Here is a 53,437-nt window from a genome sequence, read left to right as displayed (position 1 = left end):
CCCCTAAAGCATGGCACAAACTGATCGTACGTATGCGGAATATGAACATTAAGTATCGCGAAGAGTTGTATGAAACTTATTTGAAGGAGTTGAAGAAAGTTGGCTAAAAAACTCGAGGATATCACAAATCGCAAACTGACACTGGTAATTCCATTCAAACGACCGGACAAGCCCAATCGTGAAACGCGCATATTCACACCAACATGCATCTGTGGTGCCGAAGCAGAGTACGAAGTTTACGATAGCTTACAGCCACACTGCAAAAGTTGCACTCAGGAAGCCATGACCAGCACCATCAAGCCATTTGTGAGACCGATCGGAGGGTTTGACGATGCAAGCTAAGTACCCGCCACCAGCACCATCAATTCAATTTTACTTCACAACCGAATGTGGGCGTAACTTTCAGTGGGCTGCGGTAAGCATGGATAGCCTTCTCAGGGAAGTTACAGAAAAGGGATTGCGTATTAAAGAGGTTCGCACCATGGATGAACAAAAAGCCCTTGAAGCATCAATAGAACTGGGTAAAGCCTACATCGAAAGAGAGCTGAAAGAATCTGCTTAAAACGGTAGCTGACATTTTAGAACATTACAGAGGGGAGACGAAAGGGGATGATTCCACAGGATCGGACATTTTATCTGGAAATGGCGAAGTTGAAACCGAAGGACAGGCGATGGGTGATGATGTGCTTTAAGAATTACGCAAGAGTATGGAAAAAGGAACAGGCAGCCATTGCAGGGCCGCCCGTGTCAGTTGCTTATTAAAAAACCTACAGAAATCATAACACGAATTAGGGAGGAATGACAGTGAGTAATTGGGATGAAGCGATGGAACACATAGCACAACTTGAGACGGAAAACGCCGAGTTACAGCGCGAATTAGCTGAAGCAAATGACTATATCGAGCATTACGAGGATCAGTTCAGATGAAGACGCAGGACGAACGCATCCGGTACGTGATTCAGCATAAGGATGGAACGTTCCTGAACGTCCGTGGTGAGCGCAAGGCAGACTTTATGACCGTAGATCGCTGGGTGAATGTAGAGGACATAGACGCGTTCCTACACGGGTATTACGCACCAGAGAGACCGGAGGATTACCACGCACAGCCAGTACGGATCACATATGAATTGGAGGTGTCAGAATGAGTGAGCTCAACCTTTACCAAAAGATTGTTCAGGTCCGTATGATCGCTGAAGGATTCAGCAAGGACAAATCAAGCTTCAACTATTCATACGTCTCAGGTAACCAAGTACTAGGCAAGATCAAAGACAAAATGAATGAGCTTAACTTGCTACTATTTCCATCGACTAAAGTTGGTGAGCACCATACACACGCTTATAAAACTGCTAAAGGTAAGGACGTTCTGGACTTCGTGGTGAAAGGAGAAATGTCTTATACCTGGATCAACGGTGATAAACCGGAAGAACGTGAAACGGTCACATGGGCCTATTATGGACAGCAAGACGAAATATCTAAGGCATATGGGTCAGCGCTAACTTATTCAGAACGTTACTACCTACTGAAGAGCCTAGGACTTCCTACAGACGAAGATGATCCTGACGCTAAGCAACAACAACCAGTGCAACAGAATCAGCAGTCCAGACAGGCTACGCCGCCACCTGCACCACCAAATACACAAACCCAATCAAATACAACAGCAACACAACAGAATAGCTCTAGCACAACCACAGGTCCGCAAGGATTGATAAGTGACGCTCAGATCAAATTATGTCACCGCAAAAAAACTGAAAAAGGAATTGATGATGATGATTTTCGCCGCATGATATCCGAGATTGGCGGTAGAGAGAGTATCAAGGAGCTCACCAAGAAAGAAGCCAGCACGTTTATCACTCTACTGAGTAACTACCAGAAGGGAGCATAAACCATGCAGAAAAAGAAGAAAAAGGTGCCTGCCCCATGGAGGTCGGGAATCCTTGATCACCACAAGCGCAATAAGCGAAAACGCGGCGATGTCACCAAAGTAACTGCACAGGTACGTGAAGAGGTCAACAGACGGTCGATGGAGCTACTTGGCACAGATATTCCGGTATGCGAGCGTTGCGGAACACCACGGGAGCTAAGTAAGGCTCACATTCTCGAAGCAGCTCACATGGGACCCGGATATGATCCAGCAAACATTATGAACTTGTGTGGCACTCACGGATTCAGAGGTACATGTCATGATTGGGAGGATCAAACATTTATCGGTCGGCAGTGGAAGAAACAATACGGTGCGATGCTGCGGCTCTACTATAGCGAAGGTAACGGTAAAAACTATTGGAGTTATAAGGAGGAAGCATGAATGAGCCATCCATGCCTTGACATTTACTACCACCATATGCCAGTTAACCACCCTACAACGTGGACATATCCTAATGATTACAAATATCCGGTTGCATACGACGAAAAGGAATTCGGCGCTAGACCAATAGGAATTATATGCACAGGCGGTGAGTTGGTTTGTATGGACGAAGGATCATACCACGAACCTCCAGTTTATGACCTTGATGTTCAAGAGATTCTTATCATTAATCCAATAATGAAATGTTGGGGAAGGGGTCTTAATTATGGATCACGATGAAATTGACCATTTCATATCTCTTCTGGAAAAGTGGAAAACAGATGATTTGAACTGGGGAGAAGTGAATGAGCTTTATGAATTAAGATACAGATTTGGTGATTCAATAAGTCAATATTATTGGGAATGGACCGCTGAATAAAACCGATAGTCATCTTTATTATTGCATTCTTTATCGCTTATTTATTATTTAACGAAAACTAAAGGAGATAGGACAATGAGTAAATTCAGAGCCTGGAATCCACAACTAAAAATTATGTCTTATGATTTCTGCGAGATTAACGTTTCTGGAAGTAACATCGTTGCATCCGTAGAGGAAGGGTGTCTTGAAGTAAAGTACTTAAAAGAACCACTCATGCACTATAGAGAGGCTCCTACAATGGAGCCTACAGGACTACATGACAAACTTAAAAATAATGTTTGGCAAGGAGATATCATCAAAATACCAGTTGAAATCAACACCGAGTTTCATGGAGATTTCACTTTGCACGAAGTGATAAAGATTAACGGTCAATGGGTCACTTCTTATTTGAGGTCGGAGAAAGGTGCAAAACTTCCGAAAGGTTATCTTCGTGGATTCTTGTTAAAAAATTACGAATTCGATACAACGACATTTTTATACAACATAGATTACGAACCAACTACTGAAATTGAGGTTGTCGGAAACATCTACGAGAACCCGGAGCTCACCCATGGAACGTAACCGTGTTATCCAAGAAATGGACAAGCACCTAGAAGTCTGCAAAACGTGCCCATTGAAACTGAACAAGCGATGGGCACACCCATCCTATAACCGCCTACAGAAGCATTGCAACGAAAAGTGTCCTACAGGTAAGGAGCTGCGCAAAGTCGCTGATGATCTAGACCAGATCGTGAAGGATAAACGCAAAAAGAAGGGGATGAGCGCGTGACCAGTGCAGATTATGAAAAGTTGGCGCTACGTGAGATATCGGAGAACGGCAATGTATCACCTTCACTTGCTATCAAGATGCTGATACACATGAAATCTCTTGAAACTCCAAGAGTGCAGATTGATAAGCGGCTGCTGGATCGGAGCTATGGAATTCCAAAGGGATTCAAGTCTTATTTAGAAAGGGAAGTGAGCGCATGAAAGCTCAGATTGCAATGTGGAAGGAGTTCATCACCGTATATACCACAGCCTTAGCAGAGGCAGAGAAATACGGTGATGTGGGTGGGATCGAGTGGAATAAGCACATGATCCACTTTTACACGGAGAAGATTGATGAAGCTGAGAAGTTGAGCGCTTAGTCTTTGACATATTCCAAAATATCTGATACTTCACAGTTGAAATAATTACACAACTTATTAAGGGTATCATAGTCGATGCCCTTTCCTTCACCATCATAAAGCTTAGCAAGTGTCTTACGAGTAATATTAGTTTCCTTTTCGAGTGCAGCAAAACTTTTTACTTTATTAAGACCCATCAACTCAGATAATTTCACTTTTATCATATCTATCACCGTTCCTTTGATCAATTAATTCTATCATAAACTTTATTACGCAAAAATATATGATTCAATATCAAACTGAGTACTACTGTACACATTATGCGTATTATAGTACACTGTAGTTATAGGAGGTGCACGAACATGCTAGTTAATGTCAAACAGATCGGAAATCGTCTTGGAGTTAGCAGAGGCACCATATTCCGTCTCATGAGAGAAGGGATGCCACATAAAAAACTCACACCGCGCACCCTTCGATTCGATGAAGACGAAGTTCTTGAGTGGGTAGAGAAAATTCAGAAAAAGGCAGTTTAGGTGGTGTCTACATGGGAGGCTGGATAAAGCTTTACAGACAGATTCAAGATAGCCCGTTGTACAGACAGCTAAACAGTAAACAAAGAGATGTAATGATCAACGTTCTATTGATGGCTAATCACAAGGAAAACGAATGGGTGTTTAAGGGTGAAACCTTCAAAGTTAAGCCCGGGCAGTTTATCACTTCACTCGATGGAATTAAAGAAAAATGCGCTTCAGATGTCACGATTCAGAATATAAGGACTTGCTTGTTGAAATTAGAAAAGAGTGATTTTTTAACAAACGAATCAACAAACAAAAACAGGCTTATAACCATTGTAAACTGGGACATTTATCAGGGTGATGATGACGAACTAACAAGCAACTCAACAAGCAATCAACAAGCAACTAACAAGCAACTAACAACTAACAAGAATGTAAAGAAAGAAAAGAAAAAACATTGTGCCGATAATATCACTCTCACAGAAAGCGAATATGAAAAACTTTGCACTGAATATGGTAAGGATTTGGCTGATGTAAGTATAAGTCACCTTTCTAGTTACAAGATTGAACAAGGTTATAAAACCAAGTCTGACTATCTCACGATAAAAAGATGGGTTATAGATGCAATAAAGAAAAAGGGATATACAAAGTCAACACCCTACCAACCAAAATTAGAAGAACCAACCCAAATAGATCCTTACTTGGAGGCTGAGTATGCAAAAAGAATGGGCAAGGACACTAGAAGCGCATGAGGAAGCGTTAGGAATATTCCTCAATGAACCAGAGTTGTTCAGAGAGTGCTTACCACTTTTAAAACCAGATTTATTTTTGGATTACGAATGGTTGTATCGTGTAATGAGAAATGTTGATGATTCAGAAGGTCTGACATTCGCTGGAGTGGTGAGGTCGAAGGAGTGTCCAGTAGAACGGTTGGAAGATGTAAAGATGTTGAAAGAAACATTCTTTAACGAGAATCGATTACCATCGCTGATCAAGGAAATGAAGCGTACACGGATCAAGCATGACCTGTACGTTATTGGCACAGAAATGATATCTAAGCTAGGAACGAATGATGCAGACGATATCCTTCGCGAAGTGCAGAAAGAGATTATGCATCTGCAAACATCGGAAGGTGAGGACATTTCAGATACATCCGGAGACGTCGAAAAGTGGTTCCAGTACATCATGGAAATTGCCGAAGACCCAACTAAAGCCTTTGGGATGCTAACCGGACTAACTAAGATAGATTCTATACTAACCGGATTGCATAGGCAGCACTTTTCCGTACTAGGCGGTTACACGAGCATGGGGAAGACAGCAATTGTGATTGAAATGTTACTTAGAATGAACGCCGCTGGATACAAATGTGCGATGTTCTCACTAGAAATGTCTAAGCGTGATCTTTATAACAGGATGATGTCCAGCCTCATGCAAGTGAATAGCCGAGATTTGAAGATGGGTCGTTTGCTGAAAGAACAGTATCAAAAAATACCAAGCTTTAAAGAACAGCTGAAAAGCCTATACATTGACGATACTCGCGGACTTACCGCGGATCAGATATGCGACAAGATTAAATATCTAAAGCGTAAGCAAGGACTTGATTTCGTGGTAGTGGATTACATCCAAGACGTAGGGGAAACCGGAGAGACGAACGACAACGGTGGTAGTGCTATTGCGAGAATATGCCGGAAATTACGAAAGTCAGCACTTGATGATGATGTTCATGTTATGGGATTGTCGCAAGTATCCAGAGCAATCGCGTCAAGAGAGGACAAGCGTCCTAAGGTGAGTGACCTTGCAGGATCTACAGGAATAGAGACATCAGCGGACGTGATTATGCTTGCTTACCGAGACGAGTACTACAACCCAGACACAAACTATAAGGGAGTCGTTGAAATTGACATAGTGAAGCACCGCAATGGAGAGATTGGCAGGGCAAACCTGAGGTTTGATAAGACAACCCAAAAAATCAGCGATTACAGATAAGGAGGGCTCATGAACTGGGATGGAGTGTTCAGCCGATTGTCCAGGGGAGCGTTAAAAAGTGGTGAAATCACCGAGGACGAATATCGGGAATTGCTTATAGGCGGGGACGTGACCAGTAGATTAGGAAATATGATTGAGATGTTAAGAGAGAAGAAACTAGTACAGTTGGTGAAAGGCGCGGAGTTCATTGATTCTATCACACCAGAAGATCGAAGGTATGAAAAAGCTATTGAGAAGTACAACGGTATCAGCCAGTCGCTAGAGTACACACCAGAACAGATACAGTTAGATACCAATCCTACTTACCTAACGGTGTACACTGCACTCATAACACACTTAAACAAGCACGGCAGAACGATGAAATACGAGGAATTACGTAGGATGTTACCGATGCTCACACCGCAACAAATCAATTGGGGAATGTGGGAGTGTGAAGACATAATCAGCCACGTGTTCGAAGAGGTGGAAGACAAGCCAGCCTAAAGAAAGGAGCGTAACCCATGAGAATCCTATGTAGACTATTCGGCCACAAGTACGACTACAACATGCGGAGATGGCACAAACGGTGTAAGCGGTGTGGGAAGACGGCGTTGTAAGAAAAAAATGAGGAGAGTGAAGAAAGTGAAAATTAAAACAATAGAAACGAATGAATGTGAGATTCAAATTAACGCTAGAAATGCAGGGGACTTTGGTTTTGTAAGAATCGGCGGTCAAAGTAGATCACCGCGTGAGGAATACAGACTTTGCGAAGAAATTGTTGGGAATATCAAACGTCATGTAGATGATATCGGCTGGACCAATATCCATCAAAAACTGATGTATGAAACTGAAGACGGAGAACAGTTTGAAACGATGTTTGAGGCACTGGAACATCTGTATGACACAGAAGGATGTGGATCGTATTTTGAGTACAGGTATAAACATCCGAATGAAAAGTATGGAACAAGAAGCCGCGCAAATAACTTTGAAAAACTCATAGTTGATGCTTACGCTTACCCATATAATTTTGAACTTGTAAGAGGTGAACTAACTCCTGAACAAACGATGTTCCTCTGGAAAGTGGTAGATGCATCGCTTGATGATAAACTGCCGAAGGCCATCAATTCGACTGAATCACCCAGCGCAGCGGCAGCCGAAACAGGTATAGGGGGTTCCTATGAGTAAACTAACAGAGATCAAAGAGAGGGTAGAATCATTCAACACTGATCCAAACTTATACGGTGTAGTTATGACAGTGGATGAAATGAACCACCTACTTTCTCTCCTAGAAGAAAAGGACAAAGCCCTACAGGAGATATGGCAAACTGAAGACTTTCTCAGTGGTAGTACGGCAGATGCCATGAGAAGAAGAGCGTACGCTGCTTTGACATCATCTAACAACGAAGGAGATACGATATGACACCAGAACGGAAAGAAGAGATCAAACGTGATGCACAGTCAGGCAAGGGGTATGAAGACGCATTTATCTTAAATCAAGAAGTATTAGAGTTGCTGGCTGCTCTAGAAGAGTCACAACAACAAGCAGAACTTGCGTATGCGGCATATGAAGGGCTTCAAGGATACTGTGTAAGTCGTGGAGAGTACGATTCGTTGCTTAACAAACATAGCGCACTAGCTAGAGCACACCGTGAGGCACAGCAGACCATAGCCCGACAACGTGAGGCGTTGGAAGTATCAAATGAATCCATCTGCGACCTTTTACGTGATCAACCAAATGAATTGTGGACAATACAAGAAACCCAAAGCTGGTTGGACATTGGGAATGGTGCTTTGAAGTCAATTGCGGAAGTCCTAGGTGATGAGGAAGGGAGCGACAAGGCATGATGATCTTCCTTTGTTTATGGATTGCTGGGTTATCAGGTTTTTACTTTGGGTACAAGCAGGCTGAAATTAAGTACAAGCCGAGGGAGGGTAAGTCATGACACAAGAAAAGCCAATCGTAATAACTGTTTTGGTCAAGGATGGTGGATACGACACTATAGGTATCCTGCCAAGTATGATCGGACCATTAGCAGAAGCAATTCGCAATAAAGGGTATGAGGTTGCTCATCTGCCCAGTAAGTCAATAGAGGTTGAAGGCATCCTAATAACAGGAAAAGGGATCGGCGAGCGAGTTATCATGCTCGGAATGGAGGGAGTCAAGTCATGACACAGGTAAAGGATAAGACAGATCAGCAGCTTAACCGGGCGCTGGCTGAGTTGATGGGATGGACTGATTTTAAAGAGGATGCTCATGGAGGAACGTGGGCAACAGCACCTGACTATCGGTGGACAAACAAAAGGCCAGACTACTGTTCTGACCCTGCTGCCAGCCTAGAGGTACAGGCAAAGGCTATAGAGGTAGATGCTAGTAATTTTATAAATCGTTTAGCTTGGATTGTAAGAGATAGGATATCTGGGGATATGGAATGGACTAATAACGATATCGTTGTATTACTCAACGCCAGCCCACGAGAGAGGGCAGAGGCGGCATATATCACGCTACAGGGGGCGCAGAAATGAATAATTACGATCCAAGGGATCCGCGTTACAGTCCGCCAGAAGGATATTGCCCAAGTTGTAAAGATCACACGACACAAATTGACCGCTTTGGATGCTGCCGTGAATGCGGAACGGAGGTACGAGATGAAAGCGGGAGATAAGGTTGTGCCGATTGGATTCGTCGATAAATCACGTCCAGGCACAGTGCGAATGATTACTTCAGATAGCGCAATTGTCACATGGAAGATGGGGTCAAGAGGATGGAACTGGACTGTTAAACATAATTTAAATGAACTGGAAAAGGTGGAATGAAAAATGAAGATAGTACAAAGAAAAATGTTTGTTAATGAAAAAGAATCGGTTATCAACACATGGTTATCAACACTATCTGCTGAAGATATTATTTCTGTAAATTTTAGTACAGCATCATTTGAAGGAAATACGGACGAATATACAGCAATATTTTTTAAAACTACTAATACGGAGAGCTTTGACAATGCCGAATAAAGAGGGACGTTACAACCGCCAAGAAGTGCTTGAGAGCAAACTGCCATACTTCATACCGCGTTCGCAAAGGTGGAACGGAGAGCAATATACCTTCGCGGTGCTACTAAGCAAGACACGGTGCAAAGAGTTGGGTGTACCGATCCTCGGTGATGGGCATGAGCAGCCGTCAGCGTTTCTGTACGCGCCAAACGCCGGCAGAGGAACCAATGACCTAGATCACCGATATCACGCCTTATATGACCGTACAGACGCATACGAGGCGATCAAAGCTAGGCTGCATCCGCGCGAGATTATGGGTACACGGCCGGAGGACAACAATTCGACTGAATAACCCAGGCGTAGCCGGGGGCCGAACCAGATCATTAAGGGAGTAGGAGTATCCCTCCTCTCCCAAAGGCAGAGTGGACGCAAACTGTGAAGGAGTGAACTTATGAATAAACGCATTAGGAAGAAGAAAATGAAGATTTGTGATTTTTGCAGTAAGAAGAAGAAAACGCAAGAGATATATGGGGATTTACAAATCTGCGCAGATTGCAAAGTAAATGAAGATAGCAGTTTAGCTATCGCAATGAGTATAGAAGGTTAGTGCACAGTACGAAAATTCAGGGACAGAGAGGGTTAATAGCCCTCCTCTCCCACAAGGAGGATATAAGAGATGAATAGATTTGAAGTCGAAGCTAAAGAAACGGAATGGAAAAAGGTACTACGAGATATGAAGGAAAGTGGAGTCATAACCAGCGCCACACAAAAAAACTTGAACGGTAAAATCAGCGTGTGGTGTTACGATCAAACGCATGTCGGGGAGAAAGCTCAATGACACAAAGGGACTGGCAAAAGGATATGGAGAGAGTCAATATTTTCGAGCATGCCAAAACGCTCTGCAACAACCCGTTTCCACCATCCATAGAACATGAACCAACAGAGGTAGCTTTAGGGTACTGGCTCCAAGAAGCCAAAGAGCGCGGAGAACGGGAACAAGAGATTAAACGGGCAATCGGTAGATGTTTGGTGGCAGGTAATTCACTTGGCAGCATTATCATGAACTACAACTTGCCAGAAGGTCATGAAGAATGGTCATTCCAAGAAGCAAACTCATATTTCTTCGGTAAATTCTACAATGATCGTCCATCTGCTTACGAGAGTTACGAAACGTGGATTGCGTGGAAGGCGATCATGGGTGCATCAGAAATTATGTCCACCCTATACCCAGATACCCCAGCACCCACACCACTAAAGACACGGCATGTCTGCTTCCACTGTGACGGGGAAAAGAGGTTTATGATCCCGCATGAAGACCAAGCACCGACCATTGAACCTTGTGAAATCTGCAATGGTGAAGGGACACTGCTGTATGACGAAGAGCAACTTAAGCGACTATTGCCAGATCTAGCACCCAAGGAGGGGCAGCCATGATTAAACGGTTCATCCGCCGGCAGATCATTAGATACATCCGCAGGAACTTCGGGTCATTTGAACAGGACTCAATCCATGTGGTGATTATGAGTAAGCAGGGATATAGGTTCTTCCGGGAAAACGTAGGACCATATTTGCAGCCTGAGGAGGTCAAATAGATCATGGATCCTGAACGTATTGCGCAGATGAAACGGGCGTTTGAGAAATATGGATCACTTGCGAGCGATTCAATTATCGAGATGCTTACAGGATTAGAAGAGTATGAAGCAAAAATAATCATAAGGGAACAAACAGCGTTGCATTACTCCGAACTTGCAAATGAACGAGCTGCAAGATTGAAAATAATGACAGAAGCACTAGAAAAAATTAAAGCAGCAGCGCCAAATCCGTTTTATCACATTGCCAAAAAAGCATTGGAAGAAGGAGATTTATCATGAAATTTAACTTTACCAAGCAGCAAGTAATAGTGCCCATACCGTTGTTCCTGGATGAAAACGGGATAGATACCAATGCCAAGTTGATGAGTTTAGAGATCCAAGGTGACAAGGTAGTCATTACTTATGAGGATGGGGAGAAGTGATGGCATACTTACCCGATTTACACTATTGCTGCGTTTGTAAAGAATACCTTGGACCAGATAACGGTGACGGAATTTGTCCTGAATGTGATGTTGAAGAAGGTGAACAAGAAAACAAGGAGGGCGAATAGATGCCGAAGTTCAGAAAAAAGCCTGTAGAGATCGAAGCCGTACAGTTTACAGGTGACAATGCTTTTGAAATCTACGGATTTATGGATAAACCAGTAGTGCTTAAAACCCGCCAAGACCATGAAAGATGGGATAACTTCGAGCGATATATCAAAAGTGATGGTTTGAAAATTTACACACTGGAAGGTGCGATGATAGCTAGTCCGGGAGATTTCATCATCAGAGGCGTAAAGGGCGAGTTCTACCCGTGTAAGCCGGATATCTTCGTAGCAACCTATGAGGCGGTTGAGGAAGGATATAACCAATGACACTACTGATTTTAATATTCGCCCACCTGCTGGCAGATTACCCGTTACAAGGAGAGTTCCTCGCTACAACTAAGGGCAAGAACCTCATATCGCTTGTGTCACATGCAGGAATCTGGACCGGAACCATCCTTATAGCAGTGCATCTGCTAGGGTACGGAGTAAACTTTAACGATGTTATATTCCTGTTCGTGATCCATGCGATTGCAGACTATTGCAAGGCTAAGCCAGTAGGGATATATGGCAGGATGGACGCTTTAAAAGGCGGATTGCTCTTAGATCAGATAATTCACTTGCTGCAAATAATTGTGCTGATGGCGGTAAAAGGTATGTTTTAGGACGATAGGCCTTCGAAACGACCGCAATACTTAGCGTAGCGGAGGCCGCAGGGCTGGATGAACTTATAAGGGGGCTGAGACCCCAATCAAAGGAGACGATCAATTATGAGTAGTGGAATCAAACGCCACCGTCGTATATCCCCTATGCCAGTAGTATCCAGCTTTCCGCCACCGAATCGGCAGAGTGTTCACAGTGAAGAAACCACAAGAAAGATGACAGCAGAGGATTGGGAGAAGTACGGACCACTCAACCCAACGCCGCGGAATAAGAACCACTACATGTCAGGTAAGAAAGGTGGGAAGAAGAATGAAAAGCAAGTACGGGGCGAAAAAGACGCAAGTTGACGAGATAGTTTTCGATTCACGAGCAGAAGCCAAGAGATACCGTGAATTAATGCTTCTAATACGCGCTGGTGAGGTCACAGAGGTCGAGTTACAGCCATCATACGTATTAATGCCCGGATTCAAACACAAAGCCACAGGCAAGCGTGTACAGGCTATCACGTACAAAGCAGACTTCTTAGTAACTTATGCAGATGGACATCAAGAGATCGAGGATGTTAAGGGGATGAAGACTCCCGTTTACTCACTTAAGAAAAAGCTATTCATGCACGCTTATCCAGACTTACAGATACGAGAGATAAGCGCATGATGGCGGCGTGGATCAACCTTGGCACCAGTTACGAGCTTGTGAGCCAATACGGAGCCCGTGTAGGCACTCTTATAACGTTGGACAAGCAAATACATGACCGCAACTTAAAGTAGCTGTATGAGCCTCCTATTGGCTTTAGAGTAGATAAGTATAAATTCATTGAAAAGAGACTGGTAAAGAGAATATCTGCGTGAAATAAAGTTAAAGAAACACGAAGAAAACAAGAGATAATATTACAATAATGGCAGTAAATATAGTATAATATAGGTAATATCAAAACATTTGGACGAAAAGAGGGGTATTCGTGGAAATATCGGAATTAGTAGCTAAAAAGGAACAGTTGCAGTATGAGTTGAACACGGAAAATCAGCGCGGAGCCGTAAAGGATGGGGCAAAGGTTACTCAACTAGAAAACGACATCAAAGCTATCGATATTACCATCGAAGAACAGAGTAAGGCTGAGGAATTACAGGTAGTTACGGCAGAAGCCGCAAAGTTTATGGACAGTCTGGACTTTGAAGGTATAGATCCTAAGGATCTTTTTATCAATTACAACGAGGAAAAAGCAGAGGCATCTTATAATTATGTTAACTCTGTGATTCAAAACGCCATTGTTGAAATGAAAAAGGTAAACTTGCTGAGAATAAAAGAACTTGAAACCACTAATGCAGCGTTGCGAGATAAACATAATCAGTCCGAAGAAGCGAACGAAGCCCTGAAGCACATTGTTGATACCGCTAAATTAGATATCAATGACGCAATTAGTAAGCGTGATGCAGCTGCTAAAGCGCTGGATGAAGCAAACGAGGAAATCACTAGATTGAATAGCCATTTGGAGGATCTTCGTAAAGAAATTGCAATCGGAGCCGCAAATGCTGCGAAAGTGGTAGAGGTAGATGTTCGGAGTGCTCGTGATAAGTGGGAAGAAGAACGCCGCAAGGAGGAAGAATCCAAGGCTGTCATTTACAACCTGCGTTGGGAAGATGATATAAGACGTACTCATTATCTTGCAGAACTCGCAGAGACGGATGAAACTATTCGGTTTAAGTACTTGGAGAAAGGAAAATATCGGGTGGTGACCAGCGAGGATGCAGAATCGTTTCGCACCGCCTACCTCCAAGAGCAAGAACGTAATCATGAGGATATGGCACAACATAGCAGTGTGGAGGACGAGCCAGTAACAGTCCCATCTTTTCGAACAGAAGAAGAACCTACAAACGAAGGCACAATCACTGGATTGGCTGAAGGCACATCAAGTATGGTTGGATCGACTGTTGAAAAAAGACTTGAAGCGCTTGAGTTAGCAGTATTTGGATCAGTGATGGATGCAGCCTAACGGCTGCTTTTCTCTCATGAAAAAAGGCGATAGAGTACTCCACAAGTCAGGAAGTAAAGGGACAGTAGACCGTATTACAAATCCATGGGTATTCGTTGTACTCGATGGAATGAACATAGCAATACCGTACAGTATAAGTAGTCTGGAAGTAATCGAAGAGGAATAAAAAGTTATCTATAGGGGGGATACACATGAAATGGCAGGATTCGTACAATGATACAGTTTCTGAATTACGTATCATGCAAATTCGTGAGATGGAGATTAGGAGACGGGTAGATATGGCCCATGCAGTGTTATTCTCAGGAGGGATGCCGTCATCTATTTATTGCCATATACCACTTGATAAAGGGATCGAGAAGTATAACGCAGCAATTGATGAACTGGAATTAATACAGGCAGAGGTGGACCATCTACAGGAAGTTAAAAACGAAATGGAACAATACGCAGCTCAGTTCGAAGGTCTGGCAAATGTAGTTATATACAAACAGATAATTGAAAACAAAACATACCGTCAGATGGCACCGGAACTTGGATATAGTGAATCTTATCTGCGGAAACAAGTTATGAAAAGGAACAAAGAGGGAACACAAACTACAAAAGCATCATGATATTATGTAAGCATGAGGAATTGGCATTCGGTAGCGCGCGAACCGCCCCTAAGTGCTGATTCCTCGTCACTTTCATTCACTAATGTTCACTCCTTACTCAGCGTCGATTGCTACGGGTCGACGCTACTTTTTTAAGAAATAAAGCGTGTGACAGGCTGGGATACTACCGTAAACGTCAATACGGATGGAAAACAGTGATTATCCTAATCATAAGGTAAAGCTGACAATCCTCATAATGTCTAACGAACACACACGCTTTATATATACTTTATACATTGAGTAAGGCGCTACAAAGATGATTCCAACCAATCAGACCAAAGCTAGGTGTACAGTCCTAGTTAGTAGCCCTTTATTGAGTGTATAAACACTTATCTCACTGAGAGTTCCGGTCGGCTCATGGGATTACAGGGATCGGGTAAACGGAAATGTAGTTCAGTTGGGAGAACAGTCGACGATATCCACGGTTTTATTCCGTGACGGCGTTCCTAGAACAATGTATTGGAAAGTTGGTTCCAGTAGGCTAGTCGTGCGTTCGATCCGCACCATTTCCGCACATAGATGGTACGCCGCATGGTTTGTGGTTTAACTGTCCTCATAGAGGTTCAGCTAGTCCCATCACACATAAAGGGTAACGGTTATCGCCGTTGCTCTTTTTGTTTTTCTCCGGTTCGACCGAATACGCTTAACGAAGTGGAGGCCGTATAGGGTTGAAGCATTCAGACCGATGGATATACCTCTTATACACATCAATGTTTATAGCATACACAGGAGTCATTTACTTAACTTACTACTGGAGGTGAGATAGTGGATCACACTTGCCAAGAGAATAACACCTTAAAACGTATGGGTGAGTGCAAGGTATTCAAAGAAGATGAAGAGTGGGTCATGACAGTGGATGATGGTGGTTCATATATGTACCCGATGTACTGCCCATTCTGTGGGACTAAATTGGAGTGAGGTGAAAACAATGGCATTGACGGATAAGCAGATAAACTTCGTTAACGAGTACATGAAGGATATGAATGGAACAGCAGCTTATCTGCGTGCTGGGTACAAATGTACAGAGGAAGCCGCAAGGAGAGCTGCAAGCCGTTTGTTGACAAATGTTGACGTAATGTCCGAAATCGGACAAAGAACGGACAAAATGCAGGAAGAATCGGGCATGAGTGTCCAGTGGGTGCTAAACAAGTATAAGAAGATCATTGAGAACAATGAGGATGTAGATCCTGCAGTAGCTAAAGGAGCACTGGACAGCGTAGCCAAGCATTACGGAATGTTCAAGGATAAGGTTGAAGTAACTGGTGAAGGTGGGGGAGCGCTACAAGTGGTATTCAGTTCTAACATGAAGAAGGTGGATAAATGAACACCGTAGTTATACCTTATGAACCACAACCAAGACAGATACTTTACCACCAAACAAATGACATTGATGAACTCTTATACGGCGGCGCTGCTGGTGGGGGAAAGTCCGAAGCTACGATATGGGACGCATTACAATATGCTTTAGAATGTCCTGGTAGTCGCCAAATCATATTTAGACGGACTTTCCCAGACTTACAACGTTCGATCATTGCTAGAACGATTGTGGCTTATCCTAAGGAACTTGGTAAGTATAATCAATCAAAGCATGAGTGGACATTCGTTAATGAGTCTATCATCGAGTTAGCCTACTTTGACAGCGATTCACACAAAGCAAACTATCAAGGTGCTGAGTATGACGTAATCAGGTGGGAGGAATTAACACAGTTTGAGGAAAGTTGGTACACATACATGTTATCCCGTTTGCGCGGTTCAAAGCCGTATCCGAGATATGTGAAGAGTACAACTAACCCCGGAAGTGTTGGGCATGCTTGGGTGAAGAAGCGTTTCATTGATGTGGGTGAATGGGAAAAAGTACATGCTATCCATGAGGTTGATGATAGCGGAGATAAACTTTATCATCCAGACACGAAGGAACCAATTATCACTAGGCGTATATTCATCCCTGCGAAGGTGCAGGACAATCCAGCGCTATTAGAAGCCGATCCAAACTATATTGTCAGATTGATGAAGTTATCCGAACAGGAACGTAAGCAACTCTTAGATGGAGACTGGGACACGTTCTCTGGTCAATATTTTAGTGAATTCAATAGGTCCTTACATGTATGTGAGCCGTTCGATATTCCGAGAGAATGGAAACGATTTAGATCCATGGATGAAGGGTACAATGATCCTTTTGTTTGTATATGGGTGGCGCTAGATCCCAAAGGAACGGCTTATGTATATCGTGAATTCGTAAAGAGCAAGCTTTTGACCAGCGAACAGGTAGAAATGGTTTGGCTAAACAGCGGTGTTGAGTCGTATGACTATACGGTAGCTGATACATCGTTTTGGAATAGATCTAAAACAGAGAATGTCACACCAGCAGAATTGTTTATCAAGAAAAACATTCTGTTAATTCAAGCCAAAAAGGAACGCGTGAACGGTTGGAAACGATTGAGAGAGTGGTTACATCCATTTGATAAAGTTGATCATGTGAGTGGTTCGATTTATAAGGATGTGAAGCTTAAGATATTCAACACATGTTTGAAGACAATTGAGTCCATTCCATCAATGGTCCACGATGACAAGATGGTTGAAGATGTGGCACAGCATCCACTTGATCATGTTCCTGATACTTTACGTTATTGGTGCATGAGCAGACCGCAAAACGTTGGAACAGAACGTCCATGGTCAGCAGTGCAGCAAAGTAATAGACAACAGCGATTTGATCACGATGATGACGAAGAAGAGGATGCACCTAAAGCACGAGGATTCTGGTAAGGGGTGATCATATGGAACAATTAGTAATCATTGCGCTGTTGGCAGTGGTTTTTTTGTTATTGTGCGCTATAGGCTATCTGCTACGTCTGAATGACCGTTTAACTGAAAAGGTGATGGCTAAGGACTACAAGGAGTATAAAGCATCAGAACAAAAGCCAGTGGTGTTTGCAGATGTGCCAAGACGTAAGCCGCAAAGCTGGGCTGATGATACGCATCTGCTTGAAGAACTTGGGCAATAGGGGGTGATAACTTGGCAGGGAAAGTAAAGAAGCTGATTGAGGGTATCTTCGGTGTGGATGATAGCGAGACAAAGGAACCAATCAATACACCGCAACAGCAGAAGATCGTTGACATGGTGATGCAGGACTTTGATGTGTTCAAAGAAAACAGGCAGCAGATGGACGAACAATGGAGGCAGGAAGGACGCTTCTACAAAGGAGATCAATGGCATGGGTTACGTCCTGACAATATTAATAATCTGCGTCCTAGTAATGTTGACAATATCTTCGGTGCTCAGATTGATAGCATTGTTGGCAAGATTACTGGTTGGGATCCCTATCCAGACTTTGAAGCGCAAGAGGAATCAGATGAACAGAAAGCTCAAGACCTAAATGACTTCATGCCATCGGAACTAAGGCAGATCGGTTTTGGTTCAAAGTATTACAGAGCCATCCACACTGCTGTACTGCATGGTCCACTGATCTTCAAGGTAATCTATGACCCTACTGTCGAAGGTGGCAGAGGCATGAACCGTTTTGATGGACAGAACGACATTATCCCCGTGGACTTGGGTACATTCTTTCCTGATCCACGAGTGAGAGACTACATTTACCTACAAAAGATGGGTGCTGTGATCATCAAGACCCCTGAAACGTTGGAATACTTCCGTGAGAGATGGGAGAAACAAGGGGCTAAGGTACAGTCTGATATGGACGTGAACGATGTCGAGATATTTAATCACGCCATTAGTTCAGAGAGCAGCTTTAATTATACGGATTCATACTTAGGACAGGACACCGCTAACAATAAAGTATCAGGACTCATTGAATACTGGTACCGCGGACTTCCAAAAATGGTTACTGCTGAAGATAAAGAACTATTCGAAGAATTAGCAACCACTCAACTAAATGAGGGTAAGGATCCATCCGAATCATTAGCCAAGGCTGATGGAAAAATGGAGGGCATTCACTGCATATACGTATCGTCTGGTGGCGTATTCTTGGAGCATAAGGCTTATGTCTACGATCATGGTAAATACCCGTTCAGCGCTCGTACATTATTCCCGTTAGAGGGTAACATACACGGCAAGGGATTCGGTAGAGATATGATCAAGCCACAAACGATGCTAAATAAGTTCACAGAGCTAGCTATTGAGACCATGAGTAAGCAAGGTAATAGCGCCATTATGTATGAGGAAGGTTCTATTAACCGCGTATCCACATGGCAAGATCAACGGTCAACAGCTGGAGCTATGCTACCTACAGCGATGGGAGCACTTACTAATAATCAAATAAAAGAGTTGCAAGGTGTAACTGTACCATCAACTGTGTTTAGCATGATTGATTACTATCTAAACATGCTCCAAAAGATACCTGGACAGTTTGATAGCGCCAATGGTCAGGCATCCAGCAATGTTACTAGTGGTGAGCAAGCAAAAGCATTGATTGCAGCAGCTAGTAATCGACTTAATCCAGTGACAGATGCTATCACACAGGCCATGACAGAAGTATTCACTTTGTACATTGAGCTTATAGCTCAGTTTTATACTACTGCCAGAGTCGCAAGAGTCACTGGACGTAAGGTGGAAGTTAGTCGTGATAGCTTAATTAGTGGAGTACCTACAACGTTAACGAATGATTTAGAAGATGGCACACAAGAGACTCTAGACCTTACTGAAGAGTATGTTCCTATCTTCGATATCAAGGTGAATATCTCAGCGGATAAACCCGTTGACCGAGATTATTGGATCGCCACAGCCAATAACCTAATCAAAACCATTGATCCGCGTACCGGAATGCCAATGATAGACGCCAGAGCATTACTGTACACTATTGAACATGGTCGTATGGAACCTATCAGTGTCATTGAGGAACGGATGAACGTAGAACTACAGAAACAGCAGGAATTGCAGAAACTACAACAGCAAGCTGAACAACTTTCAGCAGAGAATCAACAGTTACAGCAGCAGGTTGGACAGGTTACACAGGAACAACAAACTGTAAATCAGCAAGATAAAGAGTTTGACCAGTCCATGCAACAACAAAAGATGCAATTAGAAGCCGCTAAGGTGGCTGGATCACTCATTAAAGATACGAAACAACCAGCATAGTTAGGCCATTCCTAGTCGTAGGAGTGGCCTTTTATATTGCTTTTACCTCGCTCCCACCCATAGGAGCCATCCGATAGGAGTGTTTGAACATGGAAAACGTGACCGATAACGCCTCCCATAGCGAAGAGATCACACCGGAAGCCTCACCACAGGCTGCCACTGGAGTCAATGAAGCTTTAGAACTGTTTGGGATAGCACCTACTGAACCTGTCGCAGAAGCTGAGGAAGAATCTCCATCCATAGAGACTGAACCTGAGCCAGAACGCAAGGGAAGAACCTACAAGTACAACAAAGAAGATGTATTTGTCCCAGAAGATCAGGTGGACGAATACGCTCGAAAGGGTCTGAACTATGACAAGATCGAAGGTCGAGCCAAAGATTATGAAGCTGCATTGGAGCGCACGGCCAAGCTGAACAGTTTCTCTTCTCACAAAGAGTACATGGAGAACCTAGACCGCTTGGAACAAGAAGCCATTAAACATAAGGAAGATAGTTTCCAATCTCTACGTCAAGCCATGGTGGATCAATATACCGAGGCTGGATGGGATCCGCAACAACTTGAAGAATTTCTTGACAACAACCCATTGCTACAACAAGCAAAGGAAGTTTTATACCGAGAGAAAACCGCGCAAGAATCTGTGAAGGCTCAAGAGGCTGAAGCACAGCAACTGAAGGGCTGGGAAGACCTCTTTGCTAAATATCCGCACTTGGCTGAGGAAACTCCAGAAGAGGGTACAGCGTCATGGTACACGCCTGATATACAGGCGAAGATACAGCGCGGATATGATCCAATCGACGCTTATGAACTAGTTAACCGCGATGCAATTGCTGGTAATCAACGCAAGTTGGCAGAACAAGACGTGCTTAAACAACAACGTTTGAACAAACGAGCCGCAGTCTTAGGCAATACATCCGAAGACTTGGCTCCATCCGTTCCTAAGGAACTGTCTGATGCATTTGCACTATTTGGAATAGAACCACAAGCAGCACAAAAATACGTTAAAAAGTGAGGTAATCAACTATGCCACAAGGATTCAAGTTTGCGTTCAATGACTACGGTGCACCTACGCACCACATGAGTAAGATTATGGCTACTAATGCTGAGGCTTTCGCTCAAGGAGAAGCTGTTAAATTGGCTGCCGGAAGATGGACCAAAGCCACAAATGGTGCTGCCATCGCTGGATTCGCAAATCAAAAGCTCGCAGCTGGTACAGATCAGTACCTCGATGTGGTATTAGCACGTGAAGGAGATTGGTTCGATGCTCCATACACAGGCACGCCAGATGTTGGATTCATTGTAGGCGTTACAAGTGCTGATGTTGCTGCTGATGGATTGTCTGTCCTTGCTTCAGATATTACAGGTGGTCCTTTCGCAGTATCTGAAATCAACACAAATACAAAAATGGTACGCGTTAAAGTTAAATCACGCGTATTCAGCTAATAGGGGGACTAAACAATGCAAACAGCACTTCAATGGGATAAAAACGTACTCGAACCAGTATTTCGTGAACTATATACGCGTGAAATGAAGGACAAACCAGACTTCGTTCCAGCTATGTATGATGTTCAAAAGTCTGACAAAGCCGTTGAATCTGTTGAATCAATGGGTGGCGAAGGTCTGATGGAAGAATGGGGTTACTCTAATAACCAAGTTAAGTACGAGGATGTTGACCAACTCTGGCAAAAATATTACCAACATACTAAGTTCTCCTTAGGACGTGAGATTGATCGCGACTTTGTGGATGATCTGAAATTGACTCAGATTAGAGACAGAATCACTTCACTGGCTGATGCTGTGTACAAAACACAACAAATGCAAGGTGCACAGTGGTTTAACAACGGTATAGCTACTACAGCAGCCATCGACTACCGTGGTCGTACGTATGATGCCAGACTTCCAGATGGACAAGCGTTGTTCTCTGCTGCTCATCCATATAGCCCTACAAATTCCGTGGATACACAGTCTAATCTCATGACAACTGAGTTATCCATTGACGAGTTCGATAAGGCTTATGTAGCAATGCAACAATGGAAAGATGATAAAGGAAACTTGATGGCAGCAAAGGGTAACACGCTGTATGTAGCTCCTTCGCTTCGCCGGATCGCACTTCAAATCACAGGACTTCCTAACGGACGTTACGATAACTTTGAACCGGGCAATGCGGATCACAACGCTAACGTTTACGCTGATGGCAGCATTAAAGTAGTCGTTAACCCATTCTTCACTAACACTAAAGCATGGGTTCTAGCTGATGACAGCCGCATGAAACGTTCGATGAAATGGTTTAACCGCCGTTTAGCTGAGACTGGATCGATTACTGATTTCGATACTGAGGTAGCTAAATATAAAGTGGTTAAACGTTGCTCATTTGGCACAACTGATTGGGCATGGGGCATTGGATCTTTTCCTGTATAAACTAACCTAGGGGCGCTCATACGAGCGTCCTTTTGAAAGGAGTACATTCATGAACGTATCGTCAATCGGCATTAAGCAAACAGGGAAACCAGCTGTACAGTACATGTCAAACATTGCACGGACAACTGTAGCTGTAGATCCTGCAAGCTTGGCTACAATGACCGGAGCGCTCACAGCGGCCATTACAGTTACTGGTGCGGCTTTGGGTGACAGGGTAGAACTATTTCCACCATATGACCTTCAAGGCGTTATAGCGCAAGGTAATGTATCGGCTGCGAATACCGTTAAGATATCTTTTTTTAACCCAACTGGAGCAACTATAGATCTTCCGTCCGGTGCATGGACGATTCAAGCGATTAGGAAGTGAAGAAGATGCAAAAGGTAGGATTTGAAACCCAATCTTCGCAGCCGAAGAAAATTAAATATGTGACGTTACAAAAGACAAACGAGAGTATGAACGCATCTGAAAAGGAAGGCGTTAATCTTTGGAACTTAATGGTCACAACCCTTCGCAATAATAATCTGATGGAGGACAAAAAGTAGGGGGCGCTTTGCTCCCTTTTTTTTGTTTATTGAGGTGAAATGACATGTTTAGGTTGGAAATTGATGCTTTGAACGCCATCTATGAGCAGCAGTGTAAGGCGAATGAGCTCCTGCAGAAGTTAGTTAATCAGAAGGAACCTGAAAATAAACGCCCATCCACAAGGAATAAAGGCGGTGAAACATGTTAGTTCAGGAGATCGTTGAGGAAATCATTGAGAAAATACCGGATAATACGATGCCTGTAGTCTCAATACTTCGTAAGATAACCCAGACAAGAGATAGGTTACTTCGCAATCTAAGCCCTGCACAGAAGCAATCAGACGTACTTAATCAGGCGTTTGATGTAACAGCAGGAACATTCTTTACTGACCTCGTTTGCCCTCCTGGTAACGTCACAGAGGTGGCTATACGCAATGCAATCTACACCAATCAAACGTTTAATGATGATGCACGAGACTGGCGTAGAATTCCCCTCAGACAGTTTGATGAACATGAGCATCGACCGTACTACTACTTCGTATCCGGTCAGATTGGGATATATCCACCACCGCTTTATGATACGTTCTACGGAATAAAGATATTTTACACAGTTGTACTAGGACCATTGACCATGAGTGATTTGAACAGTGGAAGTGGCTTCGATCCTAACTTCGATATGTTGCTGGTTTATGGCGTTTTAAAGGAAATTCTCCCGAACAATGGAGAGTTTCACGAACGATACAATCAACTATACAAGGAATATAATTCAGCAACTAGCGGATATGAACGATATGTTGTGAAGGGAAGATGGTGATGACATGACAAATCAATACCCATGGAGTTCTAACACCACACCGCCTATAGCATCACAGGACGATCCACGCTATGAGACTCCGGGCGGTGCGCAGCATAAAGTTGATACCCACGTGAATGTGACAGGTAACATCGCAGACAAAGCTGTAACACAGCCTAAGATAGCTGACTGGGCAGTTGGAGCGCGTCAAATAAACCCATCTTTGCTAGAGCATTATGGGGATATCGCTACAAATGCGAAGTTTGAGGTTATTGATGAACAGTTGGCGGATATTCAAATTGACGTTAGAAGTTTCGGAGTAGTGGGGAATTGTAATTACTATGACTCTGTGACCGCAAAATGGTATGTGGATTCTGGATTTTCAGTAGAAGCAACAGATGACACTATAGCGATGCAAGCTGCTTTCGATTACGTTATTTCCCATAATAAAAACCTTTATATTCCTAAAGGAAACTACTTAATCAGCAGTACACTATTAATTTCATACACATCCGCAAATACTTTTGAGATATTTGGTGAGAACAGTAACCAAACGTGCTTCATCGGTAAAATATCAACGAATATCCCTTTAATCCGCGTATATGACCCTGTAGTGGCTGATTTAGGACTTAAAAATAAATTGATCAATATCTACATTAAGCCATACAACACAACATATTACTACACATTTACAGCGTTTTTGTATGATAGCACCATTGGTTTTGAGACTATTGGATGTTATGCGGAAAGATGCAAAACGGGGTTTATGCTTACAGACACAGGTGGAAGATACACCGAATTAAATATATTTGATAATTGTTATTCTGCTGCATGTGATTATAATTTCAGGTTTGAAGGAAGCTTGACAACAACATCATTCCACGGAAATAAGTTTATCAATTGCGGATTTACAGCTAGAAATATGGAATCATCCAAAGGATACGGGCGTGATTTCTTGCAGCACGGTCTGTCTTTGGAAAAGGGTTATGTGTATAACTGTGAATTCAACTTTCTAGTATTTATCGAAAATGGAGGGTGCCTGTTTTACATCAACTCCGGAGGGATATGGAACTTTGCTAATATCTCTTATGAGAATAATCCGGCCCCTGGTTATGCGAATGTAGCTGCAAAAATAGTAACTGGATCCAATGCCAGCGCCCACTTGTGGTTGAAGGGTGACGTAATTGCAAGCGGTTCTGTTTATGGAGCGATAGATTGGAGTTTGTACACAAAAAGCGCTAATAATACAGAAAAATTCTTGTGTGATAACTTATCCAGAACGTTCAGAGCAGTAAACACAGAACATTCAGGAAAAACATTTGAAGTTAGAACGATTGACACAGACGATGACGACCAAAGAGACTCAGGCGTAAATCCCGGATTATACCGAAGTACCTCAACAGACTTTACCGATTTCAGTCTTATGCTTCTTACGAAAGGAAATACAGATAGAGTTGTAATAGCAAAAACGGCTATTAATGGTTCCGCAGAAAGTGCGGTTATGGGATTTGAACTGCTATCTGATGGAACTAGAATAAACAGTAAATTAGGGTCTACGATAACCTTTGAATCCGATGCAATCAGTACGCCGCAATCATTCAAAACATCCGGAATTCATAACGGAAGTCATCATATCATTGGTGGAATCCATCTTTGGGAAGATCAAGTGTCACATAAACTGAGAGTGAATTTCGGGGTTCCACCATTCAACAGTTCGGGTAATTACCTTTCAACCTTTGTAGCTGTTCCGGCTTCAGCGACAGCAACAGGGAACCCTGGTGAATGGTCGTCCGATGCAAACTTCATGTACGTATGTCATGCCACAAATACATGGAAACGAGTTGCTATAGCAACTTGGTAGGAGGTTTAATATGGCTCTGGAAAAAACAATAACTTTGGAATCTTGATTAGTGATTGAGCAAGCATATATCCGTGTTCAGGGTATTAATGGTAACAAAAATATGGTATCGGTAAGTTTAGAAGTATTCGTGAACAAAGAATTGTGCTTAGATGGTAAACCTCCAATATCTTACTTCAATTATATTTTTGAACCGATTGAAGACGAAAACTCTCCAAGATGGGATAAACAAGCTTATGAATACTTGAAAACATTATCTGAGTTTGAGGGAGCTATTAACGTATAGGACCATATTCAGCGCCTAACGAAAGGAGGACACTATGCAAATCAATGAAATCATATCCGAAGCAGACATGTTAGTACCAAACGAAGTCCCTACAGCCGACAAGGTGATGTGGCTAAACGCACTCAACCAAGACTTCTTCAACGTAGTCAAAATACCACGAGTTATATCGCTCATTCCGGTGGTAGATCAGGCCACATACACGCTATCAACTGAAGTGAGGTTGAAGAATATCGACCTCCTAACAGTGGGATTAATCAAGTATAAAGAGCTATTACCAACCGCAGCAAACCCGTTACAGAACACATTTACATTCGATGATAGTACACATACTCTGACATTGCGTCCTGCACCGTATAGTAGCGGTTTGCAGGGCGTATTACGTTACAGTAGGATTGCTACAACCAACTTTACTGCAAGCAACCTGAGCGCGATTCCAGAGGCTCCAGAAGAGTATCACTTTTCATATTACATTGGTCTAGCTTCATATATTGCATATGCTATGGACGATATGAATAAAGGCGCTCTATATGAAGCGCAATATCTAAAAGTGTGGAATACGGCCGGGGAACAATATGCTGGAGGTAATGCCAATGGGTAAATTTGTACCACGACCGATTCCAGAGATTGCACAACCATTGCCGGGAATACAAGAACCTATCAGCATCCGGCAGTGGCAGGGACTGAACACCTTCGATCCTTACAGCATAGCCGAGTCACAACTAACTGACATGTCCAATATGAGCACAAGTGATTACCCTGCCCTCTCTGTGAGGTCGGGGTTTTCTGTTTTAGGTACGTTTGGCAGCAGAATATTAGGTATGGGCGCATGGAAGAGTGAGCTTCATGTAATCGCCAATGACGGGGGATGGCATCGGTGGAATGGAAGCACATGGACAACGCTACTTACAGGACTGGATACGTCTGCTGAGTGGTCGTTTACAGTGTTCCAAGGCAACCTAGATGATATCAACCTAATCGGTGTAAACGGTCTAGTAGCAAAGCGCTACGATGGCTCAACGGTCGTTGATCTTAGCGGAGTTCCAGCAGGACTTAAGTACATTACTACTTACTCTAACCGTATCTGGGGAGCCGTAGGAAAGGAACTACACGCGTGTGCGCTAGATCAACCGGAATCATGGACAGATTTCGGTGGTACAGATGAGGACAGCTTTGTGAAAGATATGGAATCAACGCGTGGTGAGGATATTAACTTCCTCTCCGGATCACTATCCAGGTTAACCATTGGCTTGAAGAACAGCATACATGAGCTATATGGTGACCTTCCTTCGAACTTCATGGTGAAGCTCATAGTAGATGGTGTTGGCGTTATAAACAATAAATCCTCGGCTACACAAGAAGGCATCATGCGTATTATTGATGAACGCACAATATACGACTACGCCGGAGGAAACCTGCCAAGTGCGGAATTCTCACAAATCGTAGGTAAATACCTTTCTGCAATGGACACTAATGTTGCTGCCGGATCAGACCCAGACAGACTGTACTTTCGTACTCACACAAACGAAATTATGGTGTACGATTCACGGTCTGGCGTAAATTGCTGGAGCCGATGGGCAAACATTGACCCAACATTCTTCTATGTGTTGGATGATGTGATGTACATCGGTGATAGCCTAGGACGAGTACTTAAACTGGATTCCTCCACCAATGATGCAGGATCTCCTGTAAGCTGGTCATTCACCACCAAGCCATTTACCAACCCTACAATGTCACAACGTCAGCGGTGGCTTAAATTGTGGCTGTATGCTGAAATTCCGGTAGGTACGACCGTTAACATCTATCTATCCACCACAAAGGATGGAAATGACTTCAACCTTGTGCACACCGTTACTGGTACAGGTTCCAAGGTTGAGCGAATTATCATCCCGGTGCGCAGCGTGGTACTTGAAAACACTGTGAGAGTTAAAATATCCGGCACCGGACCAGCGAAGATACATGAATTAGTACGCCAAATCAGACAACTGTCACTATTTTAGGAGGGTTATCATGGGTATATGGAAAATGTCTCAACTCAAAGCACCACCACTGACGGATGACGTGAAGGAATTGCGAGAGTATATCAAATATTTGTCTAATCAACTCGCTTCAATGCTGAAGGATCTGGACTTTACCTTGAACGGAGACGTGGATTTCAGGAACGTCCGCGCCAAGTCGATTAAAGCTGACCGAATGGATGTAGACGAGCTTTCAGCTATCAGTGCTAATCTAGGGCACATCGTAGCTGGTCTAATAGAGTCGGTGCAGATATTTGGATCGTATATCGCTACATCAAAAGATTCGTTTCCGCGTTGTGAGATGAGTTCAACAGGTAATGTATTTGCAGCTAAATCAAGTGCAGAACATTATGTCGCTATTGATCCTAACTATGCAGGAACGCCTGCGCTGAAATGGATATTTAACGGCACCGAACGAGGTGGGTTGAATGATGTATCTGGTTTTATGGAACTATTAGGTATTGGCGGACTAGTGTTGAACGTTTCTGGTGGAGATTTGGATATTAACGTTACTGGAAAAGTCAACTTTGCTAGTTGGGATAAGCTTTATAACAATAATACTGATAGAACCCTTCAGCAAGATATATCCGAAATATTTGATAGACTTGAGGCAGGCGGTCTTTAACATTTAGCAAATGCTGTGGTATATTGGAGAAAATTGGTACACAAAGGAGTACAATATGAAAAAACAAGTAGCAGGGTTTATTGCTGGTGCTATTTTCACTCTTTCTGCCACGGCGTTTGCGGATGATATTCAAAACTTGATTGGAAAAACAGTTCAAGCACAATATTCGGTTGAAATTAATGGACAAACATTGAACACAGTAGTCGTTGAGGGGAAAAACTATGCTCCTGTGAGATCAATTGGTGAAGCTGCAGGGTATGAAGTAATAAACGATGGAAAAAAAGTGATTTTAAAGGAGGGTGAAAAGTTGGATACAACAGCGGTAAAAGAGAAGTACAGGCTAGAAAAAATAGAAGGACTTAAAAATGCCCTTACTAACGCAAATAATAAGGTGCAAGAAACAAAAGATTTCATTGCTGCAAAGAAAATTGAGGCTGGTAATGTTACTACTGACAAAGAAAAAACAGATTATGCAAATATTATAAGTAGATATGAATTGCAATTATCTCAATATGAAAAATCAGTGAAAGACATCGAAGATAATCTAGCCAAGTTACAAGCTGAAGGCTGAGTCGGGGCTGTAAACAATATAAGGGGGCGGTAACTTACCGTCTCCTTTTCTATTGCAAAAAGACCTTACTCATAAGAGCAGGGTCTTTTTGCTGTACAAGGACAGTGTCTCTAAAAAGAAACACAACGCCAACGACAAGGAACGGTCTATTCCCGTTTCCATAATATCACAAGGACCCTCCTGTGTGGAGAGTCCTTTTTGTTATTCTAGAGAGAACGGAATTCTTCCCAAAATTCATGGTTCATCTTATTATCGTTTTCTTGATATGTGTCATAAATTTTAATCCAATATTCCTTATCAACTTCATAATCATCGTATCCAGGAACCTTGATTATGTGGTCATAAAACATATTAAATGCTTTTTCTTCCTTTTGTTGAGCTTCTTTCAAATGATCTTTATAGCGACGAATCATTTTCATTCTTTTTTCAACATCTTCTTCTGGGTTCTCTAACATGTTTTCGCTGTATTCCAAATCTTCTTCTGCTTCAATTCGAATTCTTCTTGCTTCAGCATAGAGTTCGTAAAGATTACCTCCACGAGAATCCTCAATATTGTACCCAATAAAAAAGTCTAGAGATTCTTCTAATATGTGACGAAGCAATCTCAGTGTAGATAGGCTTGGTTCTCGTCTTCCAGTCTCAATATTCGAATATCCTTGTTGCGACATACTGACTTTTTCGGCAACTTCTTTTTGACTTAAATTCTTTAATTCTCTTGCATAGCGAACACGTTCAGAAAATAAACTCAAAATAATCACTCCAATATGTTGCTTTATACTTCAAAACGTTGTATCATAACCTCATAAGGTGGTGGTAAATCATGGCACAACCAAAAACAAGATTAGAAAAACTGCGAAAACTAAACTTCTTATCCCAAAAAGAAGTCGCAGAGGAATTGGGCGTATCTCAACAATTCTATTACAAGATAGAGTCAGGTAAAGCTCGTCTAAATATTGAGATGGCTAAATCATTAAAGGGAATATTTCATCTACAAACTATTGATGAGCTAATTGAAGAACAAATTGAAGAAGCAGTATAAAACATAATGTTGTATCTTCACTATTTTACACATTTGTATTATTCAAAACAAGGAGTGAAATGATGAATGAGTTATCAAAAAGCTTGGATGTAATAACAGCAGAGATAAACAGCTATAAACAAGTTGCTGGCCAGTCGTTGTTTGAGATTGGGAAGCGACTACAACACGTGAAAGAGAATGACTTGGCACATGGGGAATGGGAATCGTGGCTTAAATCAATTGACCTAGTACCACAAACGGCAAGAAAGTTTATCCAGGCATACGAACAATTCGGAAATCGCGCGATGTCGAGCGATTTGCCAACTGGGAAACTTTTCGAAATGTTATCCCTTCCAGAAACAGTTGACAGAGAAGAATTTATTAAACAAGTACATGTTATACCTTCTACTGGAGAGACAAAAAGCGTGGATGAAATGACAGTTAAAGAATTACGAGAAGTTAAGAAATCTCTAAACGATGCTAAAAAAGAAAAGGAATTGGCAGAGCAAAGAGCTAAAAGCGCTGAGTTTGAACTTCGTAATGCCAATAATGAAAAAGCGAAATTCGAAAGAATGTGGAAAGAAGAGAAAGACAAGCCTACTCAAGTTATTACCGAAATTAAAAAAGAAGTTGTTACGCCTGATGACTATGAGGAATTGCTAAAACAAGCGTTTTTAGCCCAGAAACTAAACAATGAAGTCGTTTTGTTAAAACGAGCTGCAAATGATATGAGGGCACAATATGAAGATAAGCTTACTACTCAAAATAAAAAAGATAGCAGCACTAGAGAATTACAAAAGTATCTTTCTGAACAACTAAGAGCACTGACGATGAATCATGACAGCGCGATTCTTAATTACAAAATAATTCAAGGTGATCGTGAAGCTCATGAAATTGTAATGAAATTCCTAAGTAAGTATGAAGAGATAATTAAAAGACAAGTAGCAGAGTGGGATGAACTAACTTCATTAAAAGCAGTCAAATAAATTTTAAGGGAGAGATAATAATGTTAAATAAAGAACCGGATCGTTTTATGGCGTTGCTTCAAGCAAGTGAAAATCTTCTTGGTAAGTTGCAAATTCACGATAATGAGATACAAGATACTAAAAAAAGATTATCCATGATCGAAAGCCGGATGCCAATAAATTCTCGTAATGCTCTGAACATTCGTCGGAGGGTAGTAGTTCACGTATCAAAGATATTGGGATCAAGTAAACATCCTGAATACAGAAAAACAATTTCCCGGTTGTGGCATGATTACTGGCAAGTATTTGGTGTAACATCCTACCATGATACTCCAGCCGCCCTATATGATGAAGCCATTGCATACATTGATTCTTGGAAACCGATTTCTATCGTAAGCGATAAATCAGCGTAAAGGAGGATAATTAATATGAATGTTAAATCTATCGAGTCTAAAGCGCATGAACTTAGAGAACAATTGGGCGGAAATATCTTTTCTTTTCCTATAGAAGAGGACAACCCTTTATCTTTATATGCTGTAGCTATATTTAGTGGTGAACAATTAGCTACATTCCCTGATCCAATGACAATTGAAGAAGCTGCCGCAGGAATTTCAATGACATTAGAAGAGTTAGGAAAGATGGGGAGAGACTCTGATTACGATAGAAATGTAAGAATGGTATCATACGATGCGCAAATGAATGGACCGAGCGTGACTATGAGAAGATTACGTAAAGCTGAAGAAGGATATCAAAAAGTAATGAATACGAATATTGAGGATTTTATACCAAGCGATGATGGTTATAACATGACTGCTAGAGGACTCATAAAGTTGAGTTATGAATTAGTAAAAAAAGAAAAGAATCAAAAAGCTGGAGAATTTATGGATGAGTACTACAAACTATTATCATTAAGAAAATACGGTAAAACTGCCGCAGCTATTAAACAGGAAGTAAGAAGAAAAGATAAAGTCGAGGTAACTGAGTGGATTAACAAGACATATGAAAAATATATTCACGGAGATAATGAGGTATTTGGAATCTTAGACAAAATCAGAAAAAAATCACCTACTCCCCGCCAAGAGAATTAGGTGACTCACTCACAGAGGGCAAAGCCCTTACATACACATTGTAACATCCCCACATCACAGAGTAAACGGTCTTGCCCTTCTACTACAGGAGGGAAATGATGCAAAATGTACCGAATAGCTTGACACAGGGTAGTATCATGGACTCACTAGGTCCGATGGACACCGAAGGCTATATAAAGCTACGTGAAAAGGTTTCTGCAATGAACGATGTAACGTTCGAAGGATTCATATTATCGCTAGACCGTATGATCGGACTTATAAACTAATCCAAGGGTGCTCCTAACAGGGCACCCTTTTTATATACACTCTCATTCAAGGAGGTCTACTATGGCACAGAGTATGTTCAATCTCGATACGATCCGCAAGGCTAAGCAGTCCTATAAGGCTAATCCAACGACAGCGCCTAGCACAAGCTCACGCGTTAACCCTGTTCAAGCGATGTCACAGGCTACGAGCTTAGTGCCAACAAAGACTATGACACCTACTACAGCTGCAAGTGCCGCGCAGAAGATGGTAGCAGCAACAACTACGCCATCACGCACAGAGAAGACCCTTGGCAACATATCTAGTGCTGTGAACACACCATTTACCTATGATGCTGATTCAGACCCAGCTTATCAGGCGGCTGTTAAGGCGGCACAGCAGAACTTAGCAGTGAATCAGAAGAATACTAACGCTCAGCTCAGAGCCACGGGGCAAGGTAAATCCTCTTACTCTGAGACGGTAGCGAACCAATTGGCGAATCAAACCACTGAAAATATAGCGAATAACATTTTGCCGCAGTACGCACAGCAAGCTTATGGAAGATATCAGGACAACATAGCTAATCAAGGGAACTTATACGGCCTGCAATATCAGCAAGACGTTACCACGCCGCAGAATGAAGCACAGCTTACAGGTAACTATCTACCTCCTGAAGCCAAGACAGCGATCAATAACCTATTGGGGCTTAAAACTCAAGCAGAGACGAAGGGTATCACCGCTGGAGAACGTTCTGTACTCAGTACAGAGGCTGATAAGTTGCGCTCACAGCTTAAGTCACTTGGTATTGATCCAAGCTTCTATGGGGCTGATAAGACAGCAGCACAAGCTAGTTCGAACAATCCAGGTATCCGTACTCTTGCTGGACAATCGCAGGACTTATCTGCTCAGGCTCAATCATTAGCTAAACAGGAACAAGAATACAACCAAGGCATTACAAACGCGCAACTCACTGGAACAATGCCAGACGGATCCAAGACAACTGCCGAGCAACAGCGTCAGCTCACCAATCTTTGGACGGTGGCAGAACAAACAGGATCTATCCCTGATGGATTAGCTACTATGTATGGTCTACCTAAAGGTACAGAGACGCTTGCAGCTAAACAATTCGCTCAGCAGTTGGCGATTAGTCAGCAGAATGCAGACACATCAAGTGCTAGCCTATCACTCAGCCGTGATAATTCAGCTTGGGATCAACAAACAGCAATCATTGATGCAGAAGCAAAAGCGCAACAAGCAGCAGCTAAAACCATGACCCCGCAGGATTATGCGAAATCATACGTTAACCCAATAGCCAAGTACAAAGATGGAAAAATAACAAACAAGAATGACGTAATTGCAGCAATCAGTATGGGTGCAGGAAGCTACACAGATGCTCAGTTAGATCAATTGTTCAATCAATACCAAATTACTGATGCTGATGTTAAAGCTTATCAAAAGGCGTATAGCTTGGGGGAGTAAATAGCCCCCAGGCTAGTGGGGCTTATACAAATTACTACAAAGCTGAAAAAGATGCCAAAGCGAATCCTCAGAACTATGCTACAGCTAAAAGCGCGGTATCTTCTGCCATAACTGCTGGCGGATATCCGGCTAACTGGATTAACGATGTTTTGGAGTTGGTAGCTAGAGAGTCAAGCTTTAATTCTAACGCTAAGAATCCTAAGTCAACAGCAGCAGGATTATTCCAATTCCTTGATGGCACACGTAAGAACTACGGTGGAAATAGCGTTAATTGGTCAGATCCTTATGAACAAGCCAAAGCAGGTCTTAAATACATTAAAGATAGATACGGAACGCCTCAAAAAGCACTGGAATTTTGGGATAAAAATAAATGGTATTAAGGCGGTGTAACGATGGGAAAGTATGACGAACTACGTAAAATAGCGGCACAACCAACATCACAGCGCACCGCCGACAATATCGAAGCATACAGAGCGGCATCCGCTCCGGTAGTTACGGCGCCTGAGTCTACGGACTTGGGCAGTAAGTACGACTTCTTACGGAACCCACAGAAGTATGCTGAGCAAAATAGACTTCTTGCAGAACAGCAAGCGGCACAGGCGGCAGCAGATAAAAAAGCAATGACAAGCCAAATCCTGAATGACACCTTAAACAGCGTCATGAAGCCCGTAAACACAAATACAGAAACAAAAAAAACATTAGACTTCAAACAAGATCAAGCGAACCAAAAGGCGGCGGCAACAGTGGCCCCTAATCTGTTCGCAGGAAAAACACTGGCTCCAATCACACCTAATATCACGAATGACATTGGATCTACGTTGCAGGGTAAAGTTCCAGCAGCTTCTCTATTGCAGCAAACAGGAAAAGGTCCTGCTAACGCTTCGCAAATCGCTGACAGGCTGACATTTGAAGAAGCCGCACAAGGGTTCAATGCATTTACTGATCGCGTAAAGTCAGCTGCTACATTTGATCTTACTGGTTTAGTTGATCAAATGTTTACTAAAATAGGACCAGAAGAAGCAAGAAAAGCACAACAAGAATCTATAGATCGCGCTAAAAATGTTAAGGGTGGAATTGTCGCTGATGTAGCTGGTTCCTTATTGAGTGGTCAAGGTGCATATAAACTAGGTGGGGAAATCGTAGGGCCGCTTATTAAAAATGCACCGAAATTAGTCCAACAACTTGCAAAAGGCGCTGCGGCAGGTGCGGCATTCGAAGTTCCTAGACAGACTTCTCAAGAGATTGCAGAACGTTTTGGTGGAAGTAAGCAAAGTACCAATCAGCGTCTTAAAAACGTTGGTGTTTCTACATTATTAGGAGGGCTTACAGATCTAGGTATAGGTCTTGGTGGAGTTGCTTCTAAAGGTATTGCTAGCCCGGTAATTGGAAGGGCTGTAGGTGGTGGTATTGGAGTGGGTAGTGTTGGCGCAGCGCTTGGTGCGGCGAACGAATTCCAAGAAGCTGCGAATGGTCAACAACAGTCTTTGGGTGGTCGAATTGGTGACGTTGCAAAATATGCAGGTGCGGGTATTGGGTTAGGTATTCTAGGTGGTGCTGCATCAGGAAAACTATTTAAACGTGGTTCTTCTGGTCAACCTGTAGAGGTTTCACCAAATGAAGCAGTAAACATCCCTGCAGCAGTTGATAACCCTGCACTAACAAGAGAACAAAGTATCTACCAGAAGTACATGAATGATCAGTCAATTACTCAGGAAGAAATGGATTTCATGTTAGGACCAGACTGGAACGAAGATAATCTAATTGTTAAGAATCAAGAACCAACGCTATCGTCAGAAGTTGCAGCAACTAATGCACCTGTTGCAGAGCCACAGAAGCAAGACCTATTTACTGATTTATTTGGTGAACAAAGCCTTGGGATTAGTGCAAACAGTGGAAGAATTGAAGGTCAGGGTCCTGTAAATACAGCTGATCAGATTGTGAGAAGTGGTATAAAGAATGACAAAGAGGGAGTTAAACAGGCAGCCTTAGCAAAGGCAAGAGAAACGTACCAAAACCTAGTAGATAGTTTGTCTCCACTAAAAAAAGTAAATGACACAACGTACGAATCCGCAATGGATGCGACACGTGCAAACAACATTGCAAACACTATTTCTAGTGATAAATTCGTGAATCTGCAAGGTAAAGTGGTTGGTAAAAGTTTGAAGGATATCTTCAAAAAGGTAGCGCGTGGACAAGACAAGAACTTCATTGACTATCTAACACTCAGACATGCTAAAACGCGTATAGCGAGAGGCGAAAAGGTATTTGCGGAAAGCACCAACACAACTACACCGGAGGCTGTACAAGCAAGGCTGAAGACGTTAGAGGATAGATTCCCCGGTTTTGAATCAATCGCGAAGGAATGGGATGAATTTAACGACAATGTACTGAGGGAGATAGGGGTTAACGAGGGATTGATTTCGCCGGAGTTATACAAAAATCTTCGTGAAACCAATCCTAATTACTCACCAATGCGTCGTCAATTCCTTAGCTCTGAGAAGCCCGGAAGGAGCTTTATTGCCAAGACAACAAAGTCTTCGTTCAGCGGACAGAGCGCACCAATTAAACCTGTTAGCCCTACTGGATCTGTCCGAAATATCATTGACCCACGGAAAACAACGATAGAATCAGTAGGCGCTTGGGTGAATGCAGCATTCAGAAACCGTACTATGCAATCCATTGTGAAAGCAGTGGAAGCAGATCCGGATAAGTTCGCTGGCATCATCGAGATTAATCCGGTGGCTGCAACAACGTCATCAGTTAAACAATCATCAATTAAGGACATGAACAAAGTTATTGAGAGTGAAGGTATTGAGGGATTGTTGGAATCATTGAACAAGGACTTTGAAATGCTGTTTAACAAAGACAATAACATAGCTCAAAAAAGCGGTGACAACATTGTTAGATCTATGGTCGATGGTGAACCTGTATACCTGAAGGTTCATGATCCTGAAGTGGTTAAAGCCCTAATAGGCATGGGACCTCAAGCTTCAAATGTGCTGATCGATACCTTGAGCGCATTCAGTAACGCAACCAAACGCGGAGCAACGGGTCTCTTAGCTCCGGCGTTTGCAGTTAAAGGTGCAACAATGGACTTAGCATCATCGGCTATTCAAGCTAATAACCCTGTTAAACAAGCAGCTTATACTATTTACTCAATCCTAAGTGGTATTGGTGACTCACTGAGTATTCCAGGACTACGTAATTGGGCGCAGGAATACCGAAGAACTGGCGGAGGGTATACAGCTGCTTTAAAGGGAGACAGACAACTAAACACCAGTATTTCTAAGATGACCAGAGATCCTATATTATCTCCTAAAGGTATCGGGAAAGTGGCCCTAACAGCTGCTAAAACTCCTTTTAAAATGCTTGAAGGAATCGGAAATATCGCAGAGAATGCACCACGTATAGCAGCATCAAAAATTGAGCGTCAAAGAATTGGGAATGAATTCACTCCTGAGAACATCGCAAAGGTCATGAATGCAGGTAGAGAAGCGACAGTAAATTACAGCCGCAGAGGGCTATTAACCAGAGACATTGAATCCTTCGTTCCTTATAACAATGCTGCTGTGCAGGGTACTTATAAAGTTCTGAAGACGATGAAAGATCATCCAGTTCGTACAGCTGCCGCTATTATGACGTTGTCTGTTCTACCTAAACTATATGAATATTCAAAGTTCAGTGAAGATCCAGACTATCAAAACCTTCCAGCGCGTGACCGTATGAGATTTTTGATAGTTAACAAAAATGATGATGGCACATTTACACGTATTCCAATGGAACCAGCCTATAACTCCTTTGGTGAGATGGCAATTCAAGCCCTTAGACACTTTAAAGACAACGATCCTACATCCTTTAAAGGTTCTATGGACGCCTTAGCTAACGCATGGACACCGCCTCTAGTAACTGGTGCTTTGCAAGGATTAACCAAGGGAACAGGTGCAGAGGGTAGCATAGCTGGCGTTGTAAACTCAACTGTCGCAGCTCCTTTTGTAGCTACTGTGGCAAATCAATCATTTACAGGGGCTCCGATTGTATCTCAAGCGTTGCAAGACAGAAGTAGAGAGTATCAATACGATGAACGTACTAGCTCAGTAGCGAAATGGTTAGGTAAAAACATGGATATGTCTCCGCAGAAGGTGGATTACATTATCAAGAGTTACGGAGGCGACTTGGCTAGATTGGTTCTACCATTAACCTCTGACCTAGGACAAGGTAATGCACGTAACACATTACTCAAAAACTTCATAGTTGATCCGGAATTCAGCAATACTCTGACTGAGGATTTCTACAATGCTAAGGATAAACTGAATCAAGCATACGCTAACTTTAAAGAAGTCGGGGTTGAATTGCCAAAGTGGTACAGTGATGATCTCAGAAAGGCGCTTAATTCCACAGCCAAAGATTCTGTATCCAAGCAATTATCGACTTTGAGAGATGAAAAGAAGACAGTCACCGCAGATAAATCATTATCAGATAAGCAGCGCACAAATAAATTAAGAACAATCCAAGAACAAATCAATAAGATTTACATTGATATAAACGCCACACTTAAAGAAAGTGGTGTAATCAAATGATCGAATTTGACGAGTCAGAATTAAAACAATCAGCAGTATCAGATGAAACTCTTTATCTGGTGCTGCTTTTTTGTGGACCTACTGTCCGGGACCTACTCTTATACGGCGGTGAAACTATTGTGGAGTGTACTCGAGACGCTGTATGAAATTGCTTATTACCTATTAAAAAACATGGAGTCTCTCAAGTGGGAGGCTCTTTTGTTTTACCTTTTCTACCTATTCGGGAAACGGTCAGGAATGAAGATGTTCAAGAGATTTCTCACCGCGCACTTCCCATATCTTGCAGATGAAAATGAGGACTGGCGAAGATGGGCAACAAACCAAATCGAATTGTTAGGTGGGCGAAAATGGCAGCCGACGAAATTGTATGGTCGTACGAAACAATTAAAGAGACTGGATCGGAAGAGCTCAACTACATTATCGAACTTATCACAGGGGGCAGAAGCCCCGGAAAGGCTGTTCAACATGAACAAGATACTAATAGCAACCGATGATGGACATGGAATGGAAACCGCAGGGAAACGCACACCTCAGTTTGCTGACGGTACTTATATGAAGGAAAACGAATTTAATCGTGCAGTTATAGATAAGCTTAACGTCCACTTGAAGCGTAATAACTTCGATGTGCTGCATGTATCTGCTGGAGATGCAGATGTTCCACTTAAAACCCGTACGGACCTAGCCAACAACAAAATCTCTAACGGGTTCGGGCGCCCGGCTGATGCTTTTGTATCTGTCCACGCCAATGCAGCTGGGAACGTGTGGAACAGCAAGGTAAAGGGAATCGAAATATTCTACCGCGCTGGATACAAGGAAGGTAAGAAGCTCGCACAAGACGTACAGGAGTATCTTGTCAAAGGAACGCCGTTGATCAATCGAGGACTGAAGACGGACAACTTACACATCACGCGTGAATCCAAGATGCCAGCGATACTAATCGAGGGTGGGTTTATGGATAATCCCGATGAAGCCAAACTTCTGATGTCTGATGCATACCGGGAAGAATGCGCTGAAGAGATCGCGCGCGGTCTATGTCAGTACTTTGGTCGCACATATATAGAAGTAACACCGCCAGCCCCACCACTTCCGGTCGGCGTCAATCCGGTTAGCATTGTGATCGGCAGCAATGATCCGTACAGCGGTCTGCTTATCAACGGAAGCAGCTGGGTGCCAGCCAAAGAGGTTCTGACTGTACTCGGTGTGAAAACGTGGATGTTCCAGAAGAAATCAATTTATATCGGTGAGTCTTCGGTAGAAACAAAAATAATAAACAACACTAGTTATATAAAATCCGTTGATCTCGTATCCCTTGGCATTCTGAAAGGGGTGTTCTTCGATCCAGATGTCGTAAACACCAAACGAGTATTACTATTCCCTAAGGAGGCTGTTTAACCATGAATGACATGCTGAATCAAGTAATGGTGTTTGCTTCGGTGCTGGCTGCAATCGTGTTGGCGTTCCTGCAGTTGGTTAAGACTACCGTCAGCGTACCAAAGAACCTAATTCCTATCATTGGTCTTGTGATCGGTTTGTTGGCTGGATACCTTGGATATATCTTCACTGACCTTGAGACAGTACCGCGCCTATGGGCAGGTGCATTCGCCGGGCTATCATCTACAGGAATCTTCGAACTGGTGAAGAACAATCCCGGTCACACTAAGTAACGACTAAAAGCCCTTGCCTAGCGCAGGGGCTTTTTTTGTTTATAATGGTGGTAAGGAGTGATTACATGCCTATACAACCAACTCTCATAACTATACCGATGGCTGAACATGTTTCTTCATATATACTCAATCTCGGAGGCTGGGCAGACTGTACGCCTCAGAAAATTCTCGAACGGGCAACAAGTTATGAGGAACTACATAAATGGATGAGCATCGCAACAAAATCCCCGAGAACCCCATTTCCGACTAAACCAAAACAATCAGATGTATTCTACGTGGTCCACGAAGGAATTTCATATTGTTACATTTACATAAATGGAGAATGGAAACTAGTTGATGCCGCACCTACATGGTTGCGGTAATTTACTCAATTATATAGAAGAAAAACACATTATCGTGTGTAGAATGATATCTACGGATTTCCTTACCACAATGATCCTATGTTGGCCTATGCCGCTGAACAAGCCTGTAAAGTGGACGGCTCTTTCATTTATTTATCAGCTACGCCACCACAAGAAATGCAGCGTTTGGTCCAGTTAGGCAAGCTTCCACATGCCAGAGTGCCTGTCCGCTTCCATGGTCATCCCTTGCCTATCCCGCAGCATTTGAATATGCCTTCTGTTCTAACCTGTCTGAAGCGTGGAAGTATTCCAAGATCGCTTATACAGAATCTTCAAAAGTCACTGGACAGAAAAGCACAAATTTTTCTGTTTGTGTCTCGTATAGCTCATATCGAAGGTTTGCTGGTACTGCTTCGTCGGAGCTTTCCCGGTGTGGTTATTGAAGGCACCTCGTCCAAGGATTCATTTCGGGCAGAGAAGGTAACTGCTTTTCGCAACCATATCATCTCTTTGTTAGTAACTACTACGATCCTGGAACGGGGAGTTACCGTGCCACGCAGTGACGTATTTATTTTGGATGCAGACAGTGGTCTTTTTGACGAAGCCTCTTTGGTACAGATGGCAGGCCGTGCTGGTCGTTCTAAAGATGATCCTGACGGGCATGTTGTATTTGCCTCCCCACAGTGGAGCCGATCCCAGCGTGGAGCGATTGCTCAGATTCGTACTATGAATACCATCGCTCATCGCCAAGGATATATCCGTAAAGGTGGGGCTATATGAATACCAAGCTTACAGGGTTACGAAAATCTTTGTCTTTCCTCCTTACCCCCTCCGTGCCTCAATGTCTAACCTGCGGGAAGTACAGCCCACAGTCCTCACAGCTGCCTGGTATCTGTAAGAATTGTGCGGAATCCATTCCTTGGATACGCGCTCCACGTTGCTTGATATGTGGGCGCCATGTAGGCTGTCCAGACTGCACTCGCAGCGCTGAGCCCTCACCCATTGTATGTAACCGGAGTGCGGTAGCCTACACAAACGAGATGAGAGAATGGCTCGGTCAATATAAATATCGCGGGAATGAACAATATGCCCCTTTGCTTGGACTCATGCTGGATAGAGCTTATTTAACCTTAAAGGAGGAAAAGCAGCAGGAGGCTCTTTCATCCCAGAAGGCATCGTTTTTTCATCTTATTCAACATAAAAGGTACATAAAAAACAGCCTTTGGTCAGCTGATTTATTAGTTCCGGTACCTGTCAGTGATTCCAGGCTTCTAGAACGGGGCTTCAATCAAGCGGAAAGATTGGCCGATGTTCTATCTCGTCATAGGAAGATTCCTCAGCTACCGCTACTAATTCGTACGCATCATACGGGTAAGCAGAGCTTTAAAGGACGTGCGGAGAGACTGGCAGATATGAAGAATGCTTTTGGAGCGAATCCGGCAGTCTCCACACCATTTAAGGATTGGCTGAAAGATAACTCACCTATAAGCCGTCCTATTCGAATTATTATTGTTGATGATATCTATACAACGGGAAGCACGATTCGTGCTTGCGCCGAAATTCTAAAACAAATGGTTTCAAACTATGATTATGCTGCAGAAATCTATAGCCTAACCTGGGCGCGTTCCTAAAGCGAAAATGCATGATTGTGAACAGCTATATCCATTCCATTAAGGATTAGTTGCGGATGGTAGCGTTTCTTCTGTCCCATAGACGAATTCCTTGCAATCATGTAATCTAGGAGCATAAGAATATTATGCATTGCACAGAATGTACGGAGAGGAGCGGCTGCTTGTTATGAATCTAGACAATTGTCCAAGGTGCGGCCGGTTGTTTGTCAAGAATCTTATGGGGTTGTGCCAGGCCTGTATCAAAGAGCTGGAGCATGAATATGAGATCTGCGTGAATTATTTACGGGAAAACAAAGGAACCAACATTCAGGAGCTCTCCGATGCTACGGGGATTTCTATTAAAGAGATTACCCGCTTTATTCGAGAAGGCCGGATTTCTATAGCTAATGCACCCAATATGATGTACCCTTGCGAAGTGTGTGGTACACTGATTCGGGATGGCCATATGTGTGACAGCTGTCGTAGCCGGCTCAGGAAAGATCTCACGAATGCTGTCAAGGAAAATTCTGCTGAGGATACTACTAAAAAGACATCTGATGGTGCATATCGTGCCATAGATAAGCTGCGTGACCTATAAAATCTGCAAAAAAACGTTTGCAGCTATAAAGAATGTTTCAGTCTACGCCGATAAACTTAGTAAAGATTATCGGCTTTTTTATATTAGAAGGAAGGTGGAAGTTATGAAAATTAACGAGACCGGACGAATTAACGCGATTAATCCGTATCAACGCAGCGCGGAAGCGCAAAGGCAGGAACAAATGAAGAAAAGCACACGCAAGGATGAGGTTTCGATCTCTGATGAAGCGATTCAACTCTTGCAAGCACAAAACACTGGCAAGAATGATCCAGAACGCGCACTTAAGATCGACAATCTAAAGCAGCAGGTCTCCGCAGGTACCTATCAAGTTGATGCATCTAAGCTAGCAGAGAAACTCGCCCCTTACTTTAAGCAATCCTCCGAGAATTAGGTGAAAACATCCATGGCATTGACGACATTAATAGAACTATTGGAGCGGCTAGATGGAGTGCATGTTCAAATGCTGGATCTGGCCGCTGAGAAGAAACAGACGATTATGGATAACAAGGTGGATGCGTTAATCGACATCCTTAACCGTGAGTCCAAGCTAATGAAGGTAATTGGGCAGCTCGAGGAAGAGCGAATATTAGCCGCATATACCGTTTTACAAGGCGTGGGTATTCGTTCCAACCTAAACCTGAATCTAACGGAGCTGTCCAGGCTTATCTTTGACCCTGAAGACAAGGCACGACTGCTGCATATTCAGCAGAAGCTTTCGGGTACTTTGCATCGCCTGAAAGAAGCCAATGACCTAAATCAGAAGCTGATAGAGCAGTCGCTTACATTTATAGATTATTCTTTGGATCTGTTGGTCGGAAGACCAAATCAGGATATCACTTATCATCGTCCGTCCGACAAAGGCAACAACGTAAATCGGTCGGGGATTTTTGATGCACGAGGTTAGAATTGTACTGATGAAGTGTTCTGCCAGAGCAGAACATAAGGAGGAGTAAGAAGCATGACATCCACATTTCACTCGATAGAGACGGCGAGACGCAGCCTTTTTACTCAGACCGCAGCTCTTAATACAACTGGACACAATATCGCTAATGCGAATACCGAAGGTTATACTCGTCAACGTGTTAATATGCAAGCCTCTTTACCTATTGAAGCGTACGGATTGTTAAAATCTACCGTTCCAGGTCAAATGGGTACAGGGGTGGAATTCTCATCTATCGATCGGATTCGAGAAATGTTTCTGGATGATCAGTACCGTGGCGAGAACTCTGCTTTCGGCAACTGGAGTCTTCAAGCAGATACGCTTTCTAAGCTGGAAGCTATCGTTAATGAACCATCGGATACAGGCATTCGTACAGTTCTGGATAACTTTTGGAAATCATGGTCGGATCTGAGTAAGAACCCTGAAGATCCAACGGCACGTAAGATTGTAGTGCAAACTGCACAATCTTTGACAGATGCTATGAACTATATGAGCACACAACTGAATAATCTGGAGCGGGATCTAACCACTAATATAGATGTTAAGGCAAAAGAAGCTCAGGGTTACCTGACCGCAATTGCAGATCTAAATAAATCCATTTATAAGATTGAGGGTATGGGAGATCATGCGAACGATCTACGTGATCAACGCGACCTGATGGCGGACAAGCTCTCCAAAATTGCTAATATTACTGTTGTAGAGACGGAGGCAGGTTATAACATTTCTCTGGGTGGACAACCTCTCGTAGAGGGTGGAGAAGTTACTGCAACCGTAGATGGCGCGTTTCTCAATAATGCTTATGCCTCCGGAACTTTAAAGGGCGGCGAGGCTTACGGGATGATTTTTTCCAATAATACCTATGTTGCCGATTACAAGAAACAGCTCAATGATTTGGCGAGCACTATTGCTACAGGTGACGTTGAAATTACAGTGCCAGCTGGCTCCAATCTTCCTGAGGGCACAGTGTTGACTAGCGATGCCAAGATTACACAAGCTGACGGTACCGTAGTTACTTTGACCGCTGGTCAGGCCATGCCTAAGGGCGCAACAATGTATGAGGACGCCAAGACCATTGTCAAAGGGTTAAACGGACTTCACAAGTTAGGTTACGCGATGGATGGAAGCGTCGGACGCGATTTCTTTGTAACATCAGGTGAGGCTGGAACGATCAAACTTAATCCCGAAATTGCAGCTGACGTAAACCTATTTGCAACTTCATTACGTACAACTGTTGATGCGAATGGAAATACGCAAGTCGTTAAAGGAAATAACACCTTGGCACTTCTATTGACGAACCTGAAGGATAGTAAATTTACTAAGCCAGACGGTAGTGTGAGCAACACTGTTGGTGGGCTTTTTAGCTCTATGGTTGGTCAGTTGGGTATTCAATCCCAAGAGGCTGCACGTCAGACGGATAACTCAGATTATCTCGTAGAGCAAGTTAACTCCCGTCGTCAATCAGTCAGCGGTGTATCCCTGGATGAAGAAATGTCGAATATGCTAGTGTTCCAGCATGCTTATAGTGCCGCAGCGCGTTTTATGACTACTTTTGATGAACTGCTCGACAAATTGATTAATTCCACCGGCACAGTCGGCAGATAAAAGGAGATATAGCGTATGTTGAGAGTAACCTCTAACATGATGAATTCACAGCTTCTGCTTAACCTAAATCGCAATGCACGTACGATGAACGATACACAGTTACAGCTTTCCAGCGGACGCAAGATCAATAAGCCTTCCGATGATCCGGTAGGAATCACGTATTCCCTGCGCTACCGTGCAGAGCTTTCCTCTAACGAACAATATACTAAGAATGTAGATAGCGCTCTTTCGTGGCTAGATTATAATGATACAGTTCTAGGTCAAGCTGGAGATGTTGTTCAAAAAATTCGTGAATTGACAGTACAAGCAGGGACAGGAACTAATCCGCAGTCCGCGCTTGATAGTATCAATTCAGAAGTGTTGCAATTGAAAGAACAGCTTGTGGATATTGCTAACAGCACACTAAATGGTAAATATATCTTTAATGGTGAACAATACAATACCAAACCTTATGATTTTGCTAAAGGTGCAGATGGTACCTATGATGTAACTAAGCCGATTACTACAGATACTGGGCAGATTCAGTTTATTGTAGGTGAGGGTGTACGTATGCCTATTAGTACTAGTGGCAATGACGTGTTTGGCAGAACTGGTGAAGCGGATAATTTATTTACCATTATTAATAATATTTCTGGTGCCTTACAATCGGGTGATATTACTGCAGTTTCTAATCAACTTGCAAATATTGATACGCGCATGGATAACCTATTAACGGTCCGTTCAGAAATAGGAGCTAAGACCAATAGGGTAGAACTAATGCAGGAGCGTTTGAGCGATTTAAATATCAATCTTACTGATTTGCAGGCCAAGACGGAAGATGCTGATTACGAAGGTTTGATTATGCAGTCTAAGATTCAAGAAAATATATATAACGCCTCATTATCTGTTGGTGCAAAGATTATATCTACAACTCTCGTGGACTTTATCAGATAACGGAGGTGGTTTTCATTGCTTCAGCCGATATTGCAAATCCGTCAGACGCCTGCTGTGATTGGGATTGATGCTGATCCGGGCACCTATTCGATTTCTCAGCCTAATGCTGAAGTCAATGTAACAACGACACCGGGACAACTAACGGTTAAATCCACTCGGCCTGAGCTTACCATAGATCAATCTCGTGCATGGGCAGCCTATAATGGTGGCAATATGTTTGATATGAACAAACGTATCTATTCTGGCATCCAGCAGCTTTATCTTCAGGGTATCGCCAAAAAGGTTGAGCAGGGTAATCGGATGGCAGAGTTTTTTAAACCAGGTAATACGATTGCAGAAGTGTATGGCACAGATACGGAACCTAATTCATTTCCTGAGACTCGTGGGCCAGCATCATATGATAATGTCGATATTCACTTTGAGACTAGAGCTCCTCAAATTAATTTTCGGGCCGCCCATGTTGACGTACAGGTGGAAAAACGTAATCCTGAGATTGAATATACCCGAGGTAAGTTAAATATATATATGCAGCAATATGCAACCATAAAGTTTTTTTTACCTGAAGTTAACGTTCAATTGTAGGTCTTTAAAGCTATAGATGTGCTGGGAAGCGCCTCTATAGCTTTTGTGCTATAAATAGTTTGGTAGTAGTATTTTTATAATGCTAGTTATTTTGAGGAGTGAACAACTTTGATTATAGAAACAATATCTTGGGGCGAGATCGATGTAGATGAGGAACAGTTATATCATTTCCCTAAAGGATTACCCGGTTTTGAGGAAGAAACAGACTTCGCTTTAATTGCTGTGGAAGAGACACCTTTTTGGTACTTACAGTCTATGAAGGAAAAGGGACTGTCCTTTTTGCTAAGTGATCCATTTGTATTTTATCCATCTTATGAGTTTGATCTTCCAGATGATGAAGCGGACGAGCTAGGGATCGACAAACAGATTGTCGTTCGTTGTATTATTACTCTGAAGGAACAAGTTGATCATTCTACGATTAATCTCCTTGCACCCATTGTATTGAATCCAGTGAAGCATTCCGGGAAACAGATCGTTCTGCATACAGCTCCTTATCATACGAAGCATAGCCTTCTGCAGGAACAGTCGGTTATCGATGGAAAGGATGGTGTGTGATATGCTTGTACTTACTCGCAAAAAAGGCGAATCCATCGTTATTCAGGACCAGATAGAGTTGACGATCCTAAGTGTGGAAGGTGATACAGTCAAGGTAGGCATCTCGGCGCCTAAGCATGTCGATATTCTGCGTAAAGAAGTATACCTTTCTATTCAAGAGGCTAATCGTGAGTCTGTTGCTCCTTTACAGACTGATTTGAATGCCTTGATCCATCGATTTCATGGAGAAAAAAAGAACGATTAACAGACATGTTTTTAATCGTAGAAACTGAAACCTAGAGCTGCTAAAATGCAGACTTAGGTTTTTTTATTTGGTTTGATTATGTTTTTTGAGAAAAATTTTAAAAAAACATCGAAATACTCTAAACTGTTGGGCGTACGCCGTCGATATATGTAGTAGACGCTGAACCTGCAGGGCGGCCGACCTTAAAGGTTTAGCGTTTACCACATGGATGTGGAACTAACTTAATTTCAGGGAGGAAATATCAAATGATTATCAACCACAATATCGCTGCAATGAACACACACCGTCAGTTGGGTGTAAACACTGCTGCAACTAGCAAAAACATTGAAAAATTGTCTTCAGGTCTTCGTATTAACCGTGCAGGTGATGATGCAGCTGGTCTAGCAATCTCCGAAAAAATGCGTGGACAAATTCGTGGCTTGGATCAAGCTACTCGTAACGCTCAAGATGGTATCTCGTTGATTCAAACAGCTGAGGGTGCATTGAATGAAACTCACTCCATCCTGCAACGTATGCGTGAGTTAGCAGTACAATCTTCGAATGATACGAATACTGATGCCGATCGTACGGAGCTTCAAAAAGAAGTTACAGCTCTTACAGCTGAAATTGATCGCATTTCTACTACTACAGAATTCAATACTCAAAACTTGCTTGACGGTAAGTTTACAGGTAAACAAATTCATATCGGTGCGAACGCTGGACAAACCTTGTCAGTAAAAATCTCAACTATGGGATCTAAAGCTCTCGGAATTAGTGGTTTGAGCTTGTCTAAACAAACTTCAGCGAATAAAGCAATTACTGCAATTGCTAAGGCAATTTCACGTGTATCAGCACAACGCTCATCTTTGGGTGCAATTCAAAACCGCTTGGAACACACAATTAACAACTTGGGTACATCTTCTGAAAACTTATCGGCTGCTGAATCCCGTATTCGTGACGTTGATATGGCTAAAGAAATGATGAACCAAACTAAGAACTCTATCTTAGCTCAAGCAGCACAAGCAATGTTGGCTCAAGCCAACCAACAACCTCAAGGGGTTCTTCAACTTCTTAGATAATAGTTTGAGTTAAGATTATAATGAGGTAGATGGCGTAACCGCTATCTACCTTGTTTGCTAATGAGGAGAATGAAAAATGATCTATTATATTAATGGAGAAAAGTTCAACCAGAAGGAAAACCTCCAAGAAACTTATCAAGATTTGGTTTTATATCTAAATCAAATTTCATCAATCATTGTGAATAATGCGGGAGAACCTCTCGATGAATTGGATATAAAGGATCTTTTGAAGGAAAATAACAATCTAATTTTTGAAACAAAGTTGATTATAGATCATGAAAAAGAAGTACTTTTAAACGTCTACCAGTTTTCAAAAGAACTTTTATTAACAATTGAGAACTTGAATTTGAAAAGCAATGAAGATATATTGTCAGCGTTTTCTGAGTTGTCTTCCACATTATTAGAGTTATCGAATGTGGACAGTTATTTTAATCTCAATAAGATTAATAAGACGAGTATAGAATTAACTGTGAGACAAGCAGAAGAAAAAATAGTGGAAAATGATTACTCATCTGTTGTTGAGATTATCGAACTAATCTACTCAGAATGGATTGAGGATTTTATAGAGGAATTAGAAACCAGAAAGGGAATCATTCATTGAGCATGTATGAAATAATAAATGGAACAGCCGATGATGGAAGTCAGATATATATATATAAATCAGATTGTGTAAATATTCCATTAAATTCTAAAATCTCTCCTAAGAGAGAAATAGCTAAACTTTTAAAAAAAGAAATATCAGAGAAAAATAAAATTACATTTGTAATAGGCATTGGAAATGGTGAGATTGTTAAAACGCTTCATTCAGTCTATCAAGATATTCCGAAGGTAATTATAATTGAGCCCTTTCAAGAAGTTGAATTGTACAATGTCACATTAAATGAAATAAAAAAAAGTAAAAATATTGAATTTTATTATTTGAAAGATTTACTGCCAATAATGATAACTTCTATTTTAGAACAATTTAGAGGACTTTCTTCGCAAATAATTATTCATCCTAAGTATGACCAAACTGATTCGGTACTTATAAATGATACTCTAAAACTAATAGAAAAAAGCCTGAGCTTGTATGTAATCAATAATAATACAGTGAATTTTTTTAAAAAAAATTGGATCATAGAGCCTATACTAAACTTAGTATACACCTATGAAATGGATCCTATAGATAAGTTGTTGCGCGAGTTTCGAGGAAAAGGAGCTATATTAGTCGCTTCTGGCCCTTCTTTAACGGATAATATAGATTTTATCAAAAAAGCAAAAGATCATATGTATGTTTTTTGTGTAGGATCTGCTTTAAGGGCGTTGATGAAATATGATATTCATCCTGATTTTGTTGTTTCTATTGACGCTAGTTTAACAAATTATGAAGCTCACTTCAAAGGACTAGAGTATAAAGGTATTGCAATATTTGATACTATGACACATCATTTAATTGTGGAAAACCATCAGGGTCCTGCTCTGAAAATGTTAAGTGAGATGGATGGTATTACGGGAAGTTTATTTCCTGAAATGACTCGATTTATATCTGTTGCTTCGGTCGCTATCTCTACCTTAAACCTAACACATCAACTTGGATTTGAAGAAGTGTATTTAATTGGGCAGGATTTATCATTTATTGATAAGAAATACTATGCCGAAGGTATAACAATACATGAAGGAGTTAGGATAGAAGAGGAGTTATGGGTAGATAGTAATGATGGGCGAAAGGTTTTAACTTCTGAAACACTATACGCACAGATAGATTCATTCAATCAATTAACGAATCTTATAAAGGATCATATCAAAATTTATAATGTTTCGGCAAAAGGTGCAAAGATTAACCACGTTCCATATATCCCTTCTGAAAAAATTAATTACCAGAGGTTTGAAAAAAATGTTTCTTTTAATGTTAATGAAAACATAACGAAAGTCATTGGGAAAGAAAAAGCAATTGATGTAATAAAAAATCTATATCAAATTCTTGATGTGGTAAAAGTAGAAGAAAGAAAAATGAAAAAAATACGTGAAAATATAGTTAATATTTCCGATATAAGAACGTTGTTGAAAAGCGTGAAGAAGTTAAGAAAAGAGCCGCTCGTTGAAGGTTCTTTATTAAATCAGCTGATAGACGATGTTCAAAGAATAAGTAATCATTTTGAATACAATTATAATGAGACACAGACTACAAATGATCAAAGAAAAGAAATGAGAGATAGTATTCACGTGTTATTTATAAAACTAAAGAAATATTTAGAACTATTATTAAACGATGATGAGATTCAAAAGTTTTATTCTAAAGGGTGAATGTAAATGAAGAATAAGGTATTAATAACAGGAGCGGACGGATTCATCGGCTCACATTTAGTAGAAGAACTTATACGCCAGGGATATGATGTACGAGCTTTCGTCTATTATAACTCATTCAACTCGTGGGGATGGCTTGACTCGTTATCAGGTGAGGTTAAGAGAGAGTTAGATGTATTTTCAGGTGATATTCGTGATCCACATGGAGTAAAAGAAGCCATGAAGGGGTGCGATATGGTTTTGCATCTGGCCTCGTTAATTGCAATTCCTTATTCCTACCATTCTCCAGATACGTATGTAGATACAAATATAAAAGGAACATTAAATATACTTCAAGCAGCACGCGAGCTTGGCGTATCTAAAGTAATTCATACGTCAACTAGTGAAGTGTATGGAACTGCTCAATATGTACCTATTAATGAAGAACATCCTTTACAGGGACAATCACCGTATTCTGCATCGAAAATTGGTGCAGATCAAATGGCGTTATCTTTTTATCGTTCGTTTGAAACGCCAGTAGCAATTATCAGACCGTTTAATACGTATGGGCCACGTCAATCTGCACGTGCTGTTATTCCGACGATTATCACACAGATTGCATCGGGTAAGGAGAAGATCAAACTGGGTGCTTTAAGTCCGACGAGAGATTTTAATTATGTTAAAGATACTGTCAGTGGGTTTATTTCAATTATGAATAGTGAAAAAGCACTTGGTGAAGTGATTAATATAGGTAGTAATTATGAAATTTCAATAGGAGACACAGTTAAGACTATTGCTGATGTAATGGACAAAAAACTTGAAATTGAAACAGATGAAGTTCGCTTTCGTCCTGAAAAAAGTGAGGTGGAACGATTGTGGGCTGACAATCAAAAAGCGAAAGAATTGCTCGGCTGGGAACCATCATACGGTGGAATAGAAGGATTTAAACGTGGATTAAAAGAGACAGTTGATTGGTTTACAGATCACGCGAATTTATCAAAATATAAGGCAGATGCATATAACATATGAAAAAGCAGTGGCAGGAAATAATTCAGGGCATAAAAGAAATTTATGGTAATAAAGACTTTATTCCCTTACATGAGCCTACCTTCAGTGACAAAGAAGTTGAGTATGCAACGGACTGTATTCGAACAGGGTGGGTCTCATCTGTTGGTAAATATGTCGATGAGTTTGAGAAGAGGCTTGTAGAATATACAGGTGTGAAGCGAGCTGTTGCTGTTGTTAATGGTACTGCTGCTTTGCATATTGCGTTAAAAATTGCTGGTGTGCAGGCGAATGATGAGGTTTTTATGCCGGCGCTTACATTTATAGCGACAGCAAACGCGGTTTCATACTTACAGGCAGTTCCTCATTTTATTGATGTTTCTGAAGAAACATTAGGCATTGATCCCAAAAAACTTGAAGAATATATTCGAGAGATAGGTGAGATACACAATAACCAGCTCATTAATAAAATGACGGGCCGTGTAATACGGGCTATAGTTCCCATGCATACATTTGGTCATCCTGTAGATATTGATCCGTTAATTGATGTTTGTAAACGGTATAATCTTGTTCTTGTCGAAGATGCAGCGGAATCACTGGGTTCTTATTATAAGGGAAAGCACACTGGGGGATTTGGCCTTGTAGGCGCGCTCAGTTTTAATGGTAACAAAATCATGACCACTGGTGGTGGTGGGGCGATATTAACGAATGACGAACAACTTGCAGATTATGCAAAACATATTACTACAACTGCCAAAATACCGCATCGTTGGGAATACCGTCATGATGAGATAGGGTATAATTACCGAATGCCCAATATTAATGCAGCTCTAGGATGTGCTCAAATTGAAAAGATGGATGTATTTCTTGCAAAAAAAAGAGAGTTAACTCGAAATTATAAAAAGTTATTTGAGGAAATAGATGGAGTAGATTTATTTGTAGAACCTGCTTTTGGAACGAGTAATTACTGGCTTCAAACCATTATCCTTGATTCGGAGCAACACAGTCGTGATGAGGTGCTAGATTTATTGAATAAGGATGGAGCAATGGCAAGGCCAATTTGGACGCCAATGAATGAGTTAACTCCTTATATGCATTGCCCAAAAGGTGATTTGACAGTGACAAATGAGCTGAATAAAAGGGTTATTAACATTCCATCGACTCCTCTTTGAAAGGGGTAATCAACTATGAATAAACGTAAAATTTGTGTTGTCACTGGAACACGATCTGAATATGGGTTGTTGTATTGGTTGATGAAAGAAATCCATTCTGATGCTGAATTGGAACTACAATTAGTTGTTACTGGGATGCATTTATCTCCTGAATTTGGCCTAACTTATAAGCAAATTGAGGAAGATGGATTTACAATTGATAAAAAAGTAGAGATACTCTTGTCATCAGATACCTCTGTAGGTGTAGTTAAATCAATTGGAATTGCAACAATAGGATTTGCCGATGCGCTTGATCAATTAAATCCTGATTTAATTGTTATCTTAGGAGATCGATTTGAAATGTTGGCTGTGTCACAGGCTGCACTAATCATCGGTATCCCGATTGCACATTTACATGGTGGAGAGTTAACCTTTGGCGCATTTGATGACTCTATTCGTCACTCTATTACGAAGTTGGCCACGTGGCATTTCACTAGTACCGAAGTACATAAACAACGAGTAATTCAACTTGGTGAATCACCAGATCGAGTGTGGAATGTGGGGGCGTTAGGAATTGAAAATATTTTGAAAGTGCCACTTTTATCAAAAGATGAGCTATACAATCAGTTAAG

General features: G+C 42.0%; 81 protein-coding genes and 1 tRNA gene (2 of these 82 only partly in view). 80 read left to right on the top strand and 2 right to left on the bottom strand.

All coding sequences use genetic code 11. The annotated features are described in order from the left end of the window. The 11 genes from MKZ09_RS31600 to MKZ09_RS31550 form a co-directional block, all read left to right on the top strand. Window positions 1–107 carry the 3' portion of a hypothetical protein gene (locus MKZ09_RS31600; protein WP_179089669.1) on the top strand. 34 nt of this gene lie to the left of the window's left edge, so only the last 107 of its 141 coding nucleotides appear in the window; its start codon lies beyond the left edge, outside the window; the stop codon is at window positions 105–107. A gap of 224 nt (window positions 108–331) precedes the next feature. After that, complete coding sequence (locus tag MKZ09_RS31595; protein ID WP_076208682.1) at window positions 332–562, top strand: hypothetical protein; 231 nt, start codon at window positions 332–334, stop codon at window positions 560–562. Between the two features lie 242 nt (window positions 563–804). Beyond that, entirely contained in the window at window positions 805–927 is a 123-nt protein-coding gene (locus MKZ09_RS31590) for a hypothetical protein (RefSeq protein ID WP_256716543.1), read from the top strand. Beyond that, window positions 924–1,145 (top strand): hypothetical protein, encoded by a 222-nt coding sequence (locus tag MKZ09_RS31585; RefSeq protein ID WP_076208681.1) that lies wholly within the window; start codon window positions 924–926, stop codon window positions 1,143–1,145. Before MKZ09_RS31590 ends, MKZ09_RS31585 begins: the two co-directional genes overlap by 4 nt. Continuing rightward, on the top strand, window positions 1,142–1,882 hold the full coding sequence (locus MKZ09_RS31580) for an ERF family protein (RefSeq protein WP_076208680.1): 741 nt from the start codon (window positions 1,142–1,144) through the stop codon (window positions 1,880–1,882). Before MKZ09_RS31585 ends, MKZ09_RS31580 begins: the two co-directional genes overlap by 4 nt. Before the next feature lie 3 nt (window positions 1,883–1,885). Then, the gene (locus tag MKZ09_RS31575; protein ID WP_076208679.1) at window positions 1,886–2,302 is read left to right on the top strand and encodes a hypothetical protein; all 417 of its coding nucleotides are present in this window, start codon (window positions 1,886–1,888) and stop codon (window positions 2,300–2,302) included. Window positions 2,303–2,567: 265 nt separating this feature from the next. Next, window positions 2,568–2,720, top strand: a complete 153-nt coding sequence (locus tag MKZ09_RS31570) for a hypothetical protein (RefSeq protein WP_179089668.1) — start codon at window positions 2,568–2,570, stop codon at window positions 2,718–2,720. A gap of 75 nt (window positions 2,721–2,795) precedes the next feature. Beyond that, window positions 2,796–3,281 carry a YopX family protein gene (locus MKZ09_RS31565; RefSeq protein ID WP_076208677.1) on the top strand — a complete coding sequence of 162 codons (486 nt, stop codon included), beginning with the start codon at window positions 2,796–2,798 and terminating at the stop codon, window positions 3,279–3,281. Next, window positions 3,271–3,489: a zinc-finger domain-containing protein gene (locus tag MKZ09_RS31560; RefSeq protein WP_076208676.1), complete on the top strand. Its 219-nt coding sequence runs from the start codon at window positions 3,271–3,273 to the stop codon at window positions 3,487–3,489. Before MKZ09_RS31565 ends, MKZ09_RS31560 begins: the two co-directional genes overlap by 11 nt. Then, entirely contained in the window at window positions 3,486–3,689 is a 204-nt protein-coding gene (locus tag MKZ09_RS31555; RefSeq protein WP_076208675.1) for a hypothetical protein, read from the top strand. Before MKZ09_RS31560 ends, MKZ09_RS31555 begins: the two co-directional genes overlap by 4 nt. Continuing rightward, complete coding sequence (locus MKZ09_RS31550; protein WP_179089667.1) at window positions 3,686–3,847, top strand: hypothetical protein; 162 nt, start codon at window positions 3,686–3,688, stop codon at window positions 3,845–3,847. Before MKZ09_RS31555 ends, MKZ09_RS31550 begins: the two co-directional genes overlap by 4 nt. Here the strand turns inward: MKZ09_RS31550 and MKZ09_RS31545 are convergent. Further along, window positions 3,844–4,050, bottom strand: a complete 207-nt coding sequence (locus tag MKZ09_RS31545) for a helix-turn-helix domain-containing protein (RefSeq protein ID WP_076208674.1) — start codon at window positions 4,048–4,050, stop codon at window positions 3,844–3,846. The genes MKZ09_RS31550 and MKZ09_RS31545 overlap by 4 nt on opposite strands. 138 nt (window positions 4,051–4,188) lie before the next feature. Between MKZ09_RS31545 and MKZ09_RS31540 the strand changes: the two genes are divergently transcribed. The 43 genes from MKZ09_RS31540 (at window position 4,189) to MKZ09_RS31335 (ending at window position 28,890) form a co-directional block, all read left to right on the top strand. After that, a complete protein-coding gene (locus MKZ09_RS31540) occupies window positions 4,189–4,359 on the top strand; it encodes a helix-turn-helix transcriptional regulator (RefSeq protein WP_179087512.1) in 171 nt (56 codons plus the stop codon). Window positions 4,360–4,370: 11 nt separating this feature from the next. Continuing rightward, window positions 4,371–5,093, top strand: a complete 723-nt coding sequence (locus MKZ09_RS31535) for a hypothetical protein (protein ID WP_076208673.1) — start codon at window positions 4,371–4,373, stop codon at window positions 5,091–5,093. Beyond that, entirely contained in the window at window positions 5,056–6,327 is a 1,272-nt protein-coding gene (locus tag MKZ09_RS31530) for a replicative DNA helicase (RefSeq protein WP_076208672.1), read from the top strand. Before MKZ09_RS31535 ends, MKZ09_RS31530 begins: the two co-directional genes overlap by 38 nt. 9 nt (window positions 6,328–6,336) lie before the next feature. Then, window positions 6,337–6,810: a hypothetical protein gene (locus MKZ09_RS31525; protein WP_076208671.1), complete on the top strand. Its 474-nt coding sequence runs from the start codon at window positions 6,337–6,339 to the stop codon at window positions 6,808–6,810. A 17-nt stretch (window positions 6,811–6,827) separates the two neighbouring features. Further along, window positions 6,828–6,923: a DUF1660 family phage protein gene (locus MKZ09_RS34565; RefSeq protein WP_076208670.1), complete on the top strand. Its 96-nt coding sequence runs from the start codon at window positions 6,828–6,830 to the stop codon at window positions 6,921–6,923. Between the two features lie 25 nt (window positions 6,924–6,948). Beyond that, complete coding sequence (locus MKZ09_RS31520) at window positions 6,949–7,491, top strand: hypothetical protein (protein WP_076208669.1); 543 nt, start codon at window positions 6,949–6,951, stop codon at window positions 7,489–7,491. Beyond that, complete coding sequence (locus MKZ09_RS31515) at window positions 7,484–7,726, top strand: hypothetical protein (RefSeq protein ID WP_076208668.1); 243 nt, start codon at window positions 7,484–7,486, stop codon at window positions 7,724–7,726. Before MKZ09_RS31520 ends, MKZ09_RS31515 begins: the two co-directional genes overlap by 8 nt. After that, window positions 7,723–8,151: a hypothetical protein gene (locus tag MKZ09_RS31510; RefSeq protein ID WP_076208667.1), complete on the top strand. Its 429-nt coding sequence runs from the start codon at window positions 7,723–7,725 to the stop codon at window positions 8,149–8,151. Before MKZ09_RS31515 ends, MKZ09_RS31510 begins: the two co-directional genes overlap by 4 nt. 94 nt (window positions 8,152–8,245) lie before the next feature. Continuing rightward, window positions 8,246–8,476 (top strand): hypothetical protein, encoded by a 231-nt coding sequence (locus tag MKZ09_RS31505; RefSeq protein ID WP_076208666.1) that lies wholly within the window; start codon window positions 8,246–8,248, stop codon window positions 8,474–8,476. Beyond that, window positions 8,473–8,829: a hypothetical protein gene (locus tag MKZ09_RS31500; RefSeq protein WP_341041705.1), complete on the top strand. Its 357-nt coding sequence runs from the start codon at window positions 8,473–8,475 to the stop codon at window positions 8,827–8,829. Before MKZ09_RS31505 ends, MKZ09_RS31500 begins: the two co-directional genes overlap by 4 nt. A 123-nt stretch (window positions 8,830–8,952) precedes the next feature. Next, complete coding sequence (locus MKZ09_RS31495) at window positions 8,953–9,120, top strand: hypothetical protein (RefSeq protein ID WP_341041704.1); 168 nt, start codon at window positions 8,953–8,955, stop codon at window positions 9,118–9,120. A 3-nt stretch (window positions 9,121–9,123) separates the two neighbouring features. Continuing rightward, the gene (locus MKZ09_RS31490) at window positions 9,124–9,315 is read left to right on the top strand and encodes a hypothetical protein (RefSeq protein WP_076208795.1); all 192 of its coding nucleotides are present in this window, start codon (window positions 9,124–9,126) and stop codon (window positions 9,313–9,315) included. Then, a complete protein-coding gene (locus MKZ09_RS31485) occupies window positions 9,305–9,646 on the top strand; it encodes a hypothetical protein (RefSeq protein ID WP_076208794.1) in 342 nt (113 codons plus the stop codon). Before MKZ09_RS31490 ends, MKZ09_RS31485 begins: the two co-directional genes overlap by 11 nt. A gap of 99 nt (window positions 9,647–9,745) precedes the next feature. Next, a complete protein-coding gene (locus tag MKZ09_RS31480; RefSeq protein ID WP_179089696.1) occupies window positions 9,746–9,901 on the top strand; it encodes a hypothetical protein in 156 nt (51 codons plus the stop codon). Window positions 9,902–9,970: 69 nt separating this feature from the next. Next, window positions 9,971–10,132, top strand: a complete 162-nt coding sequence (locus MKZ09_RS31475) for a hypothetical protein (RefSeq protein ID WP_341041703.1) — start codon at window positions 9,971–9,973, stop codon at window positions 10,130–10,132. Beyond that, entirely contained in the window at window positions 10,129–10,728 is a 600-nt protein-coding gene (locus tag MKZ09_RS31470) for a hypothetical protein (protein WP_076208790.1), read from the top strand. The genes MKZ09_RS31475 and MKZ09_RS31470 overlap by 4 nt, the downstream gene beginning before the upstream one ends. After that, window positions 10,725–10,886: a hypothetical protein gene (locus MKZ09_RS31465; protein ID WP_179089692.1), complete on the top strand. Its 162-nt coding sequence runs from the start codon at window positions 10,725–10,727 to the stop codon at window positions 10,884–10,886. The genes MKZ09_RS31470 and MKZ09_RS31465 overlap by 4 nt, the downstream gene beginning before the upstream one ends. Before the next feature lie 3 nt (window positions 10,887–10,889). Beyond that, window positions 10,890–11,165: a hypothetical protein gene (locus tag MKZ09_RS31460; RefSeq protein ID WP_076208791.1), complete on the top strand. Its 276-nt coding sequence runs from the start codon at window positions 10,890–10,892 to the stop codon at window positions 11,163–11,165. After that, window positions 11,162–11,308 carry a hypothetical protein gene (locus tag MKZ09_RS31455; RefSeq protein ID WP_179089693.1) on the top strand — a complete coding sequence of 49 codons (147 nt, stop codon included), beginning with the start codon at window positions 11,162–11,164 and terminating at the stop codon, window positions 11,306–11,308. The genes MKZ09_RS31460 and MKZ09_RS31455 overlap by 4 nt, the downstream gene beginning before the upstream one ends. Window positions 11,309–11,436: 128 nt before the next feature. Then, complete coding sequence (locus tag MKZ09_RS31450) at window positions 11,437–11,742, top strand: hypothetical protein (protein WP_076208810.1); 306 nt, start codon at window positions 11,437–11,439, stop codon at window positions 11,740–11,742. After that, window positions 11,739–12,077 carry a DUF3307 domain-containing protein gene (locus MKZ09_RS31445; RefSeq protein ID WP_076205455.1) on the top strand — a complete coding sequence of 113 codons (339 nt, stop codon included), beginning with the start codon at window positions 11,739–11,741 and terminating at the stop codon, window positions 12,075–12,077. Before MKZ09_RS31450 ends, MKZ09_RS31445 begins: the two co-directional genes overlap by 4 nt. Window positions 12,078–12,182: 105 nt before the next feature. Beyond that, window positions 12,183–12,422 carry a hypothetical protein gene (locus MKZ09_RS31440; protein ID WP_143767332.1) on the top strand — a complete coding sequence of 80 codons (240 nt, stop codon included), beginning with the start codon at window positions 12,183–12,185 and terminating at the stop codon, window positions 12,420–12,422. Then, window positions 12,385–12,729: a DUF1064 domain-containing protein gene (locus tag MKZ09_RS31435; RefSeq protein ID WP_076205459.1), complete on the top strand. Its 345-nt coding sequence runs from the start codon at window positions 12,385–12,387 to the stop codon at window positions 12,727–12,729. Before MKZ09_RS31440 ends, MKZ09_RS31435 begins: the two co-directional genes overlap by 38 nt. A 304-nt stretch (window positions 12,730–13,033) precedes the next feature. Beyond that, window positions 13,034–14,065 (top strand): hypothetical protein, encoded by a 1,032-nt coding sequence (locus MKZ09_RS31430; RefSeq protein ID WP_076205463.1) that lies wholly within the window; start codon window positions 13,034–13,036, stop codon window positions 14,063–14,065. Between the two features lie 191 nt (window positions 14,066–14,256). Next, window positions 14,257–14,673 carry a hypothetical protein gene (locus MKZ09_RS31425; RefSeq protein ID WP_076205467.1) on the top strand — a complete coding sequence of 139 codons (417 nt, stop codon included), beginning with the start codon at window positions 14,257–14,259 and terminating at the stop codon, window positions 14,671–14,673. Window positions 14,674–15,094: 421 nt separating this feature from the next. Then, window positions 15,095–15,224, top strand: a tRNA-OTHER gene (locus tag MKZ09_RS31420). 253 nt (window positions 15,225–15,477) lie between these two features. Beyond that, window positions 15,478–15,630, top strand: coding sequence for a hypothetical protein (locus tag MKZ09_RS31415; protein WP_179089572.1), 153 nt, complete (start codon window positions 15,478–15,480; stop codon window positions 15,628–15,630). A gap of 10 nt (window positions 15,631–15,640) precedes the next feature. Then, complete coding sequence (locus MKZ09_RS31410) at window positions 15,641–16,036, top strand: terminase small subunit (protein WP_076205471.1); 396 nt, start codon at window positions 15,641–15,643, stop codon at window positions 16,034–16,036. Continuing rightward, window positions 16,033–17,475, top strand: coding sequence for a terminase large subunit domain-containing protein (locus MKZ09_RS31405; protein ID WP_341041699.1), 1,443 nt, complete (start codon window positions 16,033–16,035; stop codon window positions 17,473–17,475). Before MKZ09_RS31410 ends, MKZ09_RS31405 begins: the two co-directional genes overlap by 4 nt. 11 nt (window positions 17,476–17,486) lie before the next feature. Beyond that, the gene (locus MKZ09_RS31400) at window positions 17,487–17,714 is read left to right on the top strand and encodes a hypothetical protein (protein WP_076205480.1); all 228 of its coding nucleotides are present in this window, start codon (window positions 17,487–17,489) and stop codon (window positions 17,712–17,714) included. 11 nt (window positions 17,715–17,725) lie between these two features. Continuing rightward, window positions 17,726–19,804, top strand: a complete 2,079-nt coding sequence (locus MKZ09_RS31395) for a portal protein (RefSeq protein WP_076205485.1) — start codon at window positions 17,726–17,728, stop codon at window positions 19,802–19,804. Between the two features lie 89 nt (window positions 19,805–19,893). Beyond that, complete coding sequence (locus MKZ09_RS31390) at window positions 19,894–20,814, top strand: hypothetical protein (RefSeq protein WP_076205490.1); 921 nt, start codon at window positions 19,894–19,896, stop codon at window positions 20,812–20,814. A gap of 11 nt (window positions 20,815–20,825) precedes the next feature. Continuing rightward, complete coding sequence (locus MKZ09_RS31385; protein WP_076205494.1) at window positions 20,826–21,245, top strand: hypothetical protein; 420 nt, start codon at window positions 20,826–20,828, stop codon at window positions 21,243–21,245. 15 nt (window positions 21,246–21,260) lie between these two features. Continuing rightward, window positions 21,261–22,220 (top strand): phage head protein, encoded by a 960-nt coding sequence (locus tag MKZ09_RS31380; RefSeq protein WP_076205498.1) that lies wholly within the window; start codon window positions 21,261–21,263, stop codon window positions 22,218–22,220. A gap of 49 nt (window positions 22,221–22,269) precedes the next feature. Further along, on the top strand, window positions 22,270–22,587 hold the full coding sequence (locus MKZ09_RS31375; RefSeq protein ID WP_076205503.1) for a hypothetical protein: 318 nt from the start codon (window positions 22,270–22,272) through the stop codon (window positions 22,585–22,587). 5 nt (window positions 22,588–22,592) lie between these two features. Continuing rightward, window positions 22,593–22,763 (top strand): hypothetical protein, encoded by a 171-nt coding sequence (locus MKZ09_RS31370; RefSeq protein WP_178944299.1) that lies wholly within the window; start codon window positions 22,593–22,595, stop codon window positions 22,761–22,763. Between the two features lie 181 nt (window positions 22,764–22,944). Next, window positions 22,945–23,556, top strand: a complete 612-nt coding sequence (locus MKZ09_RS31365; RefSeq protein ID WP_076205506.1) for a phage adaptor protein — start codon at window positions 22,945–22,947, stop codon at window positions 23,554–23,556. Window positions 23,557–23,560: 4 nt separating this feature from the next. Then, window positions 23,561–25,396, top strand: coding sequence for a hypothetical protein (locus MKZ09_RS31360; protein WP_076205509.1), 1,836 nt, complete (start codon window positions 23,561–23,563; stop codon window positions 25,394–25,396). A gap of 49 nt (window positions 25,397–25,445) precedes the next feature. Next, window positions 25,446–25,679 carry a hypothetical protein gene (locus MKZ09_RS31355; RefSeq protein ID WP_341041698.1) on the top strand — a complete coding sequence of 78 codons (234 nt, stop codon included), beginning with the start codon at window positions 25,446–25,448 and terminating at the stop codon, window positions 25,677–25,679. Window positions 25,680–25,713: 34 nt separating this feature from the next. Beyond that, window positions 25,714–26,277 carry a phage adaptor protein gene (locus MKZ09_RS31350; protein WP_341041697.1) on the top strand — a complete coding sequence of 188 codons (564 nt, stop codon included), beginning with the start codon at window positions 25,714–25,716 and terminating at the stop codon, window positions 26,275–26,277. Beyond that, window positions 26,270–27,676, top strand: coding sequence for a hypothetical protein (locus tag MKZ09_RS31345; RefSeq protein WP_341041696.1), 1,407 nt, complete (start codon window positions 26,270–26,272; stop codon window positions 27,674–27,676). Before MKZ09_RS31350 ends, MKZ09_RS31345 begins: the two co-directional genes overlap by 8 nt. A gap of 10 nt (window positions 27,677–27,686) precedes the next feature. Further along, a complete protein-coding gene (locus MKZ09_RS31340) occupies window positions 27,687–28,319 on the top strand; it encodes a hypothetical protein (RefSeq protein WP_341041694.1) in 633 nt (210 codons plus the stop codon). Window positions 28,320–28,374: 55 nt separating this feature from the next. Further along, window positions 28,375–28,890 (top strand): hypothetical protein, encoded by a 516-nt coding sequence (locus MKZ09_RS31335; RefSeq protein ID WP_341041693.1) that lies wholly within the window; start codon window positions 28,375–28,377, stop codon window positions 28,888–28,890. 206 nt (window positions 28,891–29,096) lie between these two features. Here MKZ09_RS31335 and MKZ09_RS31330 read toward each other — a convergent pair whose 3' ends face one another. After that, window positions 29,097–29,639 carry a helix-turn-helix domain-containing protein gene (locus MKZ09_RS31330; protein WP_341041692.1) on the bottom strand — a complete coding sequence of 181 codons (543 nt, stop codon included), beginning with the start codon at window positions 29,637–29,639 and terminating at the stop codon, window positions 29,097–29,099. 71 nt (window positions 29,640–29,710) lie between these two features. On the opposite strand from MKZ09_RS31330, the gene MKZ09_RS31325 reads away from it, so the two are divergent. From MKZ09_RS31325 to neuC, 26 genes are all read left to right on the top strand, one after another. Then, entirely contained in the window at window positions 29,711–29,929 is a 219-nt protein-coding gene (locus tag MKZ09_RS31325; protein ID WP_076218562.1) for a helix-turn-helix transcriptional regulator, read from the top strand. 59 nt (window positions 29,930–29,988) lie between these two features. Beyond that, window positions 29,989–30,894 (top strand): DUF3102 domain-containing protein, encoded by a 906-nt coding sequence (locus tag MKZ09_RS31320; protein ID WP_341041691.1) that lies wholly within the window; start codon window positions 29,989–29,991, stop codon window positions 30,892–30,894. A 20-nt stretch (window positions 30,895–30,914) separates the two neighbouring features. Continuing rightward, entirely contained in the window at window positions 30,915–31,286 is a 372-nt protein-coding gene (locus MKZ09_RS31315; protein WP_076218564.1) for an ORF6C domain-containing protein, read from the top strand. A 15-nt stretch (window positions 31,287–31,301) separates the two neighbouring features. Continuing rightward, complete coding sequence (locus MKZ09_RS31310; protein ID WP_076218565.1) at window positions 31,302–31,961, top strand: hypothetical protein; 660 nt, start codon at window positions 31,302–31,304, stop codon at window positions 31,959–31,961. Window positions 31,962–32,056: 95 nt separating this feature from the next. Beyond that, window positions 32,057–32,227, top strand: coding sequence for a hypothetical protein (locus tag MKZ09_RS31305; protein WP_341041688.1), 171 nt, complete (start codon window positions 32,057–32,059; stop codon window positions 32,225–32,227). A gap of 61 nt (window positions 32,228–32,288) precedes the next feature. Beyond that, window positions 32,289–33,683 (top strand): hypothetical protein, encoded by a 1,395-nt coding sequence (locus MKZ09_RS31300; RefSeq protein WP_341041687.1) that lies wholly within the window; start codon window positions 32,289–32,291, stop codon window positions 33,681–33,683. A 149-nt stretch (window positions 33,684–33,832) separates the two neighbouring features. Beyond that, window positions 33,833–34,063 (top strand): transglycosylase SLT domain-containing protein, encoded by a 231-nt coding sequence (locus tag MKZ09_RS31295; protein ID WP_076275586.1) that lies wholly within the window; start codon window positions 33,833–33,835, stop codon window positions 34,061–34,063. Window positions 34,064–34,075: 12 nt separating this feature from the next. Next, entirely contained in the window at window positions 34,076–38,260 is a 4,185-nt protein-coding gene (locus tag MKZ09_RS31290) for an LPD38 domain-containing protein (protein ID WP_341041686.1), read from the top strand. 237 nt (window positions 38,261–38,497) lie between these two features. Next, complete coding sequence (locus tag MKZ09_RS31285; RefSeq protein ID WP_341041685.1) at window positions 38,498–39,652, top strand: N-acetylmuramoyl-L-alanine amidase family protein; 1,155 nt, start codon at window positions 38,498–38,500, stop codon at window positions 39,650–39,652. A 2-nt stretch (window positions 39,653–39,654) separates the two neighbouring features. Beyond that, window positions 39,655–39,924: a holin gene (locus MKZ09_RS31280; RefSeq protein ID WP_076205571.1), complete on the top strand. Its 270-nt coding sequence runs from the start codon at window positions 39,655–39,657 to the stop codon at window positions 39,922–39,924. Window positions 39,925–40,364: 440 nt separating this feature from the next. Continuing rightward, entirely contained in the window at window positions 40,365–41,045 is a 681-nt protein-coding gene (locus tag MKZ09_RS31275; protein ID WP_076205579.1) for a helicase-related protein, read from the top strand. Then, window positions 41,042–41,896 carry a ComF family protein gene (locus MKZ09_RS31270; RefSeq protein ID WP_256719219.1) on the top strand — a complete coding sequence of 285 codons (855 nt, stop codon included), beginning with the start codon at window positions 41,042–41,044 and terminating at the stop codon, window positions 41,894–41,896. Before MKZ09_RS31275 ends, MKZ09_RS31270 begins: the two co-directional genes overlap by 4 nt. Window positions 41,897–42,062: 166 nt before the next feature. Then, window positions 42,063–42,473 (top strand): TIGR03826 family flagellar region protein, encoded by a 411-nt coding sequence (locus MKZ09_RS31265; RefSeq protein WP_038574933.1) that lies wholly within the window; start codon window positions 42,063–42,065, stop codon window positions 42,471–42,473. A 103-nt stretch (window positions 42,474–42,576) separates the two neighbouring features. Beyond that, window positions 42,577–42,864, top strand: a complete 288-nt coding sequence (gene flgM / locus MKZ09_RS31260; RefSeq protein ID WP_036678454.1) for a flagellar biosynthesis anti-sigma factor FlgM — start codon at window positions 42,577–42,579, stop codon at window positions 42,862–42,864. 12 nt (window positions 42,865–42,876) lie between these two features. Further along, on the top strand, window positions 42,877–43,377 hold the full coding sequence (locus MKZ09_RS31255) for a flagellar protein FlgN (RefSeq protein WP_036678457.1): 501 nt from the start codon (window positions 42,877–42,879) through the stop codon (window positions 43,375–43,377). Window positions 43,378–43,431: 54 nt separating this feature from the next. Next, complete coding sequence (gene flgK / locus MKZ09_RS31250) at window positions 43,432–45,015, top strand: flagellar hook-associated protein FlgK (protein WP_076205584.1); 1,584 nt, start codon at window positions 43,432–43,434, stop codon at window positions 45,013–45,015. Between the two features lie 15 nt (window positions 45,016–45,030). Continuing rightward, window positions 45,031–45,948: a flagellar hook-associated protein FlgL gene (gene flgL, locus MKZ09_RS31245; RefSeq protein ID WP_076205587.1), complete on the top strand. Its 918-nt coding sequence runs from the start codon at window positions 45,031–45,033 to the stop codon at window positions 45,946–45,948. 15 nt (window positions 45,949–45,963) lie between these two features. Next, on the top strand, window positions 45,964–46,530 hold the full coding sequence (locus tag MKZ09_RS31240; RefSeq protein WP_076205591.1) for a DUF6470 family protein: 567 nt from the start codon (window positions 45,964–45,966) through the stop codon (window positions 46,528–46,530). A 108-nt stretch (window positions 46,531–46,638) separates the two neighbouring features. Then, window positions 46,639–47,085, top strand: a complete 447-nt coding sequence (locus tag MKZ09_RS31235) for a flagellar assembly protein FliW (protein ID WP_076205595.1) — start codon at window positions 46,639–46,641, stop codon at window positions 47,083–47,085. Window position 47,086: 1 nt separating this feature from the next. Next, complete coding sequence (gene csrA, locus MKZ09_RS31230) at window positions 47,087–47,329, top strand: carbon storage regulator CsrA (RefSeq protein ID WP_076205599.1); 243 nt, start codon at window positions 47,087–47,089, stop codon at window positions 47,327–47,329. 245 nt (window positions 47,330–47,574) lie between these two features. Continuing rightward, complete coding sequence (gene hag / locus MKZ09_RS31225; RefSeq protein WP_076123896.1) at window positions 47,575–48,387, top strand: flagellin Hag; 813 nt, start codon at window positions 47,575–47,577, stop codon at window positions 48,385–48,387. Between the two features lie 76 nt (window positions 48,388–48,463). Beyond that, window positions 48,464–48,988: a hypothetical protein gene (locus MKZ09_RS31220; RefSeq protein WP_076205604.1), complete on the top strand. Its 525-nt coding sequence runs from the start codon at window positions 48,464–48,466 to the stop codon at window positions 48,986–48,988. 2 nt (window positions 48,989–48,990) lie between these two features. Next, window positions 48,991–50,670 carry a motility associated factor glycosyltransferase family protein gene (locus MKZ09_RS31215; protein ID WP_179089574.1) on the top strand — a complete coding sequence of 560 codons (1,680 nt, stop codon included), beginning with the start codon at window positions 48,991–48,993 and terminating at the stop codon, window positions 50,668–50,670. Window positions 50,671–50,676: 6 nt separating this feature from the next. Beyond that, complete coding sequence (locus MKZ09_RS31210) at window positions 50,677–51,678, top strand: NAD-dependent 4,6-dehydratase LegB (RefSeq protein WP_076205613.1); 1,002 nt, start codon at window positions 50,677–50,679, stop codon at window positions 51,676–51,678. Beyond that, window positions 51,675–52,826: a LegC family aminotransferase gene (locus tag MKZ09_RS31205; RefSeq protein ID WP_076205617.1), complete on the top strand. Its 1,152-nt coding sequence runs from the start codon at window positions 51,675–51,677 to the stop codon at window positions 52,824–52,826. Before MKZ09_RS31210 ends, MKZ09_RS31205 begins: the two co-directional genes overlap by 4 nt. Before the next feature lie 15 nt (window positions 52,827–52,841). Next, window positions 52,842–53,437: the 5' portion of a UDP-N-acetylglucosamine 2-epimerase gene (gene neuC, locus MKZ09_RS31200; protein WP_076205620.1), read on the top strand. The gene runs 535 nt beyond the window's last position; 596 of the gene's 1,131 nt are visible here — the first part of the coding sequence; it begins with the start codon at window positions 52,842–52,844; its stop codon lies beyond the right edge, outside the window.

Origin of the sequence: Paenibacillus sp. FSL R5-0908 (genome assembly GCF_038006245.1) — a bacterium.
Lineage (GTDB): Bacteria > Bacillota > Bacilli > Paenibacillales > Paenibacillaceae > Paenibacillus_AQ > Paenibacillus_AQ odorifer.
This window is presented reverse-complemented; position numbering and strand designations above follow the sequence as displayed.

What these genes read in the sequence shown, in the direction of transcription:
- MKZ09_RS31270 (WP_256719219.1), top strand. Translation starts at nt 41,042, where the DNA reads ATGAATACCAAGCTTACAGGGTTACGAAAATCTTTGTCTTTCCTCCTT.
- MKZ09_RS31435 (WP_076205459.1), top strand. Translation starts at nt 12,385, where the DNA reads ATGAAAAGCAAGTACGGGGCGAAAAAGACGCAAGTTGACGAGATAGTT.
- MKZ09_RS31375 (WP_076205503.1), top strand. Translation starts at nt 22,270, where the DNA reads ATGAACGTATCGTCAATCGGCATTAAGCAAACAGGGAAACCAGCTGTA.
- MKZ09_RS31550 (WP_179089667.1), top strand. Translation starts at nt 3,686, where the DNA reads ATGAAAGCTCAGATTGCAATGTGGAAGGAGTTCATCACCGTATATACC.
- MKZ09_RS31315 (WP_076218564.1), top strand. Translation starts at nt 30,915, where the DNA reads ATGTTAAATAAAGAACCGGATCGTTTTATGGCGTTGCTTCAAGCAAGT.
- MKZ09_RS31360 (WP_076205509.1), top strand. Translation starts at nt 23,561, where the DNA reads ATGACAAATCAATACCCATGGAGTTCTAACACCACACCGCCTATAGCA.
- MKZ09_RS31350 (WP_341041697.1), top strand. Translation starts at nt 25,714, where the DNA reads ATGCAAATCAATGAAATCATATCCGAAGCAGACATGTTAGTACCAAAC.
- MKZ09_RS31505 (WP_076208666.1), top strand. Translation starts at nt 8,246, where the DNA reads ATGACACAAGAAAAGCCAATCGTAATAACTGTTTTGGTCAAGGATGGT.
- MKZ09_RS31440 (WP_143767332.1), top strand. Translation starts at nt 12,183, where the DNA reads ATGAGTAGTGGAATCAAACGCCACCGTCGTATATCCCCTATGCCAGTA.
- MKZ09_RS31285 (WP_341041685.1), top strand. Translation starts at nt 38,498, where the DNA reads ATGAAGATGTTCAAGAGATTTCTCACCGCGCACTTCCCATATCTTGCA.
- MKZ09_RS31365 (WP_076205506.1), top strand. Translation starts at nt 22,945, where the DNA reads ATGTTAGTTCAGGAGATCGTTGAGGAAATCATTGAGAAAATACCGGAT.
- MKZ09_RS31280 (WP_076205571.1), top strand. Translation starts at nt 39,655, where the DNA reads ATGAATGACATGCTGAATCAAGTAATGGTGTTTGCTTCGGTGCTGGCT.
- hag (WP_076123896.1), top strand. Translation starts at nt 47,575, where the DNA reads ATGATTATCAACCACAATATCGCTGCAATGAACACACACCGTCAGTTG.
- MKZ09_RS31575 (WP_076208679.1), top strand. Translation starts at nt 1,886, where the DNA reads ATGCAGAAAAAGAAGAAAAAGGTGCCTGCCCCATGGAGGTCGGGAATC.
- MKZ09_RS31485 (WP_076208794.1), top strand. Translation starts at nt 9,305, where the DNA reads ATGCCGAATAAAGAGGGACGTTACAACCGCCAAGAAGTGCTTGAGAGC.
- MKZ09_RS31425 (WP_076205467.1), top strand. Translation starts at nt 14,257, where the DNA reads ATGAAATGGCAGGATTCGTACAATGATACAGTTTCTGAATTACGTATC.
- MKZ09_RS34565 (WP_076208670.1), top strand. Translation starts at nt 6,828, where the DNA reads ATGAGAATCCTATGTAGACTATTCGGCCACAAGTACGACTACAACATG.
- MKZ09_RS31300 (WP_341041687.1), top strand. Translation starts at nt 32,289, where the DNA reads ATGGCACAGAGTATGTTCAATCTCGATACGATCCGCAAGGCTAAGCAG.
- MKZ09_RS31305 (WP_341041688.1), top strand. Translation starts at nt 32,057, where the DNA reads ATGATGCAAAATGTACCGAATAGCTTGACACAGGGTAGTATCATGGAC.
- MKZ09_RS31390 (WP_076205490.1), top strand. Translation starts at nt 19,894, where the DNA reads ATGGAAAACGTGACCGATAACGCCTCCCATAGCGAAGAGATCACACCG.
- MKZ09_RS31310 (WP_076218565.1), top strand. Translation starts at nt 31,302, where the DNA reads ATGAATGTTAAATCTATCGAGTCTAAAGCGCATGAACTTAGAGAACAA.
- MKZ09_RS31510 (WP_076208667.1), top strand. Translation starts at nt 7,723, where the DNA reads ATGACACCAGAACGGAAAGAAGAGATCAAACGTGATGCACAGTCAGGC.
- csrA (WP_076205599.1), top strand. Translation starts at nt 47,087, where the DNA reads ATGCTTGTACTTACTCGCAAAAAAGGCGAATCCATCGTTATTCAGGAC.
- MKZ09_RS31495 (WP_341041704.1), top strand. Translation starts at nt 8,953, where the DNA reads ATGAAAGCGGGAGATAAGGTTGTGCCGATTGGATTCGTCGATAAATCA.
- MKZ09_RS31535 (WP_076208673.1), top strand. Translation starts at nt 4,371, where the DNA reads ATGGGAGGCTGGATAAAGCTTTACAGACAGATTCAAGATAGCCCGTTG.
- MKZ09_RS31465 (WP_179089692.1), top strand. Translation starts at nt 10,725, where the DNA reads ATGATTAAACGGTTCATCCGCCGGCAGATCATTAGATACATCCGCAGG.
- MKZ09_RS31385 (WP_076205494.1), top strand. Translation starts at nt 20,826, where the DNA reads ATGCCACAAGGATTCAAGTTTGCGTTCAATGACTACGGTGCACCTACG.
- MKZ09_RS31265 (WP_038574933.1), top strand. Translation starts at nt 42,063, where the DNA reads ATGAATCTAGACAATTGTCCAAGGTGCGGCCGGTTGTTTGTCAAGAAT.
- MKZ09_RS31255 (WP_036678457.1), top strand. Translation starts at nt 42,877, where the DNA reads ATGGCATTGACGACATTAATAGAACTATTGGAGCGGCTAGATGGAGTG.
- MKZ09_RS31405 (WP_341041699.1), top strand. Translation starts at nt 16,033, where the DNA reads ATGAACACCGTAGTTATACCTTATGAACCACAACCAAGACAGATACTT.
- flgK (WP_076205584.1), top strand. Translation starts at nt 43,432, where the DNA reads ATGACATCCACATTTCACTCGATAGAGACGGCGAGACGCAGCCTTTTT.
- MKZ09_RS31275 (WP_076205579.1), top strand. Translation starts at nt 40,365, where the DNA reads ATGTTGGCCTATGCCGCTGAACAAGCCTGTAAAGTGGACGGCTCTTTC.
- MKZ09_RS31370 (WP_178944299.1), top strand. Translation starts at nt 22,593, where the DNA reads ATGCAAAAGGTAGGATTTGAAACCCAATCTTCGCAGCCGAAGAAAATT.
- MKZ09_RS31335 (WP_341041693.1), top strand. Translation starts at nt 28,375, where the DNA reads ATGAAAAAACAAGTAGCAGGGTTTATTGCTGGTGCTATTTTCACTCTT.
- MKZ09_RS31580 (WP_076208680.1), top strand. Translation starts at nt 1,142, where the DNA reads ATGAGTGAGCTCAACCTTTACCAAAAGATTGTTCAGGTCCGTATGATC.
- MKZ09_RS31560 (WP_076208676.1), top strand. Translation starts at nt 3,271, where the DNA reads ATGGAACGTAACCGTGTTATCCAAGAAATGGACAAGCACCTAGAAGTC.
- MKZ09_RS31595 (WP_076208682.1), top strand. Translation starts at nt 332, where the DNA reads ATGCAAGCTAAGTACCCGCCACCAGCACCATCAATTCAATTTTACTTC.
- MKZ09_RS31445 (WP_076205455.1), top strand. Translation starts at nt 11,739, where the DNA reads ATGACACTACTGATTTTAATATTCGCCCACCTGCTGGCAGATTACCCG.
- MKZ09_RS31345 (WP_341041696.1), top strand. Translation starts at nt 26,270, where the DNA reads ATGGGTAAATTTGTACCACGACCGATTCCAGAGATTGCACAACCATTG.
- MKZ09_RS31490 (WP_076208795.1), top strand. Translation starts at nt 9,124, where the DNA reads ATGAAGATAGTACAAAGAAAAATGTTTGTTAATGAAAAAGAATCGGTT.
- MKZ09_RS31540 (WP_179087512.1), top strand. Translation starts at nt 4,189, where the DNA reads ATGCTAGTTAATGTCAAACAGATCGGAAATCGTCTTGGAGTTAGCAGA.
- flgL (WP_076205587.1), top strand. Translation starts at nt 45,031, where the DNA reads ATGTTGAGAGTAACCTCTAACATGATGAATTCACAGCTTCTGCTTAAC.
- MKZ09_RS31320 (WP_341041691.1), top strand. Translation starts at nt 29,989, where the DNA reads ATGATGAATGAGTTATCAAAAAGCTTGGATGTAATAACAGCAGAGATA.
- MKZ09_RS31410 (WP_076205471.1), top strand. Translation starts at nt 15,641, where the DNA reads ATGGCATTGACGGATAAGCAGATAAACTTCGTTAACGAGTACATGAAG.
- MKZ09_RS31565 (WP_076208677.1), top strand. Translation starts at nt 2,796, where the DNA reads ATGAGTAAATTCAGAGCCTGGAATCCACAACTAAAAATTATGTCTTAT.
- MKZ09_RS31400 (WP_076205480.1), top strand. Translation starts at nt 17,487, where the DNA reads ATGGAACAATTAGTAATCATTGCGCTGTTGGCAGTGGTTTTTTTGTTA.
- MKZ09_RS31340 (WP_341041694.1), top strand. Translation starts at nt 27,687, where the DNA reads ATGGGTATATGGAAAATGTCTCAACTCAAAGCACCACCACTGACGGAT.
- MKZ09_RS31455 (WP_179089693.1), top strand. Translation starts at nt 11,162, where the DNA reads ATGAAATTTAACTTTACCAAGCAGCAAGTAATAGTGCCCATACCGTTG.
- MKZ09_RS31470 (WP_076208790.1), top strand. Translation starts at nt 10,129, where the DNA reads ATGACACAAAGGGACTGGCAAAAGGATATGGAGAGAGTCAATATTTTC.
- MKZ09_RS31480 (WP_179089696.1), top strand. Translation starts at nt 9,746, where the DNA reads ATGAATAAACGCATTAGGAAGAAGAAAATGAAGATTTGTGATTTTTGC.
- MKZ09_RS31530 (WP_076208672.1), top strand. Translation starts at nt 5,056, where the DNA reads ATGCAAAAAGAATGGGCAAGGACACTAGAAGCGCATGAGGAAGCGTTA.
- MKZ09_RS31585 (WP_076208681.1), top strand. Translation starts at nt 924, where the DNA reads ATGAAGACGCAGGACGAACGCATCCGGTACGTGATTCAGCATAAGGAT.
- MKZ09_RS31450 (WP_076208810.1), top strand. Translation starts at nt 11,437, where the DNA reads ATGCCGAAGTTCAGAAAAAAGCCTGTAGAGATCGAAGCCGTACAGTTT.
- MKZ09_RS31525 (WP_076208671.1), top strand. Translation starts at nt 6,337, where the DNA reads ATGAACTGGGATGGAGTGTTCAGCCGATTGTCCAGGGGAGCGTTAAAA.
- MKZ09_RS31570 (WP_179089668.1), top strand. Translation starts at nt 2,568, where the DNA reads ATGGATCACGATGAAATTGACCATTTCATATCTCTTCTGGAAAAGTGG.
- MKZ09_RS31460 (WP_076208791.1), top strand. Translation starts at nt 10,890, where the DNA reads ATGGATCCTGAACGTATTGCGCAGATGAAACGGGCGTTTGAGAAATAT.
- flgM (WP_036678454.1), top strand. Translation starts at nt 42,577, where the DNA reads ATGAAAATTAACGAGACCGGACGAATTAACGCGATTAATCCGTATCAA.
- MKZ09_RS31220 (WP_076205604.1), top strand. Translation starts at nt 48,464, where the DNA reads ATGATCTATTATATTAATGGAGAAAAGTTCAACCAGAAGGAAAACCTC.
- MKZ09_RS31205 (WP_076205617.1), top strand. Translation starts at nt 51,675, where the DNA reads ATGAAAAAGCAGTGGCAGGAAATAATTCAGGGCATAAAAGAAATTTAT.
- MKZ09_RS31515 (WP_076208668.1), top strand. Translation starts at nt 7,484, where the DNA reads ATGAGTAAACTAACAGAGATCAAAGAGAGGGTAGAATCATTCAACACT.
- MKZ09_RS31290 (WP_341041686.1), top strand. Translation starts at nt 34,076, where the DNA reads ATGGGAAAGTATGACGAACTACGTAAAATAGCGGCACAACCAACATCA.
- MKZ09_RS31215 (WP_179089574.1), top strand. Translation starts at nt 48,991, where the DNA reads ATGTATGAAATAATAAATGGAACAGCCGATGATGGAAGTCAGATATAT.
- MKZ09_RS31380 (WP_076205498.1), top strand. Translation starts at nt 21,261, where the DNA reads ATGCAAACAGCACTTCAATGGGATAAAAACGTACTCGAACCAGTATTT.
- MKZ09_RS31500 (WP_341041705.1), top strand. Translation starts at nt 8,473, where the DNA reads ATGACACAGGTAAAGGATAAGACAGATCAGCAGCTTAACCGGGCGCTG.
- MKZ09_RS31475 (WP_341041703.1), top strand. Translation starts at nt 9,971, where the DNA reads ATGAATAGATTTGAAGTCGAAGCTAAAGAAACGGAATGGAAAAAGGTA.
- MKZ09_RS31210 (WP_076205613.1), top strand. Translation starts at nt 50,677, where the DNA reads ATGAAGAATAAGGTATTAATAACAGGAGCGGACGGATTCATCGGCTCA.
- MKZ09_RS31325 (WP_076218562.1), top strand. Translation starts at nt 29,711, where the DNA reads ATGGCACAACCAAAAACAAGATTAGAAAAACTGCGAAAACTAAACTTC.
- MKZ09_RS31545 (WP_076208674.1), bottom strand. Translation starts at nt 4,050, where the DNA reads ATGATAAAAGTGAAATTATCTGAGTTGATGGGTCTTAATAAAGTAAAA.